The following is a 57,671-nucleotide window of genomic DNA, read 5'->3' on the forward strand; positions in this document are numbered from 1 at the left end:
CGCGAACAGGGCCGTGCCCTCCGCGTGGCCGAGGGCGGGGACGCCCTGGGTGGCCATGCGCTTGCGGTCGATGTCGCTGAGGTACTGCCCGAGACCGGCACCGACCTCCCACAGGCCGAAGGCCATGGACGTGGCCGGCAGCCCCTGCGCCCGGCGGTGCTGGGCGAGACCGTCGAGGAAGACGTTGGCGGCGGCGTAGTTGCCCTGACCGGCCGTCAGCACCAGGCCACCGGCCGACGAGAACAGCACAAACGCCGCCAGGTCCATGTCCCGGGTCAGCTCGTGCAGCCACCAGGCCGCATCCGCCTTCGGAGCCAGGACGGTGTCGACCTGTTCGGTGGTCAGCGCGTCGACGAGGGCGCTGTCACCCACGCCCGCGGCGTGGACGACGCCGGTCAGGGGGCGTTCGGCGGTGATGCCGGCAACCAGAGCAGTCAGAGCCGCACGATCGGAGACGTCACACGCCTCGATCCGCACACTCTGCGCACCCAGCTCGGCCAGCGCCTCGCGCAACTCCCTCGCGCCCGGCGCCTCCGGGCCGCGCCGGCCCACCAGCACCAGGTGCCGTACACCGCGTTCGGCCACCAGGTAGCGAGCCACCACAGCACCCAGGCCACCCGTACCACCGGTGATCAGCACCGCACCCTCGGCGTCGAACGACGCCCCGTCGGCGGCTACCGGCGCCAGGCGCACCAGCCTCGGCACCCGCACCTCACCCGCACGCAGGGCCAGCTCGGTTTCGCCCGAGGCCTGCGCCGCATCGACGGCAGCAGCAGGCTCCACCGAGTCGTCGACGTCGACCAGCACGAACCGCCCGGGGTTCTCCGCCTCGGCGGCCCGCACCAGACCCCACACCGGAGCCTGCACCACATCGACGAGCTCGTCGTCGGCCGTCGCAACCGCACCACGCGTCACCACGACCAACCGCTCACCCGCCTCACGCTCCACCGCCAGCCACTCGCGTACCGCCTGCAGCACGCGGTCCATGACGGTTCGCACCCCACCGGGTACCTCGTCGGCGGCGTCGGAAGCAAGCTGCGTGAGGTCGAGCAGCTGCGGTTCGGTGGCCGGGACGGTACCGCTGTCGGAGGTGACGGGCAGGGCCGGCCACTCGATCCCGTACAGCGGCAGCTTCGCGCCGCCCTCCGCGGACTCCAGCTGGTCGGCGGAGACCGGTCGGCCGACCATCGAGCCGACGGACAGCACCGGGCGGCCCGTGGTGTCGGTGACGGCCAGGGCCAGTCCGCCGTTCTCGACCTGGGAGAGGCGCACGCGGACGGCGGGCGCGCCGACGGCGTGCAGCGTCACATCGTTCCAGGCGAAGGGGATCATCGTCTCGTCGGCGTCGCCGACGAGGATCGCCGCGTGCATCGCCGCGTCGAGCAGGGCCGGGTGCAGACCGAAGCGACCGGCCTCGTCCGCCGCGCTCTCCGGCAGGGCGACCTCGGCGAAGAGCTCGTCACCCCGGCGCCAGGCGGCGCGCAGGCCCTGGAAGACGGGGCCGTAGTCGTAGCCGTGCTGCTGCAGCGTCTCGTACGCGCCCTCCAACGGCACCTGCTCGGCGCCGGCGGGCGGCCAGGCGACGGCCGCCGGTTCGCCGGTGGTGGGGGCGCCTGCGGCGGCCGGGGTGAGGAAGCCGGACGCGTGCCGTGTCCAGGCCCCGTCCGGGGCGCCGTCGGGGCGGGAGTGGATGGCGACCGGCCGACGACCGGCCACCGCCCCTGCCCCTGCCTCGGCCTCCGTCTCCGCCGGGCCGACGACGACCCGGACGTGGACGGCGCCGTGCTCGGGCAGCACCAGCGGCGCGGCGAGCGTCAGCTCTTCCAGCGCGGCGCAGCCGGCCTCGTCACCCGCCCGTACGGCGAGTTCCACCAGCCCGGTGCCCGGCAGCAGCACCGTGCCCTTGACGGCGTGGTCGGCGAGCCAGGGGTGCGAGGAGAGCGACAGGCGGCCGGTGAGGACGACCCCGTCGGACTCCGGGAGCCGCACCACGGCGCCCAGCAGCGGGTGCGTCACCGCTTCCATGCCGGCCGAACCCAGGTCGGCCGTGCCGGTGGTGGCGTTCACCCAGTAGCGCTGCCGCTGGAAGGCGTAGGTCGGCAGGTCGACCGGCTGCGATGCGGCACCACTCGTCGTGGAGTCACCGGTCGCGGGCCGGGCGAAGAAGGCGTGCCAGTCGACGGGCACGCCGTGGGCGTGCAGGCGGGCGACGGCGGCCACGGCGGTGGCGGCCTCGTCCCTGCCCTTGCGCAGGAACGGTACGGCCACCGGGCCCGGGGCGTCGCCCTCCGGCTCCAGCGCCGCCTCGGCCATGCCGCTCAGCACGGCGTCCGGCCCGAGCTCGACGAACCGCGTCACGCCGTCGGCGTGCAGGGCCCGTACGGCGTCGGCGAAGCGGACGGCTCGGCGGACGTGGTCGACCCAGTACGACGGGGAGGTGAGCTCGTCGGAGGTGGCGAGGGCGCCGGTCAGGTTGGACGCCACGGGTATCGAGGGAGCGGTGAAAGCGAGCTCCGAGACGACCTCGCGGAAGTCCTCCAGCATCGGTTCCATCAACGGTGAATGGAAGGCGTGCGAGACGCGCAGACGACTCGTCCTGCGCCCCTCGGCCTCGAAGCGGGCGGCCACTTCCAGCACCGCCGCCTCGGCACCCGACACCACGACGGACGACGGGCCGTTGATCGCCGCGATCGACACCTCGTCGGTCAGGTACGGCAGCACCTCGGCCTCCGTAGCCTCGACGGCCACCATCGCGCCACCCGCAGGCAGCGCCTGCATCAAGCGACCCCGCGCAGCCACCAACGCACACGCATCCGCCAGCGAGAAGACCCCGGCCACATACGCCGCCGCCACCTCACCGATCGAATGACCAGCAACGTAATCCGCACGCACACCCCACGACTCCACCAGCCGGAACAGGGCGACCTCGACCGCAAAAAGCCCCGCCTGGGCATACACCGTGCGGTTCAGCAGCTCCTCATCCTCGCCCCAGACGACCTCGCGCAGGGGACGGTCGAGGTGCTCGTCCAGCACCGCACACACCGCATCGAACGCCCCGGCGAAAACGGGGAAGCGCTCGTACAACTCACGCCCCATCCCCAACCGCTGCGCACCCTGACCCGTGAACAGGAACGCCGTCGAGTCGTCGGGGCGTGCCGTCGCCGTGACGACGGCCGAGGTCGGCTCGTCGTGGGCGAGGGCCGCGAGGCCGCGCAGGAGCTGGTCGCGGTCCGTGCCGACGACGACCGCGCGGTGTTCGAGTGCGGCGCGGGACGTGGCCAGCGAGCGGGCGATCCGCTCGGGATCGAGTTCGGGGCGGGCCGCGAGGTGGGTGTGGAGCCGCTCCGCCTGGGCGCGCAGCGCCTGCGGGGTGGCGGCGCTGACCGGCCACGGGAGGACGTCCGTGCCGGGAGTGCCGACGGCTTCCGCTGCGGGCGGTTGCGGCTGCGGGCCCTGTTCGATGACGACGTGGGCGTTGGTGCCGCTGATGCCGAACGCGGAGACGGCGGCGCGGCGCCGGCGTCCGGTCTCCGGCCAGGGCCGGGCCTCGGTGAGGAGTTCGACGGCGCCGGCGGTCCAGTCGACGTGCGGGGAGGGCTCGTCGACGTGCAGGGTGCGGGGCAGGACGCCCTCCTGCATCGCCATGACCATCTTCATGACGCCGGCGACGCCGGCGGCGGCCTGGGCGTGGCCGATGTTGGACTTGATCGAGCCCAGCCACAGCGGCCGGTCGGCCGGCCGGTCCTGGCCGTACGTGGCGATCAGGGCCTGCGCCTCGATGGGGTCGCCCAGCGTCGTCCCCGTACCGTGCGCCTCCACCGCGTCCACCTCGGACGCCGGCAGTCCGGCGCCGGCCAGGGCCTGGCGGATGACCCGCTGCTGCGAGGGGCCGTTGGGGGCGGAGAAGCCGTTGCTCGCGCCGTCCTGGTTGACCGCCGTGCCGCGCACGACGGCGAGGACGCGGTGGCCGTTGCGCAGGGCGTCCGAGAGGCGTTCGACGAGGAGGACGCCCGCGCCCTCCGACCAGCCGACGCCGTCGGCGGCGCCGGCGAAGGCCTTGCAGCGGCCGTCGGGCGACAGGCCGCGCTGCCGGCTGAACTCGATGAACATGCCCGGCGTGGACATCACCGTGGCGCCGCCGGCCAGGGCCAGCGAGCACTCGCCCGAGCGCAGCGCCCGGACGGCGAGGTGCAGGGCGACGAGCGAGGACGAGCAGGCGGTGTCGACCGTGACCGCGGGCCCCTCGAACCCGAAGGTGTAGGAGACGCGGCCGGAGACGACGCTGCCGCCGCTGGTGCCGGAGGGCGAGACGTTCAGGGCGTAGTCGTGGTACATGACGCCGGAGAAGACGCCGGTGTCGCTGCCCTTGAGCGAGGTCGGGTCGATGCCGGCCCGCTCGATCGCCTCCCAGGACGTCTCCAGCAGCAGGCGCTGCTGCGGGTCCATGTAGGTGGCCTCGCGCGGCGAGATGCCGAAGAAGCCGGGGTCGAAGTCGGCGGCGTCGTGCAGGAAGCTGCCGTGGCGGGTGTAGCTCCTGCCTTCCTTGCCGGGCTCGGGGTCGTAGAGGTCGGCGAGGTTCCAGCCGCGGTCGCCGGGCAGCTCGGAGAGGGTGTCGACGCCGTCGGCGACGAGCTTCCACAGCTCCTCGGGGCTGGTCACGCCGCCCGGGTAGCGGCAGGCCATGCCGATGATGGCGATCGGCTCGTCGTCCGCCGGGGCCCCGGGCGTACGCGCGAGGGCAGCGGCGTCGGCGACGTCGGCGGTGTCCGTGCCGGCGAGGAGGCCGGCGATGTGCTCGCCGACGGCACGCGAGTTGGGGTGGTCGAAGACGAGGGTGGCGGGCAGGCGCAGGCCGGTGGCGCGGTTGAGCTGGTTGCGCAGCTCGGTGGCGGCCAGGGAGTCGAAACCGAGCTCCTGGAAGGCCCTGTCGGGCCCGATGGCCTCCGCCGACGCGTGCCCGAGGACGGCCGCGACCTGCGTGCGGACGATCTGCAGGATCGCCCGGCGCCGCTCGCCTTCGGTGAGCCCGGCGAGCTGCCGGGTCAGGCCGGCCTCCGGCGCGGGGGCCGCGGCGGCCGCGGCCCTGCGGGCACGCGGCGCCAGGCCGCGCAGGAGGGCGGGGATCTCGTCGGTGCGGGTGCGCAGGGCCGCCGTGTCCACCTGGACGGGTACGACGGTGGCGCGCTCCGACCGCAGACCCGCCGCGAACAGCGCCAGCCCGGCGTCGTGCGTCAGCACCGGGACGCCTTGCGTCGCCATGCGCTTGCGGTCGATGTCGCTGAGGTACTGCCCGAGCCCGGCACCCACGTCCCACAGGCCGAAGGCCATGGACGTGGCCGGCAGCCCCTGCGCCCGGCGGTGCTGCGCGAGACCGTCGAGGAAGACGTTGGCGGCGGCGTAGTTGCCCTGACCGGCCGTCAGCACCAGGCCACCGGCGGACGAGAACAACACAAACGCTGCCAGGTCCATGTCCTTGGTCAGCTCGTGCAGCCACCAGGCCGCATCCGCCTTCGGAGCCAGGACGGCGTCCATGCGCTCGGGGGTCAGGGCCTGCACCAGACCGTTGTCGCCGATGCCGGCGGCGTGGACGACGCCGGTCAGGGGGCGCTCGGCGGTGATGCCGGCGACCAGAGCAGTCAAAGCCGCACGATCGGAGACGTCACACGCCTCGATCCGCACACTCTGCGCACCGAGCCCGGACAACTCCTCACGCAACTCCACCGCACCCGGCGCCTCCAGGCCACGCCGGCCCGCCAACACCAGATGCCGTACACCGCGCTCGGCCACCAGGAAGCGGGCCACGACAGCGCCCAGACCACCGGTACCACCGGTGATCAGCACCACACCCTCGGCATCGAACGACACTTCCTCATCGGCCGCCGGTGCCAGGCGCACCAGCCTCGGCACCCGCACCTCACCCGCACGCAGGGCCAACTCGGGTTCCCCCGACGCCAGCGCCGCATCGACGGCATCATCCGGCTCCACCGAGGCGTCCACGTCCACCAGCACGAACCGACCGGGATTCTCCGCCTGGGCAGCCCGCACCAGACCCCACACCGGAGCCTGGACCACATCAATGAGCTCGTCATCAGCCGTCGCAACCGCACCACGCGTCACCACGACCAACCGCTCACCCGCACCGCGCTCCACCGCCAGCCACTCCTGCACGGTGTCCAGGACGCGGTGCGTGAGGGTGCGTACGGCGTCGGGTACGTCGCCGGGCGGCGTGGCACCGCAGTCGAGGACGACCGTTCCGTCGGCCACGGGCTCGGGCGCGCGAGTGGCCGGGGAGTGCCATGCGATGCCGTACAGCGTCTGCGCCGTGCGGGCCGCGGCCGCGCCCAGCTGGTCGTCGGAGACCGGGCGGCCCGCCACCGAGCCCACCGACAGCACCGGCGCGCCGGCCGGGTCGGTGATCTGCAGGGCCAGGGCACCGTCCGGCAGACGGGACAGGCGTACGCGGACCGCCGCGGCGCCCTCCGCGTGCAGGGACACCTCGCTCCAGGCGAAGGGGATCATCGTCCCTTCGGCGTCGCCGGCCAGGATCGCCGCGTGCATCGCCGCGTCGAGCAGGGCCGGGTGCAGGCCGAAGCGACCGGCCTCGTCCGCCGCGCCCTCCGGCAGGGCGACCTCGGCGAAGAGCTCGTCACCACGCTGCCAGGCGGCGCGCAGGCCGCGGAAGAGCGGTCCGTAGCCGTAGCCGTGCTCGGCGAAGGTGTCGTACGCGCCCTCGACGGTCAGTTCCGTGGCGTCCGCGGGCGGCCAGACGGAGGTGTCGGGCTGCGGGGCGGGGACGGCGGCGGGGGCGAGGACGCCCTCGGCGTGCTGGGTCCAGGGGGCGTCGACGGGGTCCTCGGGGCGGGAGTGGATGCCGAGCGTCCGTCGTCCGGTGTCGTCGGGGGCGCCGACGCGCACCTGGAGGAGGACGCCGCCGCCCGTCGCGGGCAGCAGGAGCGGGGCGGTGAGGGTCAGTTCCTCGACGAGGCCGCACCCGACCTCGTCACCGGCCCGTACGGCCAGCTCCAGCAGCCCCGTGCCGGGCACCAGCACGGATCCGCGGACGACGTGGTCGGCGAGCCAGGGGTGGGACGTGACGGAGAGCCGGCCCGTGAGCAGGTGGCCCTCGCCGTCGGCGAGTTCGACGGCCGCGCCGAGCATGGGGTGCCGGGCGGCGCCCAGGCCGGCGTGGCGCACCTCGCCGGCGCGGGTGGTCTGCGAGGGCGCGGGCCAGTAGCGGCGCCGCTGGAAGGCGTACGTCGGCAGGTCGACCTGCCGGGCACCGGTGGCGGCGAACACGGCGTTCCAGTCGGGTTCGGTGCCGTGGGCGTGGAGCCGGGCGAGGGCGCCGAGGAGCGTCGTCTCCTCGTCCCGGCCCTTGCGCAGGACGGGGACGAGGACGGCGGGCCCGCCCTCGAAGGAGTCGGAGGAGTCGGAGGGGTCGAAGGATTCGGCGGCGAGAGCGGACAGGGCGCCGTCGGGGCCGAGTTCGAGGCAGGTGGTGACGCCGGCGGTCCGCAGGGTCCGTACCCCGTCGGCGAAGCGCACGGCTTCGCGGACGTGGGTGACCCAGTACTCGGGGGAGCACAGCTGTGCCTCGGTGGCGATCGTGCCGGTGACGTCGGAGACGACCGGCACGGTGGGCGCGGCGTAGGCCAGGCCCTCGGCGACCGCGCGGAAGTCGGCGAGCATCGGCTCCATCAGCGGCGAGTGGAAGGCGTGCGAGACCCGCAGGCGCGTGGTCCGGCGGCCATCGGCCTCCAGGTGGGCGCAGACGGCCTCGACGGCCTCCTCGGTACCGGAAACGACGACGGCGGAGGGGCCGTTGACGGCGGCGATCGCCACGTCGCCGGTCAGCAGGGGCCGTACCTCGTCCTCGGTGGCGCGCACGGCCGCCATGGCCCCGCCGGCCGGAAGGGCCTGCATCAGGCGGGCACGGGCGGCGACCAGGCGGCAGGCGTCGGGCAGGGACAGCACGCCGGCGACGTGGGCCGCCGCGATCTCGCCGACCGAATGGCCGAGCAGCAGGTCGGGGCGCACGCCCCAGGACTCCACCAGCCGGAACAGCGCCACTTCGAGGGCGAACAGCGCGGTCTGCGCGTAGGCCGTGCGGTCGAGGAGCTCGGCGTCGTCGCCCCACAGGACGTCGCGGACGGGCCGCTCCAGGTGCCCGGCCAGGTGGGTGTCGAGCCCGTCGAGGACGGCGTCCAGTGCCGCGGCGAAGACGGGGTGTCGGGCGTACAGCTCCCGGCCCGCGCCCAGGCGCTGCGCGCCCTGGCCGGAGAAGAGGAAGGCGCGCTTTCCGGGGCGCACCGTGCCCTCCGCGGCGACGGTCTCGTCCGTGGTGCCCTCGGCGAGGGCGGTCAGCGCGCGCAGGGCGGTGTCCCGGTCGGCGGCCAGGACGACGGCCCGGTGCGGGAAGCCGGTACGGCCGGTGGCCAGGGAGTACGCCACGTCCGCGAGCCGCAGGCCGGGGTGCTCCTGCAGGTGCGCGAGCAGGCGTGCGGCCTGCGCGGGCAGGGCGGCCTCGTCCCTGGCCGAGAGGACCAGGGGCAGCGGGCCGGCCGCGGGGGTCTCCTGCCGGGGCTCCGGCAGCTGCGACGCAGGGTGGTTCCCGGGCTCGTTCCCGGGCTCGTTCCCGGGCTGATTCCCGGGCTGGTTCTCGGGCTCGTTCTCGGGCTCGTTCTCGGGCTGTTCGAGGATGACGTGGGCGTTGGTGCCGGAGATGCCGAACGAGGACACGCCCGCCCGGCGCGGCCGCGCCGCGTCCGGCCAGGGTGCGGGCTGCCGCAGCAGTTCGACGGCACCGGCCGTCCAGTCGACGTGGGTGGAGGGGGCATCGACGTGCAGGGTGTGCGGGAGCACGCCGTGCTGCATCGCCATGACCATCTTGATGACACCCGCGACACCGGCGGCGGCCTGGGTGTGGCCGATGTTGGACTTGATCGAGCCGAGCAGCAGCGGCCGTTCGGCGTCCCGGTCCTGGCCGTAGGTGGCGAGCAGGGCCTGGGCCTCGATCGGGTCGCCCAGGGTGGTGCCCGTGCCGTGGCCCTCGACGGCGTCGACATCGGCGGTGGACAGACCGCCGCTGGCCAGGGCCTGGCGGATCACGCGCTGCTGGGACGGGCCATTGGGCGCGGTCAGCCCGTTGGAGGCACCGTCCTGGTTGACCGCGGAGCCACGGACGACGGCGAGGACGCGGTGGCCGTTGCGGCGGGCGTCGGAGAGCCGTTCGAGAACGAGCATGCCCACGCCCTCGCCCCAACCGACGCCGTCGGCGCCGTCGGCGAACGCCTTGCACCGGCCGTCGGCGGACAGACCGCCCTGGCGGGAGAACTCGACGAACGTCATGGGGGTGGCCATCACCGTCACACCACCGGCCACCGCCAGGGAGCACTCCCCCGACCGCAGCGCCTGCGCGGCCAGGTGCAGCGCCACCAGCGACGACGAGCACGCCGTGTCGACCGTGACCGCAGGACCTTCGAAGCCGAAGGTGTACGAGACACGGCCCGAGGCGACGCTGCCCGCACTGCCACTGCCCTGATAGCCCTCGAACTCGCGGCCCGAGAGGAGGGAGGCGTAGTCGTGGTACATCACGCCGGCGAAGACGCCGGTACGGCTGCCCTTGAGCGAGGCCGGGGCGATGCCGGCGCGTTCGATCGCCTCCCACGTCGTCTCCAGCAGCAGGCGCTGCTGGGCGTCGGTGGTCAGCGCCTCGCGGGGGCTCATGCCGAAGAAGTCGGGGTCGAAGTCGGCGGCGTCGTGCAGGAAGCCGCCGGAGCGGGTGGCGATGTCGGCCTCGTCGAGGTCCGCGGCGTCCCAGCCGCGGTCTCCGGGGAAGCCGGAGACGGCGTCCACGCCGTCGGCCACCAGCCGCCACAGATCCTCGGGCGAGGCGACCCCGCCGGGGTAGCGGCAGCTCATGCCCACGATGACGACGGGGTCGTCGGCCATGGCGGCCGCGGTGGGGAGGATCTCCGCTGCGCCGGCCGGGACCGTACCGAAGAGCTCGTCGTGGAGGTGGCCGACCAGAGCATGCGCGGTCGGGTAGTCGAAGACGGCGGTCGCCGGCAGCCGCAGGCCCGTGGCCTTGCCGAGGCGGTTGCGCAGCTCGATGGCGGTGAGGGAGTCGAAGCCCAGGTCCTGGAAGGCACGGGCCGGGTCGACGGTCGCGCCGTCCGCGTGCCCGAGGACGAGGGCGATCTGCGCCCGCACGATGTCGAGCAGCGCCTCGCGCCGCTGCTCCTCCGGCTGCCCGGCCAGGCGTGCGACGAGACCGGAGGCGGCGGCGTCACCGGCCGGTGCCGCGGCGGATGCGCGCCGGGTGCGCGAGCGGACCAGGCCGCGCAGCAGGGGCGGCACGTCCCCGTACGCGCGCAGGGCGGCCAGGTCGAGGCGGACGGGTACGGCAAGGGGCTCGCCGGCGCCGAGCGCCGCGTCGAACAGGGCGAGCCCCTGCTCGGTGGTGAGAGCCGGCATGCCGGTGCGGGCGATGCGCTCGATCCCGGCCTCGGAGAGGGTGCCGGTCATGCCGCTGTTCGCCTGTGCCCAGGGGCCCCAGGCGAGGGAGACGGCGGGCAGCCCGGCGGCGCGCCGGTGGGCGGCGAGGGCGTCGAGGAAGGCGTTGCCGGCCGCGTAGTTGGCCTGGCCCGCGCTGCCGAAGACGCCGGCGACGGAGGAGAAGACGACGAAGGCGTCGAGGTCGAGGTCCTCGGTGGCCCGGTGGAGGTGCCAGGCGGCGTCGGCCTTGGGGCGCAGGACGCCGGAGAGCCGTTCGGGGGTGAGGGAGCCGATCACGCCGTCGTCGAGGACGCCGGCGGTGTGGACGACGGCGGTGATGCGGTGCCGGGCGAACAGCTCCGCCACGGCGGCCGCGTCGGTGACGTCGGCGGCTTCGACGGTGGCGCTCACGCCGTGGTCCGCCTCCAGCTCGGCGAGCAGTTCGGCGACGCCCGGGGCGGCGGGGCCGCCCCGGCTGACCAGCAGCAGGTTGCGCACGTCGGTACGGGCGGCCAGGTGCCGGGCGACGATCCGGCCGAGACCTCCGGTACCACCGGTGATCAGGACGGTGCCTTCCGAGTCCCAGGCGTCGGTGGTCGGGGCCTGGGCCGCCGCGCGGCTCAGGCGCGCGGCCAGGACGTCGCCGTCACCGCGGATGAGCAGCTGCGGCTCGTCGAGGGCCAGGGCCCGGGGCAGGACAGCCCCCTCGGCCCCTGCCTCGACGTCCACCAGGAGGAACCGTCCGGGGTGTTCGAGCTGCGCCGAGCGGACCAGACCCCGGACGGCAGCGCCCGCAAGATCGGCGCCGCCGACCGCGCCCCGGGTGAGGAAGGCCAGGCGCGAGGCGGCGAACCGCTCGTCCACCGCCCATGCCTGGACGAGGCCGAGCACACGGGCCGTCAGCTCGTGCACGGACGCGACGACATCCGCGGAACCGGAGACCTCGACGAGGACGACCTCCGGGACGCCGTCCGCGGCGGCCAGGGCCTCCAGATCGAGGTCGGGCGTTGCCGTGGTGACGGTGGGAACGGCACCCTCGCCCGGGACCTGGACCGGCGTCCACTCGACGGTGAAGAGCGCGTCGCGGTCGACGGCCGTCCGCAGCTGGTCCGAGGAGATGGGCCGGACCGCCAGCGACTCCACGGACGCCACGGGCGCGCCGGTGGTGTCGGCGATCGCCACCTCGACACCGTTGGCAGCGGGCCGTATACGGACCCGTACGGCAGCGGCACCGGTGGCGTGCAGAGCAACCCCGGTCCAGGAGAACGGCACTCCCCCGTCACCGTCACCACCGACGGCGGCGACAGCGTGGAGGGCGGCGTCGAACAGGGCCGGGTGCAGACCGTACGCACCCGCCTCGACGCCCTCCGGCAGCGCCACCTCGGCGTAGACGTCCTCGCCCAGGCGCCAAGCTGCCCGCAGGCCCTGGAACGCCGGACCGTACGCGAAACCGGCTTCGGCGAACTGCTCGTAGCAATCGGAGACATCGACCGGCTCGGCACCCTGTGGAGGCCACACCGAAGCATCGAACGAAGGAGTGGAGGTCTCACCGGCCAGCGTGCCGCTGGCGTGGAGCGTCCAGGGCTCCTCGCCCGTACGGGAGTGAACCGTCACCGCCCGGCGGCCCGTCTCGTCCGCCTCACCGACCCACACCTGCACCTGCACACCCGCACCCTGCTCGGGCAGAACCAGCGGCGCGGCAAGCGTCAACTCCTCCACCACACCGCAACCCGCCTCGTCACCGGCGCGCAGGGCCAGTTCCACCAGAGCCGTGCCGGGCACCAGCGCCGAACCCATGACGACGTGATCCGCCAGCCACGGGTGCGACTGCACCGACAGCCGACCCGTGAACAGGAAGCCCTCCGTGTTCACCAGCTCCACCGCCGCACCCAACAACGGATGCTCGGCCGACGACAGACCCGCGAACCGCACATCACCCGCACGCGCCACCACACCCGCCGGCCAGAACCGCCGGTGCTGGAAGGCGTACGTCGGCAGGTCGACCCGCCGGCTCGCCGCGCCGCCGATCACTGCCGTCCAGTCGACCCGACCGCCGTCGACGTGCAGCGCGGCAAGCGCAGCCAGAGCGGTGGGCTCCTCGGGATGGCCCTTGCGCAGGACCGGCATGGCAACCGAGTCGTCCGCGAGGGTTTCGCGGGTCATGGCCGACAGGACGCCGTCGGGACCGAGCTCCAGGAAGCGTGTCACGCCCTCCGCCCGCAGGGCGGCGATACCGTCCGAGAAGCGGACCGCCTCGCGGACGTGGCCGACCCAGTAGTCGACCGAGGTCAGGGTCTCGGCGGCCGCGAGGCCGCCGGTCACGTTGGACATAACGGGCAGCTGCGGAGTATCGAACGCGAGGCGCTCCACCACCCGGCGGAAGTCCTCCAGCATCGGTTCCATCAGCGGCGAGTGGAAGGCGTGGGAGACGCGCAGACGACTCGTCCTGCGCCCCTCGGCCTCGAAGCGGGCGGCGAGCTCCAGGACGGTGCTCTCGTCGCCGGAGATCACCACGGCGGAAGGGCCGTTGATGGCGGCGATCGACACCTCGTCGGTCAGGTACGGCAGGACCTCGGCCTCCGTCGCCTGCACCGCGACCATCGCGCCACCGGCAGGCAGCGCCTGCATCAGGCGACCCCGCGCAGCCACCAACGCACACGCATCCGCCAGCGAGAAGACCCCGGCCAGGTGCGCCGCCGCCACCTCACCGATCGAATGACCGGCGACGAAGTCGGCGCGGACGCCCCACGACTCCACCAGCCGGAACAGGGCGACCTCGACCGCAAAAAGCGCTGCCTGCGCGTACACCGTGCGGTTCAGCAGCTCCTCATCCTCGCCCCAGACGACCTCGCGCAGGGGACGGTCGAGGTGCTCGTCCAGGCTCGCACACACCGCATCGAACGCCTCAGCGAAAACGGGGAAGCGCTCGTACAACTCACGCCCCATCCCCAACCGCTGCGCACCCTGGCCGGTGAAGAGGAACGCCGTCTTCCCGGCGTTCCCCACCACTCCCTCGGTGACGGCGGCGTGGGTTTCCCCCGTCACGAGCGCCGACAGGGCCTGTACGGCGGCGTCCCGGTCCCGGGGCGCCAGGACCACCGCGCGGTGGTCGAAGAGGGAGCGGCTCGTCACGAGTGCGGTGGCGACGTCCGCTGCCGGGAGGTCCGGCTGATCCGCGATGCGTGCCAACAGGCGGGCGGCCTGCCCGCGCAGGGCCGCCGGGCTCTTGGCCGAGAGCACCCACGGAACCACCTCCGCCGGGCTGTCGGCACCGGCTTCCGGCGCGGCCTCGACGGGCTCCGGCTCTTCGAGGATGACGTGGGCGTTCGTCCCGCTCACGCCGAACGAGGACACGCCCGCCCGGCGCCGGCGGTCGGGCGCCGTCCACGCGACGGGTTCCGTCAGCAGTTCCACGGCTCCGGCCGTCCAGTCCACGTGGGTGGACGGTGCATCGACGTGCAGCGTGCGCGGCAGGACACCCTCCTGCATCGCCATCACCATCTTGATGACGCCCGCAACACCGGCCGCAGCCTGCGTGTGGCCGAGGTTCGACTTCACCGAGCCCAGCCACAGCGGCCGGTCCGCCTCGCGCTCCTGACCGTACGTGGCGATCAGGGCCTGCGCCTCGATGGGGTCGCCCAGCGTCGTCCCCGTACCGTGCGCCTCCACCGCGTCGACATCCGCCGTCGTCAGGCCGGCGGCCGACAGTGCCTGGCGGATCACCCGCTGCTGGGAGGGGCCGTTGGGCGCCGTCAGACCGTTCGACGCGCCGTCCTGGTTGACCGCCGAGCCCCGCACGACCGCCAGCACGCGGTGGCCGTTCCGCCGGGCATCCGACAACCGCTCCAGCACCAGCATGCCCACGCCCTCGGACCAGCCGACACCGTCCGCGGCATCGGCAAAGGCCTTGGAACGCCCGTCCGGCGAAAGCCCGCGCTGACGCGAGAACTCCACGAACGTCGTCGGCGTCGACATCACCGTCACACCACCGGCCACCGCCAGCGAACACTCGCCGGTGCGCAGCGCCTGCGCCGCCCAGTGCAGGGCCACCAGCGACGACGAACACGCCGTGTCGACGGTCACCGCAGGGCCCTCGAAGCCGAAGGTGTAGGAGATCCGGCCGGAGGCGATGCTGGCCGCACTGCCGTTGCCACGGAAGCCCTCGAACTGGTCGCCGACCAGGGTGTTCCCGTAGTCGGTGTACATGACGCCGGCGAAGACGCCGGTGCGGCTGCCCTTGAGCGAGGCCGGGTCGATGCCCGATCGCTCGAGCGCCTCCCAGGTGGTCTCCAGCAGCAGGCGCTGCTGTGCGTCGGTGGCCAGCGCCTCGCGCGGGCTCATGCCGAAGAACTCGTGGTCGAAGTCGCCCGCGGTGTGCAGGAAGCCGCCGGAGCGGGTGTAGGAGGTGCCGAGGGCATCGGGGTCGGGGTTGTAGAGCTCCTCCAGGTCCCAGCCGCGATCGGTCGGGAAGCCCGACACCGCATCCACCCCCTCCGACACCAGCCGCCACAGGTCCTCGGGCGAGGCGACCCCGCCCGGGTAGCGGCAGGCCATGCCGACGATCACGATCGGGTCGTCCGCCACCGACGGCAACACCGCCGACGGCGTCACCGCCACCGCCGCCGTCTCGGCCCCGAAGAGTTCGTCCAGCAGGAAGGACACCAGCGCATCAGCCGTCGGATAGTCGAAGACCAGCGTGGCAGGCAGCCGCAGACCCGTCACCGACCCGAGACGATTACGCAGCTCGACGGCAGTCAGGGAGTCGAAGCCGAGGTCCTGGAAGGCCCGGTTCGGGTCGACGGTCTCGGCTCCGGCGCGTCCCAGGACGACGGCGATCCGGCCGCGGACGAGGTCCAGCAGCACCTCGCGCCGTTCGGGTCCGGCCAGCCCGGCGAGGCGGCCGGCGAGGCCGGTCGCCGTCGGGGAGGCGGCGGTGGCGGCGGTGCGCCGGCGGGCGCGGACCAGGCCGCGCAGCAGCGGGGGTACGTCGCCGTGCTGCCGCAGTGCCGCCAGGTCGAAGCGGACGGGCAGGACGAGCGGTTCGCCGACGGCGAGGGCGCCGTCGAAGAGGGCGACGCCTTCGGCGGGGGTGAGTTCGGGCATGCCGGAGCGGGCGATGCGGTGGATGTCGACGTCCGACAGGGTGCCGGTCATGCCGCCGTCCTGGGTCCAGGGACCCCAGGCGAGGGAGACGGCGGGCAGACCGGCGGTACGCCGGTGGACGGCGAGAGCGTCGAGGAAGGCGTTGCCCGCCGCGTAGTTGCCCTGACCGGGGCCGCCGAAGACGCCGGAGACGGAGGAGAAGGTGACGAAGGCGTCGAGGTCGAGGTCCTTCGTCGCCTCGTGGAGGTGCCAGGCGGCGTCCACCTTGGCCCGCAGCACGTGGGCGACCCGCTCGGGGGTCAGGGCTTCGATGGTGCCGTCGTCGAGGACGCCGGCCGAGTGCACGACGGCCGTGACGGTGTGCCGGGCCAGCAGTTCGCTCACTGCTGTCCGGTCGGCGACGTCGCAGGCCTCGATCACCACGTGGGCGCCGGCGTCGCGCAGTTCGGCGGTCAGTTCCTCGGCGCCCTCGGCCGCCGGGCCGCGGCGGCCGGCGAGGACCAGGCTGCGGACGCCGTGCTCGCGCACGAGGTGGCGGGCCACGGCGCGGCCGATGCCGCCCGTGCCGCCGGTGATCAGGACGGTGCCGTCGGGGCGCCAGGCGGGGTGCCGGGTGCCGTCCGCGTCGGCGGGGGTCCGGGCGGGGGCGAGCCGGGCGGCGAGCACCTTGCCGTCGCGGATCGCCAGCTGCGGCTCGTCGGCGAGGGCGAGGGCAGCACGCAGAACAGTGGCATCCGCGCAGGCGTCCGCGGTGCCGTCGAGGTCGAGGAGGCCGAAGCGGCCGGGGTGTTCGGAGGAGGCGGAGCGCACCAGGCCCGAGACCGCGGCGGCGGCCGGGTCGGTGCCGGTGGTGGCGCCGTGGGTGAGGAAGACCAGGCGGGCGTGGGCGAACCGCTCCTCGCCCAGCCATGCCTGGGCGGTCTGCAGGGCCCGGGTGGTCGCCGCGTGGGCCGCGGCGACGGTGTCCCCGGCGGTCTGCGCCGGCACCGGGGCCAGCACCACGTCCGGGACCTCGGTGGCCGCGGCCAGGGCGGCGAGGTCGTCGTAGGGCTCGGTCGCCAGGCCGGCGGGCAGTCCGGCGGGCGTGCCGAGGACCGCGACGGGCTCCTGCCGCGGTGCGGCGGGCGGGCGTTGCTCGGTCCACTGGACGCCGTAGAGCGCGTCGCTGCGAGTGGCGGGGGTGCCGGCCTCGCCACCGGTGAGGCGGCGCAGGACGAGCGTGGCGACGGTGGCGACCGGGTGGCCGGCGGGGTCGGCGACGGTGACGGAGACGGTGTCCTCGCCGGTGCGGGTGACGCGGACGCGGACGGCGGGGGCGCCGGAGGCGTGCAGGGAGACGCCTTCGAAGGAGAAGGGCAGGACGCCGTGGTCGATGCCGTTGAAGGCGGTGACGTGCAGGGCGGCGTCGAGGAGGGCGGGGTGCAGGCCGTAGGCGGCGGCCTCGGCGCGGGCGTCCTCGGGCAGGGCGACGTCGGCGTACACGTCGTCGCCGTCCTGCCAGGCGGCGCGCAGGCCCTGGAAGAGGGGTCCGTAGGCGAAGCCGCCGTCGGCCATGCGCGCGTACAGGCCGGTGAGGTCGACCGGCCGGGCGCCGGCGGGGGGCCAGGCGGAGCCGGGGGCGGTGAGGTCGCCGGGTTCCTGTTCGGCCGGGGCCAGGACGCCGGTGGCGTGCCGGGTCCAGGGGCGTTCGCCGTCGCCCTCGGGGCGGGAGCGGGCGGTCAGGGTGCGCCGGCCGCTGTCGTCGGCCGGGCCGACGTGCAGCTGGAGCTGGGTGCCGGTGTGCTCGGGCAGGACGAGGGGGGCGGCGAGGGTGAGTTCCTCGATGCGGCCGCAGCCGGCCTCGTCGGCGGCGCGGACGGCGAGTTCGACGAAGGCGGTGCCGGGGAGCAGGATGCGGTCGCCGACCTTGTGGTCCGCGAGCCAGGGGTGGGTCTGCGGGGACAGCCGGGCGGTCAGCAGCAGGCCGTCGCCGTCGGTCTGTTCGACGGAGGTGACGGCGCCGAGGAGGGGGTGGCCGGTGGCCTTCAGGCCGGCGGTGCCGATGTCGGCGACCTGGGTGCGGCCGGGGCGGGGCCAGAAGCGTTCGTGGCCGAAGGCGTAGGTGGGCAGGTCGACGGTGCGGGCGCCGGTGCCGGCGAGGTGGGCGGCCCAGTCGGGTCCGGTGCCGCGTACGGTCAGTTCGGCGAGGGCGGTGGCGAGGGCCTGCTCCTCGGGCCGGTCCTTGCGCAGGGTGGGCAGGACGGTCAGGTGGCCGGCGTCCTCGGGCAGGCAGGGGCGGGCCAGGGCGGTGAGGGTGGCGTCGGGGCCGATTTCGAGGATGCGGGTGACGCCGTCGGCGAGGAGGGAGGCGATGCCGTCGGCGAAGCGGACGGCGTCGCGGACGTGGCGGACCCAGTACCGGGGCGAGGTGAGCTGGTCGTCGGTGGCGGTGGTGCCGGTGACGTTGGAGACGACGGTGAGGGCCGGCGGGTGGTAGGTCAGGCTCTCGGCGACGGTGCGGAAGTCGTCGAGGACGGGGTCCATCAGGGGTGAGTGGAAGGCGTGGGAGACGCGCAGCCGGCTCGTCCTGCGGCCGTCGGCCTCGAAGTGGGCGGCCAGGGCCAGTACGGCCGCTTCCGTGCCCGAGACGACCACGGACGACGGGCCGTTGACCGCCGCGATCGACGCCTCGTCGGTCAGGTGCGGCAGGACCTCGGCCTCGGTGGCCTCGACGGCCACCATCGCGCCGCCCGCCGGCAGGTTCTGCATGAGGCGGCCGCGGGCGGCGACCAGGGCGCAGGCGTCGGTCAGGGACAGCACGCCGGCGACGTGGGCGGCGGTCAGTTCGCCGAGGGAGTGGCCGGCCACGTGGGTGGGGCGGATGCCGAGCGACTCCAGCAGGCGGAAGAGGGCCGTCTCGAATGCGAAGAGGGCCGGCTGGGCGTAGCCGGTGGCGTCGAGAAGGGCCGGGTCGTCGCCCCACATCACCTCGCGCAGGGGGCGGTCGAGGTGGGTGTCGAGGCCGGCGCAGACGGCGTCGAACGCCTCGGCGAAGGCGGGGAAGCGGGCGTGGAGTTCGCGGCCCATGCCCGGGCGCTGGGCGCCCTGGCCGGAGAAGAGGAAGGCGGTGCCGCCGTGGCCGGCGGTCGCCGTGCCCAGGACGGTGGCGGGGTCGGTGCCGGCGGCGCCGGTGGCGAGGGCGGTCAGGGAGTGGACGAGGGCGTCCTGGTCGGTGCCCAGCAGGACGGCGCGGTGCGGCAGGCGGGTGCGGCTGGTGGCGAGGGAGAGGGCGATGTCGGCCGGGCTCGGGGCGGGGTCGGCCGCGGTGAGGTGGGCGAGGAGGCGGGCGGCCTGGTCGCGCAGGGCCTGTTCGGTCTTGCCGGTCAGCAGCCAGGGGACGACGCCGGGGGTGATGCGGGCGGCCCCGGGCTCGTCGGCGGGCTCGGGTTCGTCGGCCTGTTCCAGGACGACGTGGGCGTTGGTGCCGCTGATGCCGAAGGCGGAGACGGCCGCCCGGCGGGGGTGGTCGGTGGCGGGCCAGGGGGTGTCCTCGGTGAGCAGCCGTACGCCGCCGGTGCTCCAGTCGACGTGCGAGGTGGGGGCGTCGACGTGCAGGGTGCGCGGGAGGCGGCCGTGGCGCAGGGCCATGACGGTCTTGATGACGCCGGCGACGCCGGCCGCGGCCTGGGCGTGGCCGATGTTGGACTTGATGCCGCCGAGCCACAGGGGTGCCTCGGCGGGGCGGTCCTGGCCGTAGGTGGCGAGCAGGGCCTGGGCCTCGATGGGGTCGCCGAGGGTGGTGCCGGTGCCGTGCGCCTCGACGGCGTCGACCTGGTCGGGGGTCAGGCGGGCGTCGGCGAGGGCGGCGCGGATGACGCGCTGCTGGGCGGGGCCGTTGGGGGCGGTGAGCCGGCTGCTGGCGCCGTCCTGGTTGACGGCGGTGCCGCGGACGACGGCGAGGATGCGGTGGCCGTTGCGGCGGGCGTCGGAGAGGCGTTCGACGAGGAGGACGCCGACGCCCTCGGCCCAGCCGGTGCCGTCGGCGGCCTCGGCGAAGGGCTTGCAGCGGCCGTCGGGGGCCAGGCCGCGCTGCCGGGAGAACTCGGTGAAGAGGCTGGGGGTGGGCATGACGGCGACGCCGCCGGCCAGGGCGAGGGAGCACTCGCCGGAGCGCAGGGCGCGCACCGCCAGGTGGAGGGCGACCAGGGAGGAGGAGCAGGCGGTGTCGACGGTGACGGCGGGGCCTTCGAGGCCGAGGGTGTAGGCGATGCGGCCGGACAGGACGCTGGTGGCGCCGCCGGTGAGCAGGTGGCCCTCGGTCTCGTCGGTCTGCCGGGCGAGGGTGCCGTAGTGGGTGTCGGCGCCGCCGACGAAGACACCGGTGTCGGTGCCGCGCAGGGTGGCGACGTCGAGGCGGGCGCGTTCGACGGCCTCCCAGGCGGATTCCAGCAGCAGGCGCTGCTGGGGGTCCATGGCGAGGGCCTCGCGGGGGGCGATGCCGAAGAGCTCGGGGTCGAAGTCGGCGGCGCCGGTGAGGAATCCGCCGTGGCGGACGTAGCTCTTGCCGGGCGTGCCGGGCTCGGGGTCGTAGAGGTCCTCGAGGTCCCAGCCGCGGTCGGCGGGCAGGTCGCCGACGGCGTCGGTGCCGTCGGCGACCAGGCGCCACAGGTCCTCGGGGGAGGCGACGCCGCCGGGGAAGCGGCAGGCCATGCCGATGACGGCGACGGGTTCGCTGTTGCGGGCCTCGACGGACTCCAGCCGTTGCTTGGCCCGCCGCAGGTCGGCGGTGACCCGCTTGAGGTAGTCGCGGAGCTTGTCTTCGGTGTGGGCCATGGGTGGTGTGCTTTCTCCCAGTCGTGGAAAAGGTGCGTTTTCGTCTGACTGGGTCGTCAGGCGAGGCCGAGTTCTTTGTCGATGAGGTCGAACATCTCGTCGTCGCTGGTGGCGGCGTCGAGATCGGCGTCGAGGTCGGCGTCGTCCTCGCCGTCCTGCGCGGGGGCGCCGTCGCCGGGGGCGTCGAGCTTCCACTGCAGGGCCTTCAGGCGCTGGACGAGGCGGGCGCGGGCGTCGTCGTCGAGTTCGGCGGCGGCCAGGGCGGCCTCGAAGGTGTCGAGCCCGGTGAACAGGGGTGTGCCGGCCTCGGGCGCGCCCTCGTCGGTGGCGGGGGCGAGCAGGTCGCGGATGTGGCGGACGAGCCCGAGGGGGGTGGGGTGGTCGAAGACGGCCGTGGTGGGCAGGCGCAGGCCGGTCGCCGCGTTGAGCCGGTTGCGCAGTTCCACGGCGGTCAGGGAGGTCATGCCGAGGTCGAGGAAGCCGCGTTCGGCCTCGACGGCGTCGGCCGCGGCGTGGCCGAGGACGGTGGCCACGTGCCCGCCGACCAGCTGCAGCAGCAGGGCCTCCTGCCGCGCCGTGGACAGGCCGGTGAGCTGCCGGGCGAGGGAGTGCTCGGCGGCTTCGGTGCGCGCGGCGGTGCGGCGCAGGGGGGTGCGGACCAGGGCGCGCAGCAGGGTAGGTACGTTGCCGGTGGCGGCCAGGGCGCGGGGGTCGAGGCGTACGGGCACGAGCAGGGGGCTGCCGGCGGCCGCGGCGGCGTCGAGGAGGTCGAGGCCGTGGGCGGTCGGGATCGGCAGCATGCCGGAGCGGGCGAAGCGGTCGAGGTCCACGTCGTCCAGCGTGGCCGTCAATTCACTGGAATCCTCCCAGTATCCCCAGGCGAGGGAGACGGCGGGCAGGCCGGTGGCGCGGCGGTGGGCGGCGAGGGCGTCCAGGGCGGCGTTGGCGGCGGCGTAGTTGGCCTGGCCCATGCCGCCGGCGACGCCGGCGAAGGAGGAGAACAGCACGAAGGCCGAGAGGTCCGTGTCGCGGGTGAGGTCGTGGAGGTTCCAGGCGGCGTCGGTCTTGGGTCGCAGCACCCGGTCGAGGGACTGCGGGGTGAGGTTCTCCAGCAGGCCGTCGTCGAGGACGCCGGCGGCGTGGACGACGGCGGTCAGCGGGTGGCCGGCGGGGACGGCGGCGAGCAGCCGGGCGAGGGCGCCGCGGTCGGCGGTGTCGCAGGCGGCGACGGTGACGTGGGCGCCGAGGGCGGTCAGTTCCTCGCGCAGCTGTGCGGCACCGGGGGCGTCGGGGCCGCGCCGGCCGGTGAGCAGCAGGTGGCGCACGCCGTGCCGGGTGACGAGGTGCCGGGCGACGTGGCTGCCGAGGGTGCCGGTGCCGCCGGTGATCAGGACGGTGCCCTCTCCCCCGGTCGGGTCCCACTGCGGGGCGGTGGCGCCGGTGCGCGGTGCGCGGTGCAGGCGCGGGACGGTGAGCGTGCCGCGGCGCAGGGCCAGTTGGGTCTCGCCGGCGGCGTCGGCGGCGGCCAGGGCGGTGGCGAGGGCGGCCGCGGAGCGGGGGTCGTCGTCGAGGTCGGCGAGCAGGAAGCGGCCGGGGTGTTCGGACTGCGCCGAGCGCAGCAGGCCCCAGGCGGCGGCCGCGGCCGGTGCGGGGACGGTGTCGTCGTCGCCGGCGGCGACGGCGCCGCGGGTGAGAAGGACCAGGCGGCCGGCGCCGGTGGCGTCGGCGGTGAGCCAGGTGCGGGCGAGCGTCAGGGCCTCCTGGGCGGCCCGGCGGGTGCCGGCGGCGGTGGCCTCGGTGGGTGTCAGGGTGGTGAGGACGGTCGTGGCGGCGGTGGCGGCCGCGGCGAGGTCGTCGTGGTGGTGCACGACGGCTCCGGCCTCGGCGAGGGCCTCGGCGAGCGGGGCGGTGGCGGTGCCGGCCGTGGCGTACGTGCCGGGCGTCCGCGGCTCCTGCGGCGTGAAGGGGATCCACTGCACGAGGTGCAGGGCGTCGTGGTGGCCGCCGGTGCCGGTGGCGGTGAGCCGGTCGGCGGTGGGCTCGCGGAAGGTGATCGCGTCGACGGTCAGGACGGGCGTGCCGGTGGTGTCGGTGGCGGTCAGGGCGAGTTCGCTGGCGGTGCCGGTGGGGGTGATGCTCACGCGCAGCCGGTCGGCGCCGGTGGCCGGCAGGCTCGCGCCGCGCCAGGTGTGCGGCGGGGCGGGGGCGGTCTGTGGCTGCTGCCCGGCGGCGAGGGTGAGGAGTTGCTGCAGCAGGGCGGGGTGGAGGTGGAATCCGGTGGCGTCGTCCTCGGGCAGGGCGACGTCGGCGAGGAGCGTGTCGTCGTGCCGCCACAGGCCGTGGAGGGTGGCGAACGCTTCGGTGTGCTCGTATCCGTGGGCGGCCAGGGTGTCCAGGAGTGCTGCGGTGTCCTCTTCGGTGGCGCCGGCCGGGGGCCAGGTGCCGGAGGGGGCTGCCAGTGGGGTACGGGCGCCAAGGGCGAGGGTGCCGGTGGCGTTGCGGGTCCAGGGCGCGTCCTCGGCGGCGCCCTGCGGCCGGGAGTGGACGGTGAGGGTGCGGCTGCCCGAGGCGTCGGCCGCTGCGGCGGTGACCTGGAGGTCCACGCCGCCCTGCGCGGGCAGGGTCAGCGGCTGGTCCTCGGTGAGCTCCTCGACGAGCGCGCAGCCGGCTTCGTCGCCGGCGCGGACGGCCCATTCGAGCAGCAGGGTGCCGGGGACGAGGGCGGTGCCGTGCAGGCGGTGCCCGGCGAGCCAGGGGTGGCTGTCCAGGCCGATGCGACCGGTGAGGACGATGCTGTCGTCGGCGAGGCGCACGGTGCGCTCGATTCCGGTGGGGCCGGTGGCGGCGGTGGCCTCCAGCCAGTAGCGCTCGCGCTGGAAGGCGTAGGTGGGCAGGTCGGTGGGGCGGCCGCCGGTGACGGCGGGCAGCCAGTCGACGTCGACGCCGTGGACGTGGGCCTCGGCCAGTGAGGTCAGCAGGCGTTCGGCTGCGCCGTCGTCGCGGCGCAGGGAGCCCAGGACGACCGCGGTGGTCCCGGCGGAGGCGGCGGTGTCCTCGATGCCCATGGTCAGGACGGGGTGGGGGCTGGCCTCGACGAAGACGTCGTGGCCCTGGGCGAGGAGGCTGCGCAGCGCGTCCTCCAGGCGGACGGTGCGGCGCAGGTTCTCGTACCAGTACGCGGCGTCGAGGGCGCTGCCGTCGGTCCATTCGCCGGTGACGGTGGACAGGAAGGGAACGTCCGCCGTACGGGGTGCGAGGTCGGCGAGGTCCGTGAGCAGGGTGGTGCGGATGTGTTCGACCTGGGCGGAGTGGGAGGCGTAGTCGACGGGGATGCGCTTGGCGCGCACGCCGTCCTCCTCGCAGGCGGCGAGGAGTTCGTCGAGGGCGGTGCTCTCGCCGGAGACGACGGTGGTGGCCGGTCCGTTGACGGCGGCGACGGAGAGCTTGTCGCCCCAGGCGGCGAGGCGTTCGCGGACGGCGTCGGCGGGTGCGGCGAGGGACATCATGCCGCCGTGGCCGGAGAGGTCGCGGGCGATGGCCCGGCTGCGCAGGGCGGCGACCTTGGCCGCGTCGTCGAGGGAGAGGGCGCCGGCGACGGCCGCGGCGGCGATCTCGCCCTGGGAGTGGCCGAGCACGGCCGCCGGGCGTACGCCGTGGGCGCGCCAGACTTCGGCGAGGGAGACCATCACGGCCCACAGGGCGGGCTGGGCGACGTCGACGCGCTCCAGGCCGGGGGCACCGTCCTCGCCGCGCAGGACGGCGGTCAGGGACCAGTCGACGTACGGGGACAGGGCCTTCTCGCAGGCGGCGATGCGGTCGGCGAAGACCGGGGATTCGTCGAGGAGTCGGCTGCCCATGCCGGCCCACTGGGAGCCCTGGCCGGGGAAGACGAGGACGACCTTGCGCTCGCGGGAGCCGGCGAATCCGCCGTGGACGACGCCCGGTGCGGGCTGGCCTTCGGCGAGGGCGTGCAGGCGCTCGGTCAGCTCGGTGCGGCCGGTGCCCACGACGACGGCGCGGTGTTCGAGGGCGGCGCGCCGGGTGACGAGGGAGAAGGCGGTGTCCAGGGGGCGGGCGGCCGGGTGGCCGGAGAGGTGGTCGAGCAGGGTGCGGGCCTGTCCGCGCAGTCCGGCCTCGCTGCGGGCCGACAGCACCCAGGGCAGGGTGCGTCCGGGCTCCTCGGCCTCCTCTTCGACTTCTTCGACGGCGGTTTCTGCGGGGGCCTGTTCGAGGACGACGTGGACGTTGGTGCCGCTGATGCCGAACGAGGAGACGCCCGCCCGGCGGGGCCGTCCGGCGTCGGGCCATGCGGTCTCCTCGGTCAGCAGCTCGACGGCGCCGGCGCTCCAGTCGACGTGCGGGGTCGGCTCGTCCAGGTGCAGGGTCCTGGGCAGGACGCCGTGCTGCATCGCCAGGACCATCTTCATCACGCCCGCGACGCCGGCGGCGGCCTGCGTGTGACCGATGTTCGACTTGATCGAGCCCAGTCGTAGCGGCCGGTCGTCGGGCCGGTCCTGGCCGTAGGTGGCGAGGAGTGCCTGCGCCTCGATGGGGTCGCCGAGCGTGGTGCCCGTGCCGTGCGCCTCGACCGCGTCGACGTCCGCCGGCTGCAGGCCGGCGCCCGCCAGGGCCTGGCGGATGACGCGCTGCTGGGCGGGGCCGTTGGGGGCGCTCAGGCCGTTGGACGCGCCGTCCTGGTTGACGGCGGAGCCACGCACCACGGCAAGGATCCGGTGCCCGTTACGACGCGCGTCGGAGAGCCGCTCGACGAGCAGCAGGCCGACGCCCTCGGCGAAGCCGGTGCCGTCCGCGCCGGCGGCGAAGGCCTTGCAGCGGCCGTCGCCGGCCAGGCCGCGCTGCCGGGAGAAGTCGGTGAACAGCCGCGGGGAGGACATGACGGTCACGCCGCCGGCGAGGGCGAGGGTGCACTCGCCCTGGCGCAGCGACTGGACGGCCATGTGCAGGGCGACCAGCGAGGAGGAGCAGGCGGTGTCGACGGTGACGGCCGGGCCCTCCAGGCCGAGGGTGTAGGCGACGCGGCCGGAGACCACGCTCATGGCGTTGCCGTTGCCGACGTGCCCGGCGAGTTCCTCGGGCACCTCGGGGACGCGGCTGAGGTAGTCGCTGGAGGCCAGACCGGCGAAGACGCCGGTGCGGGAGCCACGCGCGGAGCGCGGGTCGATGCCGGCAGCCTCGAACGCCTCCCAGGCGGTCTCCAGCAGCAGACGCTGCTGGGGGTCCATGGCCAGCGCCTCGCGCGGGGAGATGCCGAAGAAGCCGGCGTCGAAGTCGGCGGCGTCGTGCAGGAAGCCGCCCTCGCGGGTGCGGGAGGTGCCGGGCCCCTCCGGTACGGAGGCGTAGACGCGCTCCGCGTCCCAGCCGCGGTCGATGGGGAAGGGGCCGATGGCGTCGGTGCCGGAGACGAGCAGCTGCCACAGGTCGCCGGGCGAGCGGACGCCGCCGGGGAGCCGGCAGGCCATGCCGACGATGGCCACCGGTTCGTCCTCGCCCGCGGGGGCCGCGGTGGGAGCCGCGGAGCTCTCCTCCTCGGTGGCATCGGTCAGTTCGGTGTACAGGTGGTCGGCGAGGGCGGCCGGGGAGGGGTGGTCGAAGGCCAGGGTGGCGGGCAGCCGCAGCCCGGTGGCGGTGGACAGGCGGTTGCGCAGTTCGACGGAGGACAGGGAGGTGAAGCCCAGGTCGCGGAAGGCCCGGTCGGTGGGCACCGTGTCGGTGCCGGTGTGGCCGAGGACGGCGGCGACGCAGGTGGCGACCAGGTCGAGGAGGGTGCCGCGGCGGTCGGCGGCGGGCAGGGCGGCCAGCCGGTGGCGCAGCCCGTCGCCGTGCCCGGTCCCGGCGCCGGTGGTGCGCCGGGTGGTGGTGGGCCGGTAGAGGGTGCGCAGCAGGGCGGGGAGTTGCTCGGGGGTGCGGGTGCGCAGGACGGTGCCGTCCAGGCGGACGGGCACGAGCAGGGGCCGGTGGGCGGCCAGGGCCGCGTCGAAGAGGGCGAGGCCGTCGGCGGTGGACAGCGTCAGGGCGCCGGAGTGCCGCGAGCGGGCGCGGTCGCTCTCGTCGAGGTGTGCGGTCATCCCGCTGGCCTGCTCCCACAGGCCCCAGCCGAGGGAGGTGGCGGGCAGGCCGTGCGCGCGGCGGTGCTGGGCGAGGCCGTCGAGGCCGGCGTTGGCGGCCGCGTAGTTGCCCTGGCCGGGCGAGCCGAAGACGCCGGCGGCCGAGGAGAACAGGACGAAGCCGGCGAGGTCGCGGTCCGCGGTGAGCTCGTGCAGGTGGGCGGCCGCATCGGTCTTGGGGCGGGCGACGGTGCGCAGTCGTTCGGGCGTCAGGGCGGTGACGACGCCGTCGTCGAGGACGCCGGCGGCGTGCACGACGGCCGTCAGCGGGTGCGCGGCCGGGACGGACGCGAGGACGCCGGCGAGGGCGTCGCGGTCGGCGGCGTCGCAGGCGGCGACGGTGACGGTGGCGCCCAGGTCCTCGAGTTCGGCGCACAGCTGCCGGGCGGCGGGGGCGTCGGGGCCGCGGCGGCCGGTGAGGAGGAGGTGCCGGATGCCGTGATCGGTGACGAGGTGGCGGGCCAGCAGGCCGCCGAGTTCGCCGGTGCCGCCGGTGATCAGTACGGTGCCGTCCGGGTCCCAGGGGCGGGGCACGGTCAGGGCGACCTTGCCGACGTGGCGGGCCTCGGAGACGTACCGGAAGGCCTCGCGGGCGTGGTGGACGTCCCAGGCGGTGACGGGCAGCGGCTGCAGGGTGCCGTCCTCGAAGAGGGCGACGAGTTCGGCGAGCATCTGCCGGATGCGCTCGGGCCCGGCCTCGACGAGGTCGAAGGCGCGGTAGCGGGCGCCGTCGTGGGCGGCGGCCACCTCGTCCGCGTCGCGGATGTCGGTCTTGCCCATTTCGATCAGGCGGCCGCCGGGGGCGAGGAGCCGCAGGGAGGCGTCGACGAAGTCGCCGGCCAGGGAGTTGAGGACGACGTCGACGCCGCGGCCCGCGGTGGCCTCGCGGAAGGCGCCCTCGAAGTCCAGGGTGCGGGAGGAGGCGAGGCGCTCGGCGGGCCAGCCGCCGGCGCGCAGGCCCTCCTGCTTGCGGGTGGAGGCGGTGCCGTAGACCTCCGCGCCCCAGTGGCGGGCGAGCTGGGTGGCGGCCATGCCGACGCCGCCGGCGGCGGCGTGGATCAGCACCGACTCCCCGGCGCGCAGGCCGGCGAGGTCGCGCAGCGCGTAGTACGCGGTGAGGAAGACGACGGGGACGGCGGCGGCCTGGGCGAAGGTCATGCCGCGCGGGATGCGGGCCAGGACGCGGTGGTCGGCGACGGCGAGCGGGCCGAAGCCGCCGGGGACCATGCCCATCACCCGGTCGCCGACGGCGATCCCGCTCACCGCGGGCCCGGCCTCGACGACGACGCCGGCGGCCTCGGAGCCCAGGAATTCGGCGCCGCCGGGGTACATGCCGAGGCTGTTGAGGACATCGCGGAAGTTCAGGCCGGCGGCGCGGACGGCGATGCGGACCTCGCCCTCGCCGAGCGGCCGTTCGGCCACCTCGGGGCAGGGCACGAGGGCGAGGTTGTCGATGGTGCCCTTCTCGGTGATGTCCAGCCGCCAGGGCCCGCTCTCCGGGGCCGGCAGGGGCGCGGCGGCGTGGGTGCGGGCCAGGCGCGGTACGTAGGCGGTGCCCTGGCGCACGGCCAGCTGGGGTTCGTCGGCGGTGGCGAGGCGCGGCAGCAGGGCGCGGGAGTCGGCCTGGTCGTCGAGGTCGGCGAGGACGATGCGGCCGGGGTTCTCGGACTGGGCGGAGCGCAGCAGGCCCCACACCGCCGCGCCGGGCAGGTCGGTGACGTCCTCGCCGGCGTGGGTGGCGACGGCGCCGTGGGTGAGGACCAGCAGGCGGGAGTCCGCCCACCGGTCGTCGGCCAGCCACTGCTGCAGCAGGTCCAGGGCGTCCTCGGGGGTGCGTGCGCCGGTGGCCACGACCACGTCGGGGGTGCCGTCCAGGGAGGCGAGGTCCGGTGCGGTGGCCCCGGCCGGGTACGGGCCGGGGTCGCCGACCAGGGCCCAGGTGGCGGGCGCCGCGTCGGCGGGGGTGCCGGGCAGGGGGCTCCAGTCGAGGTGGAACAGCGCCTCGCGGGCGACGTGGGCCGCGGGGTCGAGCAGGGCGGCGGGCACGGGCCGTACGGTCAGCCGGTCGATGCTCGCCACGGGGCGGCCGGTGCCGTCGGCCAGGACGACGGTGACGGCGTCCGGCCCGGCGGGGGTCAGGCGGGCGCGCAGCCGGGTCGCACCGGCGGCGTGCAGGGCGACGCCGCTGAAGGAGAACGGCATGCCGGGCCGGTCGCCGGCGGGCAGCGCGCCGAGACCGGCGGCGTGCAGGGCGGCGTCCAGCAGGGCCGGGTGCAGCCCGAAGCGGGCGGCGTCGGCCAGGGCGGGCTCGGGCAGGGCGACGTCGGCGAGGATGTCGGCGCCGCGCCGCCAGGCGGCCCGTACGCCCTGGAAGGCGGGCCCGTAGCCGTAGCCGCGTGCGGCGAGGTCGGTGTACAGGTCCTCGACCGGCAGGGCCTCGGCGTCCTTGGGGGGCCAGGTGAGCAGGTCGTCGGCGGGGGCGGGGGCCGGGGGCGCGAGGGTGCCGGTGGCGTGCTCGGTCCAGGGGCCGTCGGCGGCACCGGTGGCGGGGTCGAGGGTGCGGGCGTGGACGGTCAGCGACCGGTGGCCGGAGGCGTCCGCGGCACCGACGACGATCTGGACGCGGGCCTCGGCGCGCTCGGGGAGCACCAGCGGGGCGTGCAGGGTCAACTCGGCCAGGCGGCCGCAGCCGAGCTCGTCGCCGGCCCGGATCGCCGCCTCGACGAGCGCGGTGCCGGGGACGACGACGGCGCCGGAGACGGCGTGGTCGGCGAGCCAGGGCTGGGTGCGCACCGACCACACGGCGGTGGCCATGAGCCCGTCGCCGCCGGCGAGTTCGACGGTGGCGCCCAGCAGCGGGTGGCCGGGCGCGCGCAGGCCGGCGGCGGTCACGTCGCCGCTGCCGCCGCCCGGGCGCGGCCAGAACCGCTGCCGCTGGAAGGCGTACGTCGGCAGCGGCACCCGGCGGGCGGGGGTGCCGGCGAGGAAGGCGTCCCAGGCGACGGCGGCGCCGTGCGCCCAGGCGTCGGCCAGGGAGGTGCGGAAGCGGGCGAGCCCGCCCTCGTCGCGGCGCAGCGTGCCCACGGCCGCCGCGGCGACGCCGGCGTCCTGCGCGGTCTCCTGCACCCCGGCGATCACCACCGGGTGCGGGCTGACCTCGGCGAAGACGCGGTGGCCGGCGCGCAGCAGGGTGCGGGTGGCCTGCTCGAACTCCACGGTGCGGCGCAGGTTGCGGTACCAGTAGGCGGCGTCGAGGGCGGTGGTGTCGAGCAGGTTGCCGGTGACGGTGGAGCAGAAGGGGATGTCGGCGGTGCGGGGGGTGATGCCGTCGAGGAGGGTGAGCAGTTCGTCCTCGATCCGCTCGACCTGGGCGGAGTGGGAGGCGTAGTCGACGGGGATGCGCCTGGCGCGCACGCCGTCGCGCTCGCAGGCGGCGATCAGTTCGTCGAGGGCCTCGGGGGTGCCGGAGACGACGGCGGAGCCGGGGCCGTTGACGGCGGCCACGGAGATGTCCTCGCCCCAGGCGGTGATGCGTGCGCGCACGGCGTCGGCGGGCTCGGCGACGGACACCATGCCGCCCCGTGCGGACAGTTCGCGGGCGATGGCCTGACTGCGCAGGGCGACGACCTTGGCGGCATCGTCGAGGGAGAGGGCGCCGGCGACGGCCGCGGCGGCGATCTCGCCCTGCGAGTGGCCGAGCACCGCGGCGGGGCGCACCCCGTGGGCGCGCCAGACCTCGGCGAGGGAGACCATCACGGCCCACAGGGCGGGCTGGACGACGTCGACACGGTCCAGGCCGGGGGCGTCCTGCTCGCCGCGCAGGACGGCGGTCAGGGACCAGTCGGTGTACGGGGCGAGGGCGGCGGCGCACTCGGCGAGGCGTGCGGCGAAGGCCGGGGAGTCGTCGAGGAGTTCGAGGGCCATGCCGGCCCACTGCGAGCCCTGGCCGGGGAAGACGAACACCACTCCCCCGTCGCCGTCGGCGGTGCCCTGCAGCACGTGCGGCGAGGGCGCGCCGGTGGCGAGGGCGTCGAGGCCGGCGAGGAGGCCGGCGCGGTCGCCGGCGGTGACGGCGGCGCGGTGGTCCATGGCGGTGCGGCCGGTCGCCAGGGCGTGGGCGGCGTCGTCGGGTGCGAGGTCGGGGTGGGTGCGCAGGTGGTCGGCGAGCAGCCGGGCCTGGTCGGCGAGGGCGGCCTCGGTGCGGGCCGACAGCGTCCAGGGCAGGGTGGGTTCGGGTGCGCCGGCCGGCTGCTGCTCGTCGGCGGTTTCGGCGGGGGCCTGTTCGAGGATGATGTGGGCGTTGGTGCCGCTGATGCCGAAGGAGGAGACACCGGCGCGGCGGGGCCGTCCGGCGTCGGGCCATGCGGTCTCCTCGGCGAGCAGGGCGACGGCGCCGGCGCTCCAGTCGACGTGCGGGGTCGGCTCGTCCAGGTGCAGGGTCCTGGGCAGGACGCCGTGCTGCATCGCCAGGACCATCTTCATCACGCCGGCGACGCCGGCGGCGGCCTGGGTGTGGCCGATGTTCGACTTCACGGAGCCCAGCAGCAGGGGCCGCTCGGCGGGCCGGTCCTGGCCGTAGGTGGCGAGGAGTGCCTGGGCCTCGATGGGGTCGCCGAGCGTGGTGCCCGTACCGTGCGCCTCGACCGCGTCGACGTCCGCCGGCTGCAGGCCGGCGCCCGCCAGGGCCTGACGGATGACGCGCTGCTGCGAGGGCCCGTTGGGGGCGCTCAGTCCGTTGGACGCGCCGTCCTGGTTGACGGCCGAGCCGCGCACCACGGCAAGGACCGGGTGCCCGTTGCGCCGCGCGTCGGAGAGGCGCTCGACCAGCAGCAGGCCGACGCCTTCGCTCCAGCCGGTGCCGTCGGCCGCGGCGGCGAACGGCTTGCAGCGGCCGTCCGCGGCCAGGCCGCGCTGGCGGGAGAACTCCACGAAGGAGTACGGGGTGGCCATCACGGTCACGCCGCCGGCGAGGGCGAGGGTGCACTCGCCCTGGCGCAGCGACTGGACGGCCATGTGCAGGGCGACCAGCGAGGAGGAGCAGGCGGTGTCGACGGTGACGGCCGGGCCCTCGAAGCCGAAGGTGTAGGACAGGCGGCCGGAGACCACGCTGGCGGCGTTGCCGGTGAGCAGGTGGCCGGCGACCTCGTCGCGCGCGGCGTCGAGGATGCTCTGGTAGTCCTGCGCGTTGGTGCCGGCGAACACGCCGGTGCGGGAGCCGCGCAACGACTCGGGGTCGATGCCGGCGCGCTCCATCGCCTCCCAGGCGGTCTCCAGCAGCAGGCGCTGCTGGGGGTCCATGGCGAGGGCTTCGCGCGGGGAGATGCCGAAGAAGCCGGCGTCGAAGGCGGCGACGTCGCTCAGGAAGCCGCCTTCGCGGGCGTAGCTGGTGCCCTGGTGGTCGGGGTCGGGGTGGTAGAGGCGGTCGAGGTCCCAGCCGCGGTCGGTGGGGAAGGCGGTGATGCCGTCGGCGCCGTCGGACAGCAGTCGCCAGAAGTCCTCGGGGGTCGCGGCGCCGCCGGGGAAGCGGCAGGCCATGGCGACGATGGCGATCGGCTCGTCGGTGCCGGCGGCCGCGGCGGCGGGTGCGGCGGGCGCGTCCTGGCCGGTGGTGCCGAGGAGTTGCTCGCGCAGGTGGCGGCCGACGGCGGCGGGCGTGGGGTGGTCGAAGAGCAGGGAGGCGGGCAGGCGCAGGCCGGTGGCGGTGGCCAGGCGGTTGCGCAGTTCGACGGCGGTCAGGGAGTCGAAGCCGAGGTCGCGGAAGGCGCGCCGGGTGCCGACGGCGTCGGTGGAGGCGTGTCCGAGGACGGCGGCGACCTCGGTGCGGACCACGTCGACCAGGGCGCGGTCGGCTTCCGCGGCGGGCAGTGCGGCCAGGCGTTCGCGCAGCGGCGACTGGCCCGCCGCGCCGGTGCCGGGTCCCGTGGGGCCGGTGGGGGCGAGGGCGCGGGCTGCCTCGGGCAGGTCGCCGATCAGGGCGCTGGGGCGGGCGGCGGTCAGGGCGGGGGCGTAGGCGGCCCAGTCGATGTCGGCGACGGTCAGCTGGGCGGTGCCGCCGGCCACGGCGTGTCCGAGTGCGGCGAGCGCGGGGCCGGGCGCCAGGGGGCGCAGGCCGTCGCGGCTCATGCGCCCGGCGAGGTTCTCGCCGGTGGCGGCCATGCCGGAGCCGGCCCATGGTCCCCAGGCGAGGGAGGTGGCCGGCAGGCCGTGCTGCCGGCGCTGTTCGGCGAGGGCGTCGAGGTAGGCGTTGGCGGCGGCGTAGTTGGCCTGGCCGGGGTTGCCGACGACGCCGGTGATGGAGGAGAACAGCACGAAGAACGACAGGGCGTGATCGCAGGTCAGCTCGTGCAGGTGCCGGGCGGCGGCGGCCTTGGGGGCCAGGACGGCCGCGAGCCGCTCGGGGGTGAGGGTCTGCAGGATCCCGTCGTCGAGGACACCGGCCGCGTGGACGACGCCGGTGAGGTCGTCGATGCCGGCCAGCAGGGCGGCGAGCGCGTCGCGGTCGGCCACGTCGCAGGCGGCGAGGGTGACGCGGGCGCCGAGGGCCTCGAGTTCGGTGACGAGCTCGGTGGCGCCGGGGGCGTCGGGGCCGCGGCGGCCGGCGAGGACGAGGTGGGCGGCGCCGGCCTCGGCGAGGCGGCGCGCCACGTGGGCGCCGAGGGCGCCGGTGCCGCCGGTGACCAGGACGGTGCCGTGCGCCTGCCAGTCGGTGTCGGTCGCGGCGGCGGTCCGGGTCAGGCGGCGGGCGAGGACGCCGGCGGGCCGGACGGCGACCTGGTCCTCGCGGCCGTCGGCGAGGACGTGCAGGAGCGCGGTGGCGGTGCGGGCGTCGGTGGTGGCGGGCAGGTCGACGAGGCCGCCCCAGACGCCGGGGTGTTCGAGCGCGGCGACCCGGCCCAGGCCCCAGACCTGGGCCTGGAGGGGGCTGGTGAGCGGGGAGCGCTCGTCGGCCGCGACGGCGCCGCGGGTCGCGCACCACAGGGGTGCGCCGGCGTCGGCGGTCTCCAGGGTACGGACGAGGGTGACGGTGGCGGCGAGGCCGAGGGGCACCGAGGGGTGGGCGGGGTGGGGGCGTTCGTCGAGGGCGAGGAGGGACAGGACGCCGGCGAGCGGCGCGTCCTGGGCGAGGGCGGCGGTCAGCCGGCCGGTCAGGTCCGCTGCGTCCGCGGCGCAGTCCAGGGTGAGGCGTTCGGCGCGCAGGCCGCTGTCCCGGGTGAGGGCGTCGGCGAGGCCGGCGGCCCAGGCGTCGTCGTCGGTGCCCTCGGGCAGCAGGAGCAGCCAGCGGCCGTCCGGGATACGGCCGGTGCTGCCGGTGACGGGGGTCCAGGTGGTGCGGTAGCTCCAGGCGTCGGCGGCGGCGCGGGTGGTGCGCCGGCGCCGCCAGGCCGACAGGGTGGGCAGGATGCCGCCGAGGGTGGCCTCGGCGTCGGCGCCGTCGAGGGCCAGGACGGCCGACAGGGCCCGGGTGTCCTGGCGTTCGACGGCCTCCCAGAAGTCGGCGTCGACGGCGTGGGTCTCGGCCGGGGAGGTCTTCGCGTCCGGGGCGTCGCCCGGGGTGAGCCAGTAGTGCGCGCGCTGGAAGGCGTAGGTGGGCAGGTCGACGCGGCGGGCGCCGGTGCCCTCGAAGAAGGCGGCCCAGTCGGTGCGCACGCCGCGGGCGGCCAGGGCGGCGAGCGCCTCGGCGAGGGCGCGCGGCTCGGGGCGGTCGGCGCGCAGCAGCGGTACGAGCGCGGGCGCATCGTCCGCAGGGGCGTCCGGGGTGAGGCAGTCCTGGACCATCGGGGTCAGCACGGCGCCGGGCCCGAGCTCGGCGTACGCGGTGACGCCCGCGGCCTGAAGGGTGCGGACGGCGTCGTGGAAGCGGACGGGTTCACGCACCTGGCGGACCCAGTACGCGGCGGAGCACAGCTCGTCCGCGTCGGCGAGGGTGCCGGTGAGGGTGGAGACCAGGGGGATGCGCGGGGCGTGGAAGGTGATGCTCCCGGCGACGCGCCGGAAGGCGTCGAGCATGCCGTCCATGTGCGGGGAGTGGAAGGCGTGGCTGACGCGCAGCCGCTTGGTGCGGCGCCCGCGCGCCTCCCACCGGGCGGCGACGGCGGTGACGGCGTCCTCGTCGCCGGAGACGACGACGGCGGCGGGGCCGTTGACGGCGGCGAGGGCGACGCGGTCGGTCAGGTCGGCGAGGGAGGGGGCGATCTCCTCCTCGGTGGCCTCGACGGCGACCATGGCGCCGCCGTCGGGCAGCGCCTGCATGAGGCTGCCGCGGGCGGCGACCAGGCGGGCGGCGTCGGGCAGGTCGAACACGCCGGCCACGTGGGCGGCGGCCAGTTCGCCGATGGAGTGGCCGGCCAGGAAGCGGGGGGTGACGCCCCAGGAGGCGAGGAGCCGGTGGAGGGCGACCTCGACGGCGAACAGGGCCGCCTGGGTGTACACGGTGCGGTCCAGCAGCGCGGCCTCGGGGGTGCCGGGCTCGGCCAGGGCGACGTCGGCGAGGGGTCGCTCGACGTGCGGGGCGAGGTGGCGGTCGAGCTCCGCGCACACCTCGTCGAAGGCCGCGGCGAAGACCGGGTGCGTACGGTGCAGGGCGCGTCCGGCGCCGGCGCGCTGGGCGCCCTGGCCGGCGAAGAGGAAGGCGGTGGTGGCCTGGGCGGCGACGCCGGTGGCCAGGCCCGCGGCGCCGCGGCCGGCGGCGAGCGCCTCCAGGGCGGCGAGGTGCTCCTCGCGGGTGCCGGCCACGACGAAGGCGCGGTGTTCGAGCAGGGGCCGGGTCAGGGCGAGGGAGCAGGCGATGTCGGCGGTGTCCTGCTCGGGGCGGGCTCGCAGATGGGCGGCGAGGCGTGCTGCCTGGGCGCGCAGGGCGTCGGCGGAGGCGGCCGACAGGGCCCAGGGCAGGACGCGGCCGGCGGGCGCGTCGGGCCGTTCGCCGTCGTACTCCTCCTGGTCGGGGGCCTGTTCGAGGACGACGTGGGCGTTGGTGCCGCTGACGCCGAAGGAGGAGACGGCGGCGCGGCGCGGGTGGTCGCCGGCCGGCCAGGGCTCGGCCTCGGTCAGCAGGCGGGCGTGGCCGGCGCTCCAGTCGACGTGCGGGGTGGGCTCGTCGAGGTGGAGGGTCCTGGGCAGCACGCCGTGCTGCATGGCCAGGACCATTTTGATGACGCCGCCGACACCGGCCGCGGCCTGGGTGTGGCCGATGTTCGACTTGAGGGAGCCGAGGAGGACGGGGCGCTCGGCGGGGCGCTGCTGTCCGTAGGTGGCGAGCAGGGCGGTGGCCTCGATGGGGTCGCCGAGGGTGGTGCCGGTGCCGTGCGCCTCGACGGCGTCGACGTCGGCCGGCTTGAGGCCGGCGTTGGCGAGGGCGGCGCGGATGACGCGCTGTTGGGAGGGGCCGTTGGGGGCGGTGAGGCCGTTGGAGGCGCCGTCCTGGTTGACGGCGGAGCCGCGCACGACGGCGAGCACGGGGTGGCCGTTGCGGCGCGCGTCGGAGAGGCGCTCGACGAGCAGCAGGCCGACGCCCTCGCTCCAGCCGGTGCCGTCGGCCGCCGCGGAGAACGGCTTGCAGCGGCCGTCCGCGGCCAGCCCGCGCTGGCGGGAGAACTCGACGAACATCTGTGGCGTGGACATCACGGTGGCCCCGCCCACCAGGGCGAGGGTGCACTCGCCCTGGCGCAGCGAGTGGACGGCCAGGTGGAGGGCGACCAGCGAGGAGGAGCAGGCGGTGTCGACGGTGACGGCGGGGCCTTCGAGGCCGAGGGTGTAGGAGATGCGGCCGGAGGAGACGCTGATGGCGTTGCCGGTCAGCAGGTGCCCGCCGGCCTCGTCGGCCTGTCGCGCGGCGGCGCGGGAGCCGGCCGAGCGCGGGGTGGCGGCCGTGCCCAGGGAGGCGGCGTCGTAGCCGCCGTAGCCGGTGCCGACGAAGACGCCGGTGCGGGAGCCGGCGAGGGTGGCCGGGTCGATGCCGGCGCGCTCGACGGTCTCCCACGCGGTCTCCAGCAGCAGCCGCTGCTGGGGGTCCATGGCGAGCGCCTCGCGCGGCGATATGCCGAAGAAGCCGGCGTCGAACTCCCCGGCGTCGTGCAGGAATCCGCCCTCGCGGGCGTAGGTGGTGCCCGGGTGGGCGGGGTCGGGGTCGTAGAGCGCGTCGAGGTCCCAGCCGCGGTCGGCGGGGAAGCCCGAGACGGCGTCCACGCCGCCGCCGACCAGCTCCCACAGCTCCTCCGGCGAGCGCACCCCGCCGGGGTAGCGGCACCCCATGGCCACGATGGCGATGGGCTCGCGCCGGCGTTCCTCGCTCTCGCCCAACTGCTGGCGGGTGTCGTGGAGGTCAGCGATGGCGCGCTTGAGGTACTCGCGGAGCTTCTCCTCGTTCGACATCAGGACGTCAACCCCTCGGTGATATGCCGGAGCCGGACCGGGGCACAGACCTGCCGGCTGCCGACACTCACGTCTGACCCTTCTTCCGGGCCCATCCTCGTCAAGGTCGACTGCGGGTTTCCCTAGAGTGAGGGCGGCTCTTCCTCCGGTGGGCCGGTCAGGAGGCGGACGGCCTGGCGGACGAGGTGACGGTCCAGGGCCGCGGAGCGGGTGCCGGCGATGCCGGAGCGCATCAGGGCGGCTCCTTCGAGCAGTGCCACGAACGTCTCGGCCCGCGCGCGCCGGTCGCCCGCCGGCAGGTCGGGGCGGCAGCGGCGGACGAAGTCCTCCACGTGGGCGACGTAGGTGCGGTAGAAGGCGCGCACCACGGGGGCGATGTCCTCGTCCCTGGCCGCGAGGGCCCAGACCTCGACGTACAGGCGGACCAGGTGCGGGTCGTCGTGTTCGGCGAGGAGCGCGGTCACCGTGGCGGCGGGGTCGGCCGCGGGGGCGGGGGCGTCGTCGTCCGCGGCCGGCCGAAAGCCCGTCGTCCCGGCGAGCCGGTGCAGCGAGCGGTCCAGTGCGCGGGCGAGGACGGCGTGGATCAGGTCGGCGCGGGTGGGGAAGAAGTGCTGGAGGTGGCCGATGCGTACGCCCGCCTCGGCGGCGACGGCCCGCAGCGAGGCGGCGGCGTTGCCGCTGGTGACGAGGACCTTCTCCGCGGCGTCCAGCAGGCTGGTGCGCCGTGCGCTGCCGCGTGCGGTGAGTCGTCTCTCCCCGGTCATGACAGGGTGACCTCCACGTGGGCCTTCTCCAGGGCGGGGACGACGTCGTGCGGGCGGGGTGTCATCTCGGGGAAGACCACGCCGCCGGGCGGCGGTGCGCCGTCCTCGCCGAGGACGCGGCGCAGTCCCAGCAGGGCGCCCACGGCGGTGAGGTGGGCCTGGCCGGCGCCGTCGCGGACGACCGCGGTACGCGTCCGGCCGTCCTGTTCGCGGACGTCGACGCGCATCAGGGCGACGCCGCCGTCGCCCGGGGCGTACAGGATCGACCGGCGCAGCGAGCGGAAGGCGTCACCGCGTCCCCACCGGAAGAAGCCGGTCTTCTTCAGGGCGAGCAGCATCGAGGTGGAGGCGTTGGCGGAGAAGCCGATGCGGGTGAGGGCGGTCCCGGCGTCGAGGGCGAGCGGCAGGGTGAACTGCTCGGGGGTGTCGATGCGGGCCACTTTGGTGCGGTGTCCGCCGATGTCGACGGTCCCGGTGCCGGTCAGGGGCAGCACGGTGCGGCGGCGGCCGCCCTCGGTGACCTCGTAGTCCAGGCCGAGGCGGTCCATGAACTCCACCGAGTCGGCGCCCGCACGGTCGTGCAGGTCGTAGCGGACGGCGATCTCGACGGTGGCGCCGGGGCCGGGGGCCAGGGCCGCGGCGACCAGGGCGCTCACTCCGCCCATCCAGCCGGAGGACAGCAGCACCGGGGCGGTGGCGGGGGCGACGGCGGCGAGGGCGGCCGCGCGCTGCAGCCGGGACGTCCAACGGGTGACGTCCACGTAGGGGACGCCGCCGCGCAGGGCGGCGCGCAGGACGCGGTCGTCGGGGTCGTTGACCGCGGCGACGACGGCGCGGACGGGTGCCGAGAAGGGCCGGGGGTCGGCCAGGTCCCACTGCCGGACGGTCGCGCCGGTCTCGTCGGCGAGGGCCCGTCCGCGGGCGGGGGTGCGGCCGGTGAGGAGCAGGGGCCAGGAGGGGGCGGCGAGCCGGGTCAACTCGGCGCCGACGGTGCCGTATCCGCCGACGAGGAGCACCGGTCCGGCCGGGGCTAACCGGAGGTCATCGATCATGTCTCCGAAACTAGGTCATCCGACCTATTAGCACAATGGGATTCTGACACGGCACCAGGAGGCCTTGCGGCTGTGGATATCCTGATTTTCCTGGGCACGCAGGACGAACAGTGACAGGGAGACACGTGGTGACGAGGCGTCGGAAGCGGTCGGCCGGGATGGTGGCGGCGATATGCGCGGTGGGCATCGCGCTGAGCGGGTGCGGGAAGTCCGACGGCAAACAGGACAAGCAGGACGGGAGTGCCTCCCCCGCGTCCGCGGCGTCGTCGTCGGCGGCGCCCGCGTCGCCGGGAGGCGGGGGCAAGAACGGCGCCAAGGAGGTCCTGCCGCAATTGCCGTCGGCCGCGCAGGCCCGTACGGAGCTGGGGAAGCTGACCGTGGCCGCCCAGCGGTCGATGTCCGGTTACAGCCGGGCCGCGTTCCCGCACTGGGCCCAGCAGGGCGACAAGTGCGACACCCGGGAGACGGTGCTGGCGCGTGACGGCCAGGACGTGAAGAAGGACGACCAGTGCCGGGCGGTCTCCGGCAGCTGGTACAGCCTGTACGACGGCAAGACCTTCACCAAGGCCTCGCAGGTCGACATCGACCACATCGTGCCCCTGGCCAACGCCTGGCGTTCGGGTGCCGACCAGTGGACCACGGAGAAGCGCAAGCAGTTCGCCAACGACCTGACGCACCCGCAGCTGCTGACGGTCTCGGCCGCGACCAACCGCTCGAAGGGCGATCAGGGCCCCGACCAGTGGCAGCCGCCGGCCAAGGACGCCTGGTGCGTCTACGGCCGTGCCTGGACGTCGGTGAAGTCGACCTACGGGCTGACCGTCACCGACGGGGAGAAGAAGATGCTCGACACGATGCTGGGTACCTGCCGCTCATGACACGACAGCACGAGCAGTACGTGGACGAGGTGCCCGCCGGCCCCGGCGGGGCGATGACCGACGAGGTCGGCGTCATCACCGGCGACCTCACCGTCGCCACCGCCGGTCGCGCGGACGGGCGGGCCGACGTCCTCGTGCAGTACACCGGCGCCGAGGAGTGGTACGTCCTGACCGGCAGTCCCGCCCCCGTGCCCGCCGCCGGCCTGCAGGCCCTGCACCGGGCCGTGCTCAAGGCCGTGCGGGCCGGCGGCGGCGCCGAGGTGCCGAAGGAGTGAGGGGACGAGCGGGCCGGGTGGCCCGCTCGTCCCCGCGCCGTCGGCGGTCGGTCAGCGACCGGCGGTCAGCGACGCCAGCCACTCCTGCATGATGCGCGCGGTCTGCTCGGAGTCCTCGCGGACCATCGACAGGTGGTCCGCGTCGACCCTGCGCACGTGGGCCGAGGGGATCAGCGGCTTGTCGTCGCCCTCGGCGGGCGCGGAGCCGGCCAGCAGGTCGCGCGCGCACTGCACCATCAGCACGGGGGCGCTGGTGTGGTGCACCTCCAGCTGGTTGAGCAGCACCATCCAGCGGCCCATGGCCGACAGCCGGGAGTTGGTCATCCGCACCGGCGAGCTCTCCTCGCCGGTGAAGTTCAGCCGCATCATGCCCGCGTAGTCGATGCCCTCGTCGCTGTTGTGCTGGATGCTGAGGGTGTCGAGGAGGATCACCGCCTCGGGACGGATGCCCCAGGTGCTCTCCAGCAGGCCCGCCGCCGCGTAGGCGAAGGAGCCGCCGGAGGAGTGGCCGACCAGCACGAAGGGCTCCCCGTCGCTGGCCCGCAGGGCGCTCTCGGCTATGACCCGGGTGGCGCTCTCGGGCGTGGCGGGCAGCCGCTCGCCGGTCGCGAAGCCGATCAGCGGCAGGGCCTGGACGTCGCGCTGCCCGCGGAAGTGGGCGGCGAGCCGGGCGTACTGGTGCACACCGCCGTTGGCGGTGGGGGCGCTGACGCAGATCAGGCGCGGCCGGCCCGGCCCCTCGGCCAGGGCGGCCGCCAGCGGCAGGTCCTCCAGTTCGGCCGTGGCCTCGAACGTCGGTCGCAGGGCGGCCACGGTCGCCAGCATCCGCTGGGCCTCCGGCAGCTTGCCGCCCGTCATCGCGTCGAGGAACAGCCGCTCCAGCGAGTCGATCTCCACCTCGCCGGACGGCACCCGCAGCCCCTCGGTGGCGCCCTCCGGGCCCGGCTGCGCGGCCAGTTCGCTGCGCAGCCAGGCGGCCAGGTCGGCGGGCGTGCGGCTGTCGAACACCAGCGTGGCCGGCAGCCGCAGGCCGGTGACGGCGGCGAGGCGGTTGCGCAGTTCCACCGAGGTGAGCGAGTCGAAGCCCAGCTCGTAGAAGTCGCGCTTGGCCTCGATCTCCTTGACGGAGGCGTGGCCGAGGACGGCCGCGGCCTCGGTGCGCACGAGGTCGACGACGTGGCGTACGCGCTCGGCCTCGCCCATCTCCAGCAGCTGCCGGGTGAAGGAGACGGGGGTGCCGGCCGTGCCGGAGGCAGTGGTGGCGGCGCGCCGGCCGCCCTTGACCAGGCCGCGGAAGAGCGGCGGCACGTCGCCGACCGGGCGCATGGTGCCGGCGGCCAGGCCGAGCGGGACGATCAGCGGCTCGTCCTCGGACAGGGCGGCGGTGAACAGGCGCAGTCCGTGCTCGACCGACAGCGGCGGCATGCCGCCGGACTGCATGCGCTGGACGTCGGCCTCGCTCAGCGAGCTGGTCATGCCCGCGTCCTGCGCCCAGGGGCCCCAGGCCAGTGACGTGCCGGGCAGGCCCTGGGCGCGGCGGTGCTGGGCGAGGGCGTCGAGGAAGGCGTTGGCGGCGGCGTAGTTGCCCTGGCCGGGGCTGCCCATGACGCCCGCGACGGAGGAGAAGGCGATGAAGGCTGCCAGCCCGGGTGCGTGGTCGCGGGTGAGTTCGTGCAGGTGCCAGGCGGCGTCGGCCTTCGGCCGCAGCACGCCCGACAGGCGTCCGGCGTCCAGGGAGGTGATCACGCCGTCGTCGAGGACGCCGGCCGTGTGGATCACGGCGGTCAGCGGGTGCCGGGCGGGGATCGCGGCCAGGGTCGCGGCGAGCGCGTCCCGGTCGGCGGCGTCGCAGGCCACGACGGTGGGCCGGGCGCCCAGCTCCTCGAGCTCGGCGACGAGTTCGGCCGCGCCGGGCGCGGCGGGTCCGCGGCGGCTGGTCAGCAGCAGGTGCCGCAGCCCGGCGCGGGCCAGGTGCCGTGCCAGGTGCCCGCCGAGGGCGCCGGTGCCACCGGTGATCAGGACGGTGCCGTCGGGGCGCCAGGGCACCTCGCCGGCGGGCGCGCCGGGCAGGGCGGCGAGCCGGCCCACGCGCAGGACCCCGTCCCGGACGACGAACTGGGCGTCGCCGCCGGACAGCGGTCCGGACAGCCGGGACAGCGCGGCGGCCGCGTCGGCGTCCTCGTCGAGATCCAGCAGGACGAACCGGTCCGGGTGTTCGGCGTGGGCGGAGCGCACCAGGCCCCACACCGCGCTGGCGGCGAGGTCCCGGACCGTGTCCCCGGCGTCGGCGCGGACGGCGCCCCGGGTGAGCAGGACCAGGCGGGCGGCGGCGAAGCGGTCGTCGGCGAGCCAGGCCCGGGCGAGGTCCAGCGCGTGCGCGGTCACCTCGTGGACCGCGGCCGGCACATCGCCGCCGGTCGGCCCGGCGACGGGCACGACGACGAACTCCTCGCCGCCGGAGAGGGCGGCCAGTTCCGCCGCCGAACCGGCGCCCAGGGCGCCGAGCGTGGCGGTACGCGGCGCGGGGGCGGCGCTCGCCTCGGGGGCGGGCACCCAGGCGACGTGGAAGAGGGGCTCGCGCGCCCGTGCGGCGGAAATCTCTTCCGAGGGGGCCCGCAGGACGAGGTTCTCCGCCGACAGCACGGGCGTGCCGTCGGCGTCGACCGCGGTCAGCGAGATGCTGTCGTCGCCGGTACGGGTCAGGCGGGCCCGCAGCGCCGAGGCACCCGCGGCGTGCAGGGAGACGCCGTGGAAGGAGACGGGCTGGGCGATGACGTCCTCGTCACGGTCGCCGGTGAAGCCGGCGGCGTGCGTGAGCGCGTCCAGCAGCGCCGGGTGGATGCCGAAGTACTGGGCGTCGCCGGCGGCCTCACCCGTCAGTTCGGCCTCGGCGAACGCCTCGTCGCCGCGGACCCACACCGCGCGCAGGCCCTGGAAGACCGGGCCGTAGGGGGTGCCGTCGTAGAAGCCGTCGAGGTCGACGGCGCTCGCGCCGGCGGGCGGCCACGAGGCGGCGTCCAGGCCGGTGATCCTGGCGCCGGGGGTGAGCACGCCGGTGGCGTGCTCGGTCCACGGCTCCTCGGGGGCGCCCTCCGGACGGGAGTGGAAGCGCACCTCGCGCGCCCCCGCCTCGTCGGGTGCGCCGATCCACACCTGCAGCGTCAGGGCCGTGCCGGAGCCTGCCAGGGCCAGCGGGGTGGTGACGGTGAGCTCCTCGACCCGGTCGCAGCCGACCTGGTCGCCGGCGCGGACGGCCAGTTCGACGAAGCCGGCGGCCGGCAGGACGACCGCGTCGCCCACCGTGTGGTCGGTGAGCCAGCCGTGCACCTGCAGCGACAGCCGGCTGGTGAACAGCACTCCCCCGGACCCGGCCAGCTGCACGGCGGCACCCAGCAGCGGGTGGTCCGTGGAGACCATGCCGGCGGAGGTCACGTCGCCGGTGAGGGCGACGGGCCGCGGCCAGTAGCGCTCGCGCTCGAAGGGGTACGTCGGCAGGTCGGTGCGCCGGGCGCCGGAACCGGCGTACCAGGCGGTCCAGTCGACGTCGACGCCGGCGACGTGCAGCGTGGCCAGGGCGGTGAGCAGGGCGGTGGTCTCCGGCCGGTCCTTGCGCTGGGCGGGGACGGCGAGCGGGTTCTGCTCGGGGTCCAGGATGCGCTGCGCGAGGGCGGTCAGGACGCCGTCGGGGCCCAGTTCGAGGAAGGCGGTGACGCCTTCGGCGGCGAGGGTGCGGATGCCGTCGGCGAAGCGGACGGTCTCGCGCACGTGCCGCACCCAGTAGTCGGCGGAGCCGAGCTCCTCGGGCCCGGCGAGGGCACCGGTGACGTGGGAGACGACGGGGAGGGCCGGCGGGTGGTAGGTCAGGCCCTCGGCGACGGCGCGGAAGTCCTCCAGCATCGGCTCCATCAGGGGCGAGTGGAAGGCGTGGCTGACGGTCAGCCGCTGGGTCTTGCGGCCCTCGGCGGCCAGTTCGCCCGCGATGCGCAGCGCCGTGGCCTCCTCGCCGGCGATCACGACGGCGTCGGGGCCGTTGACGGCGGCGACGGCGACGCCGGCGACGAGGCGGGCGGTCACCTCCTCCTCGGTCGCCTGGACGGCGACCATCGCACCGCCGGCGGGCAGCGCGTCCATGAGCCGCGCCCGGGCGGCCACGAGCCGGCAGGCGTCCTCGAGGGACAGTACGCCCGCGACGTGGGCCGCGGCGATCTCACCGATGGAGTGGCCCGCGACGTGGTCGGGGGTGACGCCCCAGGACTCGATCAGCCGGAAGAGGGCCACTTCGAAGGCGAACAGGGCGGGCTGGGTGAAGCCCGTCCCGTTCAGCAGGCGGCCGTCGTCGTCGAACATCACCTCGCGCAGCGGGCGGTCCAGCTCGGTGTCGAGGTGGGCGGCGACGGCGTCGAGGGCCTCGGCGAACACCGGGAAGCGCGCGTACAGTTCCCGGCCCATGCCCGCGCGCTGCGCGCCCTGGCCGGAGAAGAGGACGGCGAGCGGGCCGGCCGTCCCGCCGGCGTACCCGCGGGCGACCTCGACGGTCTCCACGGTCCCGTCCTCGTCCGCCTCCGAGGCCAGCAGCACGACCCGGTGCTCGAACACCGAGCGTCCGGCCGCGAGCGAGTAGCCCACGTCGGCGGGCCGGCGGTCCGGCCCACCGGCCGGTGCGGTGAGCTGTTCGAGCTGCCGGGCCAGGGCGGCCTCGGACCGGCCGGAGACCACCCACGGGACCGGGCCCGCAGCGGCGCGAGGGCCGGACTCGGGCCGGGTCCCGGGCTGGTTCTCGGGCTGGTTCTCGGGCTGTTCGAGGATGACGTGGGCGTTGGTGCCGGAGATGCCGAACGAGGACACACCCGCGCGCCGCGGCCGGTCGCTGTCGGGCCAGGGCCGGGCCTCCCGCAGGAGTTCGACGGCCCCCGCCGTCCAGTCGACGTGCGAGGAGGGCTCGTCGAGGTGGAGCGACTCGGGCAGGACGCCGTGCCGCAGCGCCATCACGGTCTTGATCACACCCGCGACGCCGGCGGCCGCCTGGGCGTGGCCGATGTTGGACTTCAGCGAGCCCAGCAGCAGCGGCCGGTCCGCGTCGCGGTCCTGCCCGTAGGTGGCCATCAGGGCCTGCGCCTCGATGGGGTCGCCGAGCGGGGTGCCGGTGCCGTGGCCCTCGACCGCGTCCACGTCGCGCGCCGTGAGGCCGGCGGCGGCCAGGGCCTGGCGGATGACGCGCTGCTGGGAGGGGCCGTTGGGCGCGGTCAGGCCGTTGGAGGCACCGTCCTGGTTGACGGCGGAGCCGCGCACGACGGCGAGGACGGGGTGCCCGTTGCGGCGGGCGTCGGAGAGGCGTTCGAGGACGAGCATGCCCACGCCCTCCGACCAGGCGGTGCCGTCGGCGGCGTCGGAGTAGGCCTTGCACCGGCCGTCGGGGGCGAGGCCGCCCTGGACGGTGAAGCCGGCGAAGCTCGCCGGTGTGGTCATGACGGTCACGCCGCCGGCCAGCGCCAGGTCGCACTCGCCGTCGCGCAGGGACTGCGCGGCCCAGTGCAGGGCGACCAGCGACGACGAGCAGGCCGTGTCGAGCGTGGCGGCCGGGCCCTCCAGGCCGAGGGTGTAGGAGATGCGGCCGGACATCACGCTGCTGGCGAGACCGGTGCCGGTGTGGCCGGCGACGTCGTCGCGCGAGGTGGTCATCAGCTGGGCGTAGTCCAGCCCGTTGGTGCCGACGAAGACGCCCGTGGGGCTGCCCTGCAGGCGCTGCGGGTCGATGCCGGCCCGCTCGACGGCCTCCCAGGAGGTCTCCAGCAGCAGGCGCTGCTGCGGGTCCATCGCGAGGGCCTCGCGCGGCGAGATGCCGAAGAAGCCGGCGTCGAAGTCGGCGACGCCCTGCAGGAAGCCGCCCTCCAGCGTCGCGCTGCGGCCCCGGCCGCCGGGGCCGCCGGTGCGCAGGGTCTCCAGGTCCCAGCCGCGGTCGGCGGGGAACGGGGAGATGCCGTCGCGGCCCTCGGCGACCAGGCGCCACAGGTCCTCGGGCGAACTCACCCCGCCGGGCAGCCGGCAGGCCATGCCGACGATGACGACCGGGTCGTCGGAGCGCGGGCCGGCGGCCGTGCCGCCCGCCCGGGCGTGGGCCGCGGCGTGCTCGCCGATCAGTTCGGCGAGCAGGTGGTCGGCGAGCACCCGTGCGGTGGGGTGGTCGAAGACGGCGGTGGCGGGCAGGGCCACGCCGGTGGCCAGACTCAGCCGGTTGGGCAGTTCGATGGCGGTGAGCGAGTCGAAGCCGAGGTCGCGGAACTTCTTGTCCGCCTCGACGGCCGCGGCGTCGGCGTACCCGAGCACCGCTGCGACGTGCGTGCGCACCAGCCCGACGACGGCCGGGGCGCGCTCTGCCGCCGGCAGCGCCAGCAGCCGTTCCCGCAGCGCGGAGCCGGCCGTCCGGGCGGACTCGCCGGCGGCCTGCGGCGGCTGCTCGGCGGCCTGTGCGGTGCCGGTCAGCTCGTGCAGCAGCGGACTGGTGCGCAGGGCGGCGAGGGCGTCGAGGGCGTGCTGCCGGCGCGTGTCGAGCAGGACGAGCGCGGCCTCCGGGCGCGCGGCGGCCCGGCGTACGGCGGCGAGGGCGAGCTCCTGCTCCAGGGCCGGGTGGGCCGGGTGGCGCTGCGGTGCGGTGCCGGTGGCCGGAGCGCCGCCGGTCCAGGCGCCCCAGGCGAGGGCCGTCGCGGGCAGGCCGGCGGCCCGGCGGCGGGTGGCCAGCGCCTCCAGCGCGGCGTCCGCGGCGGCGAGGGCCGCCCGGCCGGGGGTGCCGAGCGGGCCGGCCACGGACGTGCACAGGACGAAGGCGTCGAGGTCGTGGTCGCGGGTCAGCTCGTCGAGGTTCCGGGCGGCCTGCGCCGTTGTGGACAGGAGCGCGGTGAGGCGTTCGGGGGTCAGTTCGTCCAGCACGCCGTCGTCGGTGGTTGCGGCGGCGTGGACGACGGCCGTGAGCGGGGTGTCCTCGGGGATGCCGGCCAGGACGGCCGCCAGGGCCTCGCGGTCGGCCGCGTCGCAGGCGACGACGTCGGCGTGCGCGCCGAGGTCGCGCAGTTCGGCGGCCAGTTCGGCGGCGCCCGGCGCGTCGGGGCCGCGCCGGCTCACCAGCACCAGCCGCTCGGCCCCGGTCTCGGCGAGGGTGCGGGCGATGCGGCTGCCCCGGCCGCCGGTGCCGCCGGTGATCAGGACGGTGCCGCGCGGCGTCCACGCGGCGTCGTCCGCGGCGGGTGCGGCCGGCACGAGCCGGCGGCCGTAGGCGGCGGAGGAGCGGACGGCGACCTGGTCCTCCCCGTCGCCGCCGGACAGGACGGCGGCGAACCGCTGGGCCGCACGGGCGTCCAGCTGCTCGGGAAGGTCGACCAGGCCGCCCCACCGCGCCGGGTGTTCGAGCGCGGCCACGCGGCCGAGGCCCCACACCCCGGCCTGGGCGGCGGAGGCGAGGCGGTCGGAGCGGCCGACGGCGACGGCGCCGCGGGTGACGCACCACAGCGGCGCGGCGATGCCGGCGTCGCCGAGCGACTGCAGCAGCACGGCCGTGGCCACGGTCGCGACGGCGGGCGCGGCGTCGGTGGTGTCGGCGAGTGCGAGGAGCGAGACGACGCCGATGAAGGGGTGGTCCTCCGCGGCGAGTTCGCGCAGTCGCGCGGCGAGTGCCGGGCGGTCCGTGGCCTCGCCGGCACGGACGTCGACGGTCAGCAGCACGGTGTCGGTGCCGACGGCCCGTACGACGTCCTGCATCCATGCGTCGTCGGGTGCGCAGTGCGCCGGGACGACGACCAGCCGGCGGCCGGCGGGGGGTGCCGTGCGCGGGGCGCCGGTCAGCGGCCGCCACGCCTCGCGGTGGCACAGTGCGTCGAGCGCGGACCGGTCGCGCCGGTGCCGGCGCCACGAGGTCAGGGCGGGCAGCACGGCGCCCAGGGCCTCGGCGCTGACGTCGAGGTCGGCGGCGAGGGCGGCGACGTCCAGGTCCTCGCCCTCGACGACGGACCAGAACGCGTCGTCGGCGTCGGCAGGGGCCGGCGCGGCGGCGTCGCGCGTCCGCGGCCAGAACCGCTGTCCCTGGAAGGGGTACGTGGGCAGCTCGACGCGCCGGGCGCCCGTACCGGCGTACCAGGCGGGCCACTCGACGTCCACGCCGGCGACGTGGAGGCGGGCGAGGGCGGTCAGCAGCGCCGTCTCCTCGGGGCGGTCCTTGCGCAGGGCGGAGACGGCCACCGGCTGCTGCTCGGGGTCCAGGGTGTGCTGGGCGAGAGCGGTGAGGGTGGCGTCGGGACCGAGTTCGAGGAAGACGGAGGCGCCCCGGGCGGCGAGGTGGCGGATGCCGTCGGCGAAGCGGACGGTCTCGCGCACGTGGCGCACCCAGTAGTCGGCGGACCGCAGCAGGCCCGGTTCGGCCAGGGTGCCGGTGAGGTTGGAGACGACGGGTATGGCGGGAGCGGAGTAGGCGACGGCCTCGGCCACGCGCCGGAACTCCTCCAGCATCGGCTCCATCAATTCCGAGTGGAAGGCGTGACTGACGGGAAGGCGCTGGGACTTCAGGCCCTCGGCCACCCGCAGAACCGCTGCTTCTTCACCCGAGACCACGACCGACTGCGGGCCGTTGACGGCAGCGATCGACACACCGTCGATCAGACGGGAGCGAACCTCCTCCTCGGACGCCTGCACGGCCACCATCGCGCCGCCGGACGGCAGGGCGCTCATCAACCGCGCCCGCGCCGCCACCAGACGACACGCGTCCTCAAGGGACATCACCCCGGCAATGTGCGCCGCCGTGATCTCGCCGACGGAGTGGCCCGCGACGAAGTCGGGCTTGATGCCCCAGGACTCCATCAACCGGAACAGCGCCACTTCGAAGGCGAAGAGGGCCGGCTGGGTGTAGCCGGTCTCGTCCAGGCCCTCCGCCTCGCCGGACATCACCGCACGCAGCGGCCGCTCCAGCTCGGCATCGAGCAGGGCCGTCACGGACTCCAGTGCTTCGGCGAACACCGGAAAACGCTCACGCAACTCCCGTCCCATACCGGCGCGCTGAGCACCCTGGCCCGAGAACAGCACCGCAAGACCACCGGCCACATCACCGGCAACCCCACGCGCCACCTCGACCGCCTCACCGGCCTCCGACGCCAGCAGCACGGCCCGGTGGTCGAACACCGACCGTCCCGCCGCCAGCGAGAAGCCGACATCGGCGGGTGAGAGCCCGGGGTGTTCGGCGACCCACTGCTGCAGCTGGGCGAGCTGGTCCGCCAGGGCCGCCTCGGACTTGGCCGAGACCGGCCAGGGAAGCGTCGCCGGCGCGGTGCCGGTGGCGTCCGCGGAGCCGGGCTCGTCGTTCTCCGGCGGCGCCTGCTCCAGGATGGTGTGCGCGTTCGTGCCGCTGATACCGAAGGCCGAGACGGCCGCGCGGCGGGGCCTGCCGGTGTCGGGCCAGTCGGCCGGCTCCGTCAGCAGGGCGACGTCCCCGGCCGTCCAGTCGACGTGCGAGCTGGGGGTGTCGACGTGCAGGGTGCGCGGCAGGACGCCGTGGCGCATGGCCATGACCATCTTGATGATGCCGGCGACGCCCGCCGCCGACTGGGTGTGCCCGATGTTGGACTTGACCGAGCCCAGCAGCAGCGGCCGGTCGTCGGGGCGCCCCTGGCCGTACGTGGCGAGGACGGCCTGGGCCTCGATGGGGTCGCCGAGGGTGGTGCCCGTACCGTGTGCCTCCACCGCGTCGACATCCGCCGTCGTCAGACCGGCGGCCGACAGCGCCTGCCGGATCACCCGCTGCTGGGACGGACCGTTGGGCGCCGTCAGACCGTTCGACGCACCGTCCTGGTTGACCGCACTGCCCCGCACGACCGCCAGCACCCGGTGACCGTTCCGCCGGGCATCCGACAACCGCTCCACCACCAGGACGCCCACGCCCTCGGACCAGCCGGTGCCGTCGGCCGCGTCCGCGAACGCCTTGCACCGACCGTCCGTCGCCAGGCCGCCCTGCCGGGTGAAGCCGGGGAAGCCGACGGAGGTGGACATGATGGTCACACCGCCGGCCAGGGCCAGGGTGCACTCGCCGGAGCGCAGGGCCTGGGCGGCCCAGTGCAGGGCGACCAGCGACGACGAGCAGGCCGTGTCGACGGTGACCGCAGGGCCCTCGAAGCCGAAGGTGTACGAGACGCGGCCGGAGACGACGCTGGCGGCGAGACCGGTGCTGGTGTGGCCCTCGATGTCCTCGTCGGAGTTCATCACCAGCATCGTGTAGTCCTGGCCGCCGGTGCCGACGAAGACGCCGGTGCGGCTGCCGCGCAGTGACGCGGGGTCGATGCCGGCCCGCTCGACGGCCTCCCACGAGGTCTCCAGCAGCAGGCGCTGCTGGGGGTCCATCGCCAGGGCCTCGCGGGGGGCGATGCCGAAGAAGCCGGCGTCGAACTCGGCGATGCCGTCGAGGAAGCCGCCCTTGGCGGTGGCGCTGCGGCCGCGCCCGTCGGGTCCGCCGGACAGCAGGGTCTCCAGGTCCCAGCCGCGGTCGGTCGGGAAGTCGGCGATGCCCTCGCGTCCGTCGAGCACCAGCTGCCACAGGTCCTCGGGGGACCGTACGCCGCCGGGGAGACGGCAGGCCATGCCGACGATGACGACCGGGTCGTCGGCCGCCGCGGTGGCGACCGGGGTGCCCTCGCCGGACTGTGACTCCTCATCGTGCTGGTCGAGCAGGAGGGTGAGGAGGTGTTCGCCGAGCGCGAGGGGGGTGGGGTAGTCGAAGACGAGGGTGGCGGACAGCCGCAGGCCGGTGGCGTTGGTCAGGCGGTTGCGCAGTTCGACGGCGGTCAGCGAGTCGAAGCCCAGGTCCTGGAAGCCGCGCCTGGCGTCGACGGCCTTGGCGGAGGCGTGGCCGAGCACGGCCGCGGCCTCGGTCCGCACGAGGTCGGTGACGAACTTCGGGCGCTCCTCGCCCTGCAGGTCCCACAGGCGCCGGGTGAGCATGCCGGCGATGCCGGCGCCCTCGGCGGTGGTGGCGGCGGTGCGCCGGCCGGGCTTGACGAGGTCGCGCAGGACGGGCGGCACGGGGCCGGGTACGCGGACGGGCCCGGAGACGGTGCCGATGGCGACGAGGTGGCCGGCGTCGCAGGTGCCGGCGGCGTCGAAGAGGGCCAGGCCCTGCTCGACGGACAGCGGGGGCACCCCGGAGGAGGCGATGCGCTGCATGTCCGTCTCGGACAGCGCGCCGGTCATGCCGGCGGTGGCCGCCCACGCGCCCCACGACAGCGACTGGGCCGGCAGGCCGAGGGCGGTGCGGTGGCGGGCGAGGGCGTCGAGGAAGACGTTGCCGGCGGCGTAGTTGGCCTGGCCGCCGGCGCCGGTGACGCCGGAGATCGAGGAGAACAGCACGAACGCCGCGAGGTCGTCGTCCTTGGTGAGCTCGTGCAGGTGCCAGGCGGCGTCCGCCTTGGGGCGCAGGACGCGGGCGAGGCGCTCGGGGGTCAGCCAGGCGAGGACGCCGTCGTCGAGGATGCCTGCGGTGTGCACGACGGCGGTGAGCGGGTGGGCGGCGGGGATGCCGGCCAGGACGGCCGCGAGCGCGTCGCGGTCGGCGACGTCGCAGGCGGCGACGGTGACCTCGGCGCCCAGGCCGGTCAGTTCGGTGTGCAGGTCGGCGGCGCCGGGCGCGTCCGCGCCGCGGCGGCTGAGCAGCAGCAGGTGCTTGACGCCGCGTTCGGTGACGAGGTGGCGGGCGAGGCGGGCGCCCAGGCCGCCGGTGCCGCCGGTGATCAGGACGGTCCCCTCGGGGTCCCACGCGCGCGGCATGGTCAGCACGATCTTGCCGGTGTGCCGGGCCTGGCTCATGTGGCGGAACGCCTCGCGGGCCCGGCGGACGTCCCAGGTGGTCACCGGCAGCGGGTGCAGCGCGCCCTCGGCGAAGAGGCCGAGGAGTTCGGCGAGGAGTCCGGCGATGCGGTCGGGGCCTGCCTCGGCGAGGTCGAAGGCGCGGTAGTGCACGCCGGTGAGGTCGTGCGCATCGCGGATGTCGGTCTTGCCCATCTCCAGGAAGCGGCCGCCGGGGGCGGTCAGCCGCAGGGAGGCGTCGACGAACTCGCCGGCCAGGGCGTTGAGGACGACGTCCACGCCGCGGCCGCCGGTGACCTCGCGGAAGCGCTCCTCGAAGTCGGTGGTGCGGGAGGAGGCGATGTGGTCGTCGGCGACGCCCAGGGCGCGCAGGGTGTCCCACTTGCCCTCACTGGCGGTGGCGAAGACCTCGGCGCCCAGGTGGCGGGCGAGCTGGACGGCGGCCATGCCGACGCCGCCGGCGCCGGCGTGGACGAGGATGCGCTGCCCGGCCTGCAGGCCGGCGAGGTCCTTCAGGGCGTACAGGGCGGTGAGGAAGACCAGGGGCACGGAGGCCGCCTGCTGCGCGGTCCAGCCGTCGGGCACCCGGGCCAGGACCCGGTGGTCGGCGACGGCCAGCGGGCCGAAGCCGCCGGCCACCATGCCCATGACGCGGTCGCCGGGGCGCAGGCCGGTCACGCCGGGCCCGGTCTCGACGACGGTGCCGGCGGCCTCGCCGCCCAGCAGCCCGGCCTCGCCGGGGTACATGCCCAGGGCGTTGAGGACGTCGCGGAAGTTGACGCCGGCGGCCTGCACCCGGATCCGTACCTGGCCGGGGGCCAGCGGCGCGGCGGCCTCGGGGCAGGGGACGAGGGCCAGGCCGTCGAGGCTGCCCTTGGCCGGGCTGTCCAGGCGCCAGGGGCCGCCGTCCGGGGGCGGCAGCAGGCCTGCGGCCGGGCCGAGGTGGGCCAGGCGGCCCACGCGGACGACGCCGTCGCGCACGACGAACTGGGCGTCCCCGGTGGCCGAGAGGGCGGGCAGCAGGGGCAGGAGGTGGGCGAGGTCGCCGGTGTCGTCGAGGTCGGCGATCAGCAGCCGGCCGGGGTTCTCGGACTGCGCCGAGCGCACCAGGCCCCAGGCGGCGGCCGCGGCCAGGTCGCGTACGCCCTCGCCCTCGTCGGCGGAGACGGCACCGCGGGTGACGAGGACGAGCCGTGCGTCGCCGCTCCGCTGGGGTGCGAACCACGCGTGCAGCAGCTCCAGGACGCGGGCGGTGAGCGCGTGCGCGGCGGCCGGTACGTCGTCCTCGGGGCCGGCCGTGCCGGACAGCGGCACGAGCACCAGGTCCTCGTCGCCGCGCAGGTCGGCGAGGGAGGCCACGACGGGGGCGGCCACGCCGGCGGGTGCCTCGGCGCCCAGGACCGTGCACCGCAGGCCGGCGGTGGGTTCGGCGTCGGGCGCCGGCACCCAGTCCAGGGACAGCAGCGCGTCGTGCTCGGGGCTGCGGCGCGGGGCGCCCTGCGCGGCGGCGGCCGAGCGGGCCCGCAGCGTCAGCTTGCGGGCGGAGAGCACGGGCGCGCCCTCGACGTCGGCCACGGCGAGGGAGACGGAGTCCTCGCCGGCCCTCGCGACGCGGGCGCGCACGACGGAGGCGCCGGCGGCGTGCAGGGAGACGCCCTGCCAGCCGAAGGGCATCAGCAGGGTGTTCTCGTCGCCGACGCCCGCGAAGCCGTGGGCGTGCAGGACGGCGTCGAGCAGGGCGGGGTGCAGCAGGAACGCGGCGGCGTCCTCGGCCGTGCCGTTCGGCAGGGCCGCCTCGACGAACGCCTCGCCCTCGCGCACCCACAGCGAGCGCAGCCCCTGGAAGGCGGGGCCGTACTCGGTGCGCTCGTAGAAGCCCTCCAGGTCCATGACGACGGCGTTGGCCGGGGGCCAGGCGGAGGCGTCGAACTCGGCCACGTGCTCGCCGGCGGCCAGCAGGCCGGTGGCGTGCTCGGTCCACGGCAGGTCGGGGGCGGCGTCCTCGGGACGCGAGTGGACAGTGACGGTGCGGGCCCCCGACTCGTCGGGGGTGCCGGCCAGGACCTGCACCTGGACGGCGCCGTCCACGGGCAGGACGAGCGGGGCCAGCAGCGTGAACTCCTCCACCCGGTCACAGCCGACCTGGTCGCCGGTGCGCAGCGCCAGCTCCAGGAAGCCGGTGGCGGGGAAGAGGACCCGGCCGCCGATGGCGTGGTCGGCCAGCCAGGGGTGGGACTGCAGGGACAGCCGGCCGGTGAAGAGCACCTCGTCGGAGTCCGCGAGCGCCAGCGTCGCCCCGAGGAGCGGGTGCCCGGCGGGCAGCAGACCGGCACCGGTGACGTCACCGGTGGCCGCGGCGGGACGGGGCCAGTGGCGCTCGTGCTGGAAGGGGTAGGTGGGCAGGTCCACGCGCCGGGCACCCGTACCGGCGTACCAGGCGGCCCAGTCGATGCCGACGCCGGCGACGTGGAGGCGGGCGAGGGCGGTCAGCAGCGCCGTTTCCTCGGGGCGGTCCTTGCGCAGGGCGGAGACGGCCACCGGCTGCTGCTCGGGGTCCAGGGTGTGCTGGGCGAGAGCGGTGAGGGTCGCGTCGGGGCCGAGCTCCAGGAAGACGGTGGCGCCTTCGGCGGCGAGCGTACGGACCCCGTCGGCGAAGCGGACGGTCTCACGGACGTGGCGCACCCAGTAGTCGGCGGAGCACAGGTGCTCGGGGTCCGCGAGGTCACCGGTGAGGTTGGAGACGACGGGTATGACGGGAGCGGAGTAGGCGACGGCCTCGGCCACGCGCCGGAACTCCTCCAGCATCGGCTCCATGAGTGCCGAGTGGAAGGCGTGACTGACGGGCAAGCGCTGGGATTTCAGGCCCTCGGCGACGCGCAGAACCGCTGCCTCGTCGCCGGAGACCACGACGGACTGCGGGCCGTTGACGGCAGCGATCGACACGCCGTCGATCAGACGCGAGCGAACCTCCTCCTCGGACGCCTGCACGGCCACCATCGCGCCGCCGGACGGCAGGGCGCTCATCAACCGGGCGCGGGCAGCCACCAGACGACACGCGTCCTCAAGCGACAGCACGCCGGCGACATGGGCTGCGGCGATCTCGCCGATGGAGTGACCGGCGACGAAGTCGGGTGTGACGCCCCAGGACTCCACGAGTCGGAAGAGGGCCACTTCGAAGGCGAAAAGGGCCGGCTGCGTGTAGCCGGTCTCGTCCAGGCCCTCCGCCTCGCCGGACATCACCGCACGCAGCGGCCGCTCCAGCTCGGCATCGAGCAGGGCCGTCACGGCCTCCAGCGCCTCCGCGAACACCGGGAAACGCTCGCGCAACTCCCGTCCCATGCCGGCGCGCTGAGCACCCTGGCCCGAGAACAGCACCGCAAGACCACCGGCCACATCACCGGCAACCCCCCGCGCCACCTCGACCGCCTCACCGGCCTCCGACGCCAGCAGCACGGCCCGGTGTTCCAGGTGCGAGCGCTCGGTTGCCAGCGAGAATCCCACGTCGAGCGGGGAGGACAGCGCGGTCAGCGGGGACACCTGCTGCCACTGGGCGTCGAGCGCTGCCTCGGTCTTTCCGGACAGCAGCAGGGGCACCACGCCCGCTGCCACGGCCGGCACCTCGGCCGGTGTCTCCACCGGCGTCTCGACCGGCTCGGGCTGCTCCAGGATGACGTGGGCGTTGGTGCCGCTGATGCCGAAGGACGAGACACCCGCCCGCCAGGGGCGGTCCACCTCGGGCCACGGACGCTCGTCCGTCAGCAGTTCCACCGCTCCGGCCGTCCAGTCCACGTGGGTGGACGGGGCGTCGACGTGCAGGGTGCGCGGCAGGACACCCTCCTGCATCGCCAGCACCATCTTGATGATGCCCGCGACGCCTGCCGCAGCCTGTGTGTGGCCGATGTTGGACTTCACCGAGCCCAGCAGCAGCGGCCGGTCCGCCTCACGGTCCTGGCCGTAGGTCGACAACAGGGCTTGTGCCTCGATGGGGTCGCCGAGGGTGGTGCCCGTGCCGTGCGCCTCCACCGCGTCGACGTCGGCGGTGGACAAGCCCGCGGCGGCCAGCGCCTGGCGGATCACCCGCTGCTGGGACGGGCCGTTGGGGGCGGTCAGGCCGTTGGAGGCGCCGTCCTGGTTGACCGCACTCCCCCGCACGACGGCCAGCACGCGGTGGCCGTTGCGGCGGGCATCCGAGAGCCGCTCCACCACCAGAATGCCCACGCCCTCGGACCAGCCCGTGCCGTCAGCCGCGTCCGCGAACGCCTTGCACCGGCCGTCGGCCGCCAGGCCGCCCTGCCGGCTGAAGCCCGAGAAGCCCATGGGGGTCGACAGCACCGTGACGCCGCCCACCAGCGCCAGCGAGCACTCCCCGTTACGCAGGGCGTGGGCGGCCAGGTGCAGGGCGACCAGCGAGGACGAGCAGGCCGTGTCGACCGTCACCGCCGGGCCCTCCAGCCCGAAGGTGTAGGAGATACGGCCGGAGAGAACGCTGCCGGCCAGGCTGGTGCCGCCGTGGCCCTCGATGTCCTCCGGGGAGTTCATGACCACGCCGGCGTAGTCGACGCCGTTCGTCCCGACGAAGACGCCGGTCTTGGTGCCCTGCAGCGCGGCGGGGTCGATGCCCGCCCGCTCGAACGCCTCCCAGGACGTCTCCAGCAGCAAGCGCTGCTGCGGGTCCATGGTGACGGCCTCGCGGGGCGAGATGCCGAAGAAGTCGGCGTCGAAGGCGGCGGCATCGACGAAACCGCCCTGGGCGGTCGCGCTGCGGCCGCCGCCGTCACCGGTGAGGGTGGCGAGGTCCCAGCCGCGGTCGGTCGGGAAGTCCGTGATGCCGTCGCGTCCTTCGTGCAGCAGCGCCCACAGCTCCTCGGGCGAGCGCACACCGCCGGGCAGCCTGCAGGACATGCCGACGATGGCGATCGGCTCCTGCTTGCCCGACTCGGCCTCCAGCAGTCGTTGGCGGGTCTGGTGCAGATCGGCCGTGACCCACTTGAGGTAGTCAACGAGCTTGCTGTCGTTGGACATGTGACGTGGAACCTTCCCTGTGAATATTGAGGCCGGGTCAGCGGTCGTTCAGACGGCCGAGCTCGTTGTCGATGAAGGCGAAGATCTCGTCCTCGCTGGCGGCCCCGATGCGCTCGGCGACCTCGGCGGTGCCGGCGGCCTGCGTCTCGCCGCCGCCGCGCCACTTCTCCAGCGTGCTCAGCAGCCGGTTGGCGACGGCGGCCCTGGTGAGGTCGTCGGGCGCGCCGGCGGCCAGGGCGGAGTCGAGGCGGTCGAGTTCGGCGAGCAGTGCGGTGGTGGCGTCGCCGCCCTGCGCCGGTCCGTCGTCCACGAGCTGGGAGACGAGGTGGTCGGCGAGGACGGGGAGCGTGGGGTAGTCGAAGACGAGGGTGGCGGGCAGGCGCAGGCCGGTGGCGTTGGTCAGGCGGTTGCGCAGCTCGACGGCGGTCAGCGAGTCGAAGCCCAGGTCCTGGAAGCCGCGCTTGGTGTCGACGGCCTTGGGCGAGGCGTGCCCCAGCACCCCGGCGACCTCGGTCCGTACGAGGTCGAGGGCGAAGCGGGGACGTTCGGCTGCGCGCAGGTCGCGCAGGTGCCGGGCGAGGCCGGCCGCCGCGGCCGCGCCGCCCGCCGTCCGGGCGGCCGTGCGCCGGCCGCCCTTGACCAGGCCGCGCAGCAGCGGCGGTACGTCGCCGGCGCTGCGTCGCGCCCCGCCGGCCGGGCCGATGGGGACGAGGTACGGCTCGCCGGAACCGATGGCCGCATCGAACAGGGCCAGGCCCTGAGCGGCGGACAACGGAGGCACGCCCGAGGCGGCAATGCGCTGCATGTCGGCAGCGGAGAGCGCGCCCGTCATGCCGTCGGCCTGCGCCCACGCACCCCACGCCAACGACTGACCCGACAGACCCAGACCACGACGATGCTGGGCGAGAGCGTCGAGGAAGACATTGCCCGCCGCGTAATTCGCCTGACC

General features: G+C 75.5%; 8 protein-coding genes (2 of these 8 cut by a window edge). 2 read left to right on the forward strand and 6 right to left on the reverse strand.

Annotation, left to right across the window (positions count from 1 at the left end):
- The 4 genes from AB0K17_RS15480 to AB0K17_RS15495 all read right to left on the reverse strand — a co-directional run.
- On the reverse strand, window positions 1-20,412 hold the 5' portion of the coding sequence (locus AB0K17_RS15480) for an SDR family NAD(P)-dependent oxidoreductase (protein WP_365983211.1). The gene continues 11,136 nt to the left of window position 1, outside the view; the window shows 20,412 of its 31,548 coding nt (coding positions 1-20,412); the start codon lies at window positions 20,410-20,412; its stop codon lies off the left edge, out of view.
- 56 nt (window positions 20,413-20,468) lie between these two features.
- Complete coding sequence (locus AB0K17_RS15485) at window positions 20,469-36,905, reverse strand: type I polyketide synthase (protein ID WP_365983212.1); 16,437 nt, start codon at window positions 36,903-36,905, stop codon at window positions 20,469-20,471.
- 122 nt (window positions 36,906-37,027) lie between these two features.
- Window positions 37,028-37,669, reverse strand: coding sequence for a TetR/AcrR family transcriptional regulator (locus AB0K17_RS15490; RefSeq protein WP_365983213.1), 642 nt, complete (start codon window positions 37,667-37,669; stop codon window positions 37,028-37,030).
- A complete protein-coding gene (locus AB0K17_RS15495) occupies window positions 37,666-38,721 on the reverse strand; it encodes a saccharopine dehydrogenase (RefSeq protein ID WP_365983214.1) in 1,056 nt (351 codons plus the stop codon). The genes AB0K17_RS15490 and AB0K17_RS15495 overlap by 4 nt, the downstream gene beginning before the upstream one ends.
- 128 nt (window positions 38,722-38,849) lie before the next feature.
- Here AB0K17_RS15495 and AB0K17_RS15500 point away from each other — a divergent pair, with 128 nt between their 5' ends.
- The gene (locus AB0K17_RS15500; protein WP_365983215.1) at window positions 38,850-39,596 is read left to right on the forward strand and encodes an HNH endonuclease family protein; all 747 of its coding nucleotides are present in this window, start codon (window positions 38,850-38,852) and stop codon (window positions 39,594-39,596) included.
- Window positions 39,593-39,871, forward strand: coding sequence for a hypothetical protein (locus AB0K17_RS15505; protein ID WP_365969690.1), 279 nt, complete (start codon window positions 39,593-39,595; stop codon window positions 39,869-39,871). Before AB0K17_RS15500 ends, AB0K17_RS15505 begins: the two co-directional genes overlap by 4 nt.
- Before the next feature lie 51 nt (window positions 39,872-39,922).
- Here AB0K17_RS15505 and AB0K17_RS15510 read toward each other — a convergent pair whose 3' ends face one another.
- The gene (locus tag AB0K17_RS15510) at window positions 39,923-56,722 is read right to left on the reverse strand and encodes a type I polyketide synthase (protein WP_365983216.1); all 16,800 of its coding nucleotides are present in this window, start codon (window positions 56,720-56,722) and stop codon (window positions 39,923-39,925) included.
- Window positions 56,723-56,759: 37 nt separating this feature from the next.
- Window positions 56,760-57,671, reverse strand: the 3' portion of a protein-coding gene (locus AB0K17_RS15515) for an SDR family NAD(P)-dependent oxidoreductase (RefSeq protein WP_365983217.1). The gene runs 9,525 nt beyond the window's last position; only the last 912 of its 10,437 coding nucleotides appear in the window; the start codon falls outside the window, past its right edge — the gene reads right to left on this strand; the stop codon is at window positions 56,760-56,762.

The sequence above is a fragment of the Streptomyces sp. NPDC049585 genome, assembly GCF_040675615.1.
Taxonomy (GTDB): Bacteria; Actinomycetota; Actinomycetes; order Streptomycetales; family Streptomycetaceae; genus Streptomyces; species Streptomyces luteosporeus.

Excerpts from the sequence above, each read along its gene's own strand:
- AB0K17_RS15485 (WP_365983212.1), bottom strand. The coding sequence starts at position 36,905 with ATGTCGAACGAGGAGAAGCTCCGCGAGTACCTCAAGCGCGCCATCGCT.
- AB0K17_RS15490 (WP_365983213.1), bottom strand. The coding sequence starts at position 37,669 with ATGACCGGGGAGAGACGACTCACCGCACGCGGCAGCGCACGGCGCACC.
- AB0K17_RS15495 (WP_365983214.1), bottom strand. The coding sequence starts at position 38,721 with ATGATCGATGACCTCCGGTTAGCCCCGGCCGGACCGGTGCTCCTCGTC.
- AB0K17_RS15505 (WP_365969690.1), top strand. The coding sequence starts at position 39,593 with ATGACACGACAGCACGAGCAGTACGTGGACGAGGTGCCCGCCGGCCCC.
- AB0K17_RS15510 (WP_365983216.1), bottom strand. The coding sequence starts at position 56,722 with ATGTCCAACGACAGCAAGCTCGTTGACTACCTCAAGTGGGTCACGGCC.